The following is a 54,711-nucleotide window of genomic DNA, read 5'->3' on the forward strand; positions in this document are numbered from 1 at the left end:
TTGACCGCGCCTTCACTCACGCTTGCGGCAACCGTGTTCATTCCCGAAGGCAGCGCGGACTCGGTTCTGGTGATCGACTCCGAAACCGGCAAGACCGTCGAGCGGCTGCCGAGGCTCGTGGCGGTCCATGGGCTGGCCGGCGCGCCCGGCGTTAAGTACTTGGTCGCGGGCAGCTACGCAGAAACCGAGGCCACAACGCCACCAAAACCCGAAGGTATGTCCCAGGACGAACACGCCGCGCACCACGCCAAGCGCGATGTCACCGTGTTGCCCAAAGACAAGGGGCGGAGCCTGCTGACGATCCTTAATGCGGAAACACGCGAGGTCGTCCGCCAGATCGAGGTTCCAGGTGCGGTGCATCACACTGCGGTCTCGCCCGATGGGCAGTTCGCGGTGGCGACCCATCCGGGCGGTGACGGTATTTCGATCGTCGATCTCGATAAGCTCAGCTTCCTTGGTTTCGTAGCAACCGGGCCAATGCCCAACTATGCGGTATTCGCGCCTGACGGCGACAGGGTCTATGTCACCAATACCAGCAACGGTACACTTAGCGAAGTGGATGTCGTCAAAGGCTTCGTCGTACGCAACATCCCCGTCGGCGAAGGCCCTGAGCATCTTGTACTTAACGCCACCGGCAGCGCCGCCTTCGTAGCCGACAGTGATGGTGGCAAGGCCTTCCGCGTAGATCTTGCCAGCGGTTCTGTCACCGAAACCTATGACATAGGAGGCGAGTTGCACGGGATCGGCCTGTCCGACCGCGAGGCCGTACTGTTCGTGGCCGCCAAAGGCACCGACCGGTTGTTGTCGATTGATCTTGCTACGGGCAAACAGCGCTCGACCAACCTGTCACCGGCACCCTATCACCTGACGACCATACCGAACTCAGGCAAAGTGATGGTATCAAGCCGAACCGAACCGAAGGTCTGGATCGTCGATCAAGTCAGCCTGACGGCTATTACCGAAGTGCCGATACTGGGTGAGGGCCACCAGATGGTTGTTCTGCCCTGAAGGACTGTGCCCGGCATTGTGTAATTAAACGGCTCTACGACCAAAGCTTAAACCAGGGAGCAGAACATGACAGAAGACCACGACATCAGAATCCACGCGAACGGTCCGACCGAGATCGCTTACGTCTGCCCCATGCATTCTGACGTGCGTCAATCTGGGCCCGGCGACTGTCCCAAATGCGGGATGCACCTTGTGCCCGAGGGCGAGGTGGATGCGCATGCGCATCACCATCATTCCGCGCATCATGGCGCGACGGACGACAACGGTGAATATGACATCGTTCCGACAGGCTATGACGGACCCGTATATACCTGCCCGATGCATCCGCAGGTGCGGCAAACCCATCCTGGGTCCTGCCCACTCTGCGGCATGGGGTTGGAGCTGGAAAGCGCGGCGATGGTGGACGAGGGGCCGAACCCGGAACTGGTGGATTTCACCCGGCGCCTGTGGGTAGGTGCGGTTCTGACGCTGCCGCTTTTGGTTTTCACGATGGGCCCCTACGTTGGGCTGTCTGGTGTGCGAGAGATTTTTGGTGAGCGAACAACCCTATGGATTGAACTGATACTTGGCACTCCGGTCGTTCTTTGGTGCGGTTGGCCATTTCTGGAACGAGGGTGGAATTCGTTTCGCACCATGAACCTGAACATGTTCTCGTTGATTGCCATGGGGGTTTCGGCCGCGTGGCTGTTCAGCGTTGTCGCCGTATTGATGCCCCACATATTTCCGGACGGTTTTCGAGATTCAGAAGGCCATGTTGGGGTCTATTTCGAGGCTGCCGCAGTTATCGTTACACTTGTTCTGCTCGGGCAGGTGATGGAACTGCGGGCACGCGAAGGCACAGGAAAGGCAATCCGCGCTTTGCTGGACATGGCCGCAAAGACCGCCCGCATTATCCGCCCTGACAGCAGTGAAGAGGAAATTCCGCTTGAAGAAGTACAGGTAGGTGACCGCCTTCGCGTACGCCCCGGCGACAAGGTGCCAGTAGACGGCATTGTACTCGAAGGGCGCTCATCTGTTGACGAAAGCATGATCTCTGGCGAACCGGTTCCGGTCGAAAAGGTACAAGGCGAGCCGGTCACAGGGGCCACAATCAACGGCACCGGTAGTCTTGTAATCGAAGCAACCCGAGTGGGCTCTGACACAATGCTGTCCCAGATTGTCGAAATGGTGGCCAACGCGCAACGCTCGCGCGCACCGATCCAGAAATACGCCGACAAAGTTGCCGGATGGTTCGTGCCAGCGGTCATTGGCATCGCTGTATTGGCCTTCATTGCATGGGCGGTTTGGGGACCGGCTCCGGCACTCTCCTACGCCTTGATCGCAGCGGTGTCGGTACTGATCATAGCTTGCCCGTGCGCGCTTGGCTTGGCCACTCCGATGTCGATCATGACGGCCACGGGGAGAGGTGCACAAGCCGGAGTTTTGATCAAAAACGCCGAAGCTCTGGAACGGTTCGAGAAGGTCGATACCTTGATCGTCGACAAAACTGGCACTCTGACCATGGGCAAGCCGCAGCTGGTGGCTGTGTTACCTGAACCCGGCCATGACGAGGCCGAGGTGCTGCGGCTGGCTGCGACGCTGGAGAAGGGCTCGGAGCACCCGTTAGCTGAGGCAATCGTCACAGGTGCCGAGGAACGTGGCGTGGCCCTGTCCGACGCCAGTGACTTCGAGGCGGTGACTGGTAAAGGCGTGAAAGGCACGGTGGATGGCCGCCCCGTCGCGCTCGGCAACCTGAAACTGGTCACCGATCTCGGACTCGAGGCGACCGATCTGACGGCCAAGGCCGATGCGCGCCGGGATGACGGCGAAACGGTAATGTTCGTGATGCTTGATGGTTCAGTGGCAGGGTTGGTCAGCGTCGCAGACCCGGTCAAGGAAACCACGCCTGCAGCACTGAAAGCACTGCACGAGTTGGGTTTCCGAATTATCATGGCGACTGGCGACAACGAACGCACTGCAAAGGCGGTGGCCGAACGTCTGGGTATCGATGAGATTCGAGCCGACGTTCTACCTGAGGACAAGGCCCGCATAATTCGCGAACTGCAGGAGAAAGGCGCAAAGGTCGCCATGGCGGGTGACGGAGTGAACGACGCACCCGCGTTAGCGCAGTCCGATGTGGGCATCGCCATGGGCACCGGCGCCGACGTGGCGATCGAAAGTGCAGGCTTCACGCTGGTCAACGGTAGCCTCGATGGCATCGTGCGCGCCCGAAGGCTGGCCCGCGCTACCATGCGCAATATCCGGCAGAATCTATTCTTTGCCCTGATCTACAACGCCTCGGGCGTTCCGGTGGCGGCGGGTCTTCTGTTCCCGCTTTTCGGCATCCTGATCAGCCCGATGTTCGCCGCCTTCGCCATGAGCGCTTCGTCGATTTCAGTGGTGTTAAATGCGCTGCGATTGCGGGGGGCGAAGATTTGAGCACGCACAAGCATAGTACGCACGGCGCCAGTGGCGCGCTGAAGCCCGGATCAATCTCGCTGACCGGGGCCGTCGCCATGGGTACCGGCGTTATGATCGGCGCGGGGATATTTGCACTGACCGGACAGATCGCCGGGCTGGCGGGGCCGTGGTTTCCGCTGTCCTTCGTGGTCGGGGCCGTGGTGACGGGTTTCAGCGCTTATACCTATATCGCCATGTCCAACGCCTGGCCCTCATCGGGCGGCATCGCCATGATCCTGACCAAGGCCTACGGGCCCGGGGCGGTTGCGGCGGCGGCCTCGCTGCTGATGGCGCTGTCGATGGTGATCAACGAAAGCCTCGTCGCGCGTACATTCGCGAGCTATGCGCTCCGCCCGTTCAACATCGAGAGCGGACCGCTGGTGCCTTTGGTCGCGGTTGCGCTGATCGTCTTTGCCTATGCGGTGAACCGGTCGGGCAACCGGTCCGTGGGGTTGTGGTCGATCATCATGTCGGCGCTCAAGATCGGCGGGATCGCAATATTCGGCATCGCCGCACTTTGGGCTGCGGGCGGAACCTGGCAGGTTCAGGGCTCGGAACCGGCCGCGCCGCTGGGGTTCGTCGCCTCGGTAGCCCTGTCGATCCTCGCCTTCAAGGGCTTTACCACCATCACCAACAGCGGGGCCGAGATCCTCGACCCGCACCGCAATGTCGGGCGCACCATCATGATCTCGATCGCGATCTGCGCGGTGGTCTACCTGCTGGTCGCCCTTGCCGTCGGTGTCAGCCTGCCGCCCGAGCAAATCCGCGCGGCGCAGGACTATGCCCTGGCCGAGGCTGCCAGGCCGGTGCTGGGGCAGGGCGGGTTCTACCTGACCGTGGCGCTGGCGATGGTGGCGACGGCCTCGGGGCTGATCGCCAGCGTTTTTGCTGTGTCCCGGATGCTGGCGATGCTGACCGACATGAAAATGATCCCGCACAGCCATTTCGGCATGACGGGCAGCATCCAGTCTCACACGCTGATCTACACGGTCGTGATTGCGGGCCTGCTTGCGGTGTTGTTCGACCTGTCTCGCATCGCCTCGTTGGGGGCGTTCTTTTACCTGGTGATGGACATGGCGGTGCATTGGGGTGTCTGGCGACGCTTGCGCGGTCAGATCAAAGCCCGTGGATGGGTCTTGTTAACCGCCCTGGCGCTGGACTGCGTAGTCCTGACCGCGTTCACAATACTCAAGCTGCGCTCCGACCCGATGATCGTAGTATATGCCGTTGCTGGCATCGGCTTGGTCTTCGTCTATGAGCGCATCTTTCTCAAACAATGGATCATCGAAAAGGAGGCAAATCAGCTATGACCCAATCAAATTTCGACGAAACCCGCGCCACACAGGAGACGACCGAAAGGGTCAGCTATGACGTAACGGCCGAAGCGCCCAAAACCGAAGATCAGACGGCCAACGGTGCCAAGCGTAATTGGCTCCCGGTTGTCATTGCGATCGCGTTGGGCGCCGCTGTTCTGGGCTGGGAATACCGCGAGACACTCTATCCTTTGCTCAGTTCTCCGTTGCTGTTCTTGCTGGTCTGCGTGGGCATGCATTTCTTAATGCATCGCGGCCACGGCAAACACTGAGAACGGCGCCCTGTATGGCTGGAGGCTTTGCGGCAAGAACACTGCGCAACAAGGAGCAGCAACGGCCAACTGATCAGAACAAATTTGTAACCCAATAAGGAAGGGAAATTGCCATGTTAGCAAATCCAATTCGGAGAGCAGCAATTGAACTGCACCTGACGGCCGGTGCACTGCCTGTAAAGGCATTGCACGGTGACACCGACGAAGATCACTCTGATGAATAGGGAATGGGGCATCGCGGTGAAGAAGAGGACCAAGGCGACTGATCCACCTCGTCCGAGTCCTATCATTCGATGAACCCGTCCTGACGCACAGGAGGAACAATATGTCTGAATTTTCTGAAAGACAGGCACCTTCAGAGCCTGAAACTCGGCGCGATTTCTTATACTTCGTCACCGGCGGTGCCGCCATCGTGGCCACGGGCACGGCGGTCTGGCCACTTGTTAACAGCATGAACCCCAGTGCAGACATCTCCGCCCAAGCCGTTGTCGACATAGATCTTGAAGGTGTCGGACCAGGAACGAGGATCACTGTTAAATGGAAAGGCAAGCCGATCTTTATAGACCACCGGACTAAAGAGCGGATCGCGCTGGCGATAGCAGAAGACGATGCACCAATGATCGACCCGCAACCTGACGCCGAGCGCGTACAGCGACCGGAATGGCTGGTAGTTATTGGCGTTTGCACCCATCTGGGATGCATACCACTCGGGCAGGGCGGCAGCGAACCCACCGGAGACTGGGACGGTTGGTTCTGTCCGTGTCACGGTTCACATTACGACACGTCTGGTAGAATTCGGAAAGGCCCCGCGCCCCGCAACCTCGATCTGCCCCCTTACGAGTTCGTCACCGACACACGGGTCAAAATTGGGTGACGGCGCGGTGAACTTTGTTCAGAGGCGCGTGCCTCACCAGGTTCGTTTGTCAGTCCTCGAATATCCCTCGATCAGCGCCGCGATGCTATGTGGCGGAATTCGACATGTACCCCGCTTTCTGGAGTTTTCGAGAAGAGACCTCGCCGTCATGTTCTGAACGGAACAATTCTAATCGCTGCGCTCAAGGTTTCTGCTTCGCCCATGTTTAGACATGCCATCTTGCCTTTTGACAGGATCGCATCTGAATTGCGGGTTGAGAGGAAACGCTTTGGTCCTGAACAAGGTGCTATTTCAACCCCGTGTAAGCCGCGCGGCGATCGCGACCTGTCCCAGCGCGGCCAGGATCGCAGCGATGAACACGGCTTCGATGGCGATCATGCTGACCACCACACCGCCCACAAGCGGCGCCAGCGCCGCCGGGGCCGCAAAGCTGTTGAACCACGCGGAATAGGCCGGGCGGCGGTCGTCGGGCGAGATCTCCAGCAAGTAGCCGAGATAGCCGATGGTCACGCCGTTCATCATCGCGCCGATCAGGAAGAACAGCACCGCGAAACTGGTCAGCCCCGAACCCGTGACCACAAGCAGCAAAACCAGCACCGGAGGTCCGAGACGCACCAGTGCCACTATCCCCAGCAGGCGCAATTTGCCCGCCTGGTCTCCGATGTGGCCCCAGAGCGGATTCGAGGCCAGCGCGCCGACAGTCTGCGCCGCCAACAGCGTTCCGACATCCGCCGCCCCGAGGCCGCTGCGGCTGGCGGCAACGACATAGAACGGCAACGCCATCAGCGTCGCTGCACCAAGCCATTGGAAGATCAGGAACAGCCGGAACCGGCGGTCCTGCCGCAGCGTCGAGAAACCTTCGCGCAGAAATCCAGGCAGATTGGCAGGACGGTCCCGTGGCGCCCTTGCAGCGGTAGCGGCCTCACCCGCGGAGACAAAAAGCGTCGCAGAGACGATCATCAGCACCGCGCCGAGCCAGAATATCAGCGCATAGGCCCTGAGCGGCGGCATCACGTCGAGCGCGAGTCGCAGAACGCCCGCCACCAGAACCGCCAGAACACCGCCGCCGAAAAAGCGCCAGGCCAACATCCGGCTGCGGCGCTCGGACGGGATCGCCCGGCCGACGATGTCGTTGTAGGGCACCGCGACCACGCCGCTGGCAAAGGCATAGACCGTCCACAATCCCAGCATCCCGAGCGCCAGCGGAACCGGAGGCCAATCGACCTGAGGCCAGTCGGCCCCCCACCACAGAAGAATACCAATCATCGCGACCGTGATCGCCCGCCCATAGGCACCAAGGGCGTAGAACGGCATCCGCCGATCGGTGCGCTCGGCGAGGTAGCCCACCGCGAACTGGGGCAGCAGCCAGCCAAGACGCAGGACCGTGCTGGCATAGCCCACGGCCAGCGCGCTACCGGTCAGCATATGCACCAGACTGGCCACTACCGTCGCGCTGTCCACCGCCGCCGACCCGCCCTGAAACACCGCACCAGCACCGGCGATCCGCCAAAATCTCGTGTCTTCGGGATTACGCCTTGCCATTCGCCGCCTCTGCCTCCGCCCGGGCGCGGCGGATGTCGATGCCGCTCTGCCACAACACCGTCAGGCCGATCCCGACCACCAGAAGGATCGTCAGCACATAGTTGAACAGGATCATCAGAAGGGCGGTTTCGTCCGGAACGCCAAGCACCTTGAGCGCGAACCCCGCCCCAAAGACAAAGCTCGCCGGGATGCGCACGAAACGACCCAGAACCATGGCGAACCCGGCAAACACCATCAGGAACAGGTAATCCCACGCGCTCAGCACCACGCCAACCGCCAGCCCGGCCCACAGGAAATGGGTTGTCGCCACCAGCTTACCCGCAATGGCTGCGGCAATGGCGGCGATGCGGCGGGCCCGTGCCTGTGGCCAGACAATCCCTTCACCGAGCGCGGTGCGCAGATACGCGCCATCGGCCCCGATGCGGGCGGCAGCCCAGTCGAAGAGTCGGCAGACCAGAGGGTCTTCGCTCAGAAGTGACGCGCGGAACCGGAACAGAACCCAAAGCAGGCTGCCGAAAAGCATCAGGTTCAACAGGCCCGCAACGCTCAATCCCAGCCGCAGGTCACCCTCGATCTGTGGAATCTGGCCGGCGGCGGCCACCGCTCCGGCAAAAAGGGCGAAAACGACGCCGTCGAGGAACCGGGCGATGATCGCGGTTGCAAGCACGGTCGCCATCTTCAAGCGGTCGAGCCGAGCAACCAGCCAGGCCCGGACCAGCGGGCTGATGCCGAGCGGGACAAGGACATTTGCGCCATAACCTGCCAGTAGCGCCCCCGTCAGCCGCAGGGTGCCGACCGGTTTCACGTCGAACAGGATCTGCCGCCACTTCCAGCCGCTCATCAGCTGCTCCAGCAGGATGGTGGCGGCAAGAATCGCGATCCAGAACATGTTGGCTCCGCGCAGGCCCTGCAGAAACAGCGCAAAATCGAGGCTGCCGTAGAGCGCAAACACCAGATAGAGCGCCAGGGCGGAGCCGAATATCGGCAGCAGCCACCGTTTCAGGAAGATCCGCATATGACATCCTCGCAAGCACCAAGACCCCAATGTTTTAACCTCCGTATCATGATACGGTGTCAAGATGCCGGTGAAGGAGGGAGACCGCGATGCAACCACTTAAGATCGGCCAGGCCGCGCGCGAGACCGGGATAGGCGTCGAGACGATCCGATTTTATGAAAGGAAGGGCCTTGTCACTCAGCCGCCGCGCCCAATTGACGGCGGCGCGCGGGACTATGGTGGTGACACGCTTTGGCGGCTGAAATTCATATCCGGCGCTAAGAAGCTCGGATTTTCGCTGGCAGAAATCGCGGAAATTCTGGAGTTGCGCACGGTACCAAATACCGAGTGCGTCGCGATGCAGGCCAGAGCGCGCAAAAAGCGGGACGAAATTCAGGAACGGATCGACGGGCTTGTACGGTTGAGGAACAATCTGGACGAGCTGATAGCGGCGTGTCCGGGGCGTGGTGGAATTCAGAACTGTTCGATCGTGGGTGCCATAGAACGCAGCAGTGAGAAATAGGCGCAATTCCGGCCTTGATCGGAGGGTAGCGGAGTTGCTTGCGAACCGGGTTATTGCCAAGCAAGACCCAGAGTGGCTGGTGCAGCGAAAAAAGGAGAGCGAGGGTTCCGTCTCCGAGCAGAGTTTGCGCCAGATCATTGTGAGAAATCCCTCCGTCGCCCAGAAAGCCATATCTGATGAGTATCCGAGGGTAACGAATATGGCAGTCTCGTATCTGCGATCCGCATTCAACCCTGCCGGTGCGCTTTCACATCGGTTCAAGACAAGTTTTCCCCGGAGGGAACATGACGACGAATAACCTGAGCCGCCGCCGCGTGATGCAAGGAGCCGCGGCCCTTGCGGGAAGCGCGGCGCTTCCCGCCTTCGCGAAAACCGACCGTTTCATCCATGTCCTGAAGGATCCGAATTGCGGATGCTGCGGCTCGTGGATCAAAATCATGCGGGCGGAAGGCTTTGAATTAAGCGTGGAAAACAGTGCCTGGGAGGCCTTGAACGCTTACAAAACCGCCAACGGTATTCCAGAGGGCATGATGTCATGCCACACGGGCCGCGCGGAGGGCTACATGATCGAAGGACACGTCCCGCCCGCTGACATCCGGCGCCTGCTGGGCGAACACCCGGATGCTGTCGGACTGTCGGTTCCCGGAATGCCGTTCGGCTCGCCAGGCATGGGGCCGGAAAGCGAACGCGAAGCCTTTGACGTCTTCCTGATCCGCAAGGATGGAACCACAGAGGTGTTTGCCAGCTACCCGGCCGTATGAAGTCCCGACGGCGCTGGCAAGATCCTGAAAAACACGGCGCTCGCTTGTTCTGCCCGGTTTACGTGACATTCTTCACGGCAAACCAGTTGATCCGTGACTTCACGCCTGCCTTGTCCTACCGGGCAAGTTCCAGCCTACGGTGAAAAAATACCTGCGTCCGCCAAGCCTGATGACCGGCTTTGCGGACAAAACCGACATCCCGGTCGCCGTATCAACCGCAGCATTTGTCGCCCGCCTGAATTGGCGGGCATGGGGCCGATCCGTAGGAACAGTAGACGCAGCAATCGCCGGGAAGTGGCTTCAGGACTTTTCCGCAAGATGTGCATTCGTAGAACCACTGGCACGCATCTGTTGGCATCGTTTCAGGTCTTGAATGTCCACATTCCGGGCAGATGATCGTGCTGACAAGGTTCGGGCGTTCTTCACTCATGGCGTCACATTAAGGTTATCAGGAAATCATTTATTCGGATTTCGTTGAGTACGATAACCCAAGCGATGGTCGTTAACGCAAAACTGCCTGTCAGCCACCATTTGAGGCGGTCGAGTGAACCATGGCGGTACGCGACGATGCCAGAGAGAAACAGCAGGGCCGTCGAACCGCCGAGCACGTAATAACTCGCGGCGGCAATCTTGCCAAATACGGCCAGCCAGCCCCCTCCCAAGCCAAGTAAAATCAAGGCCATCGGCAAGATGCAGCAGGTCGCAACGCCAAATGCGGTAAACGATCCAAGAAAACTCGCCCCTACAAACTTGCTCATAGTCTGCTTTCTCCGACTTTGACGATCTTGAGCGGAAGCCGGTTCGGCTTCCTCGATTTTTGCTTCGTGCGGTTTGCGAAATTCGACATCATGACCGACAATATGCATCCTGTAGTGGCTACAGGTTCAAGGGAAAGGTCATCACATGATTGCGATTGGCGAAGTGGCGAGATTGACCGGCCTGTCGGTCGAGACGATCCGCTACTACGAACGGGAAGGCATAGTCGAGAAAACCGGTCGAACCGCCTCGGGGCGCCGCGCTTACACGGAACGGGAAATATCCGAGCTCAGATTCATCAAACGCTGCCGCGATCTTGGCTTCACTATTCAGGATGCATGCGCACTTCGCGAATTGTCCAAAGCGCCGGAGCAAGCCTGTCGTGACGCCGAAGACGTCGCAACAAAACATCTCGACAAGGTCAGGTCAAAGATCGCCGCTCTCCAACGGCTGGAGCAAGCATTGGTAGAACTTGTGCAGACCTGTACTGAAGGAGCAGCATGCCCCCTGCTAACGGCGTTGCTCAACGAGCCTGTCGTCAAAGATGTCATTAGCGGTCACTAATTGCAGCGCCCGGAAAAACCGAAACTGCCTGTCTCAGTTTGGGGAGGAGCGGCTTCATTGTCCCAGTATTTCGTAACCTTAAGCGATGACGGCCGATCTGTGTTGTATTTTTGTTGAATGAGAGAATTGCGATCAGCTTACCCTCTAGTTCGCGCTGTTAGCTATGCCGGACTGGTGATGGCGTGGATGCTCTGATGCTGTCAACTAAGGAAGAAATACCAAAGAATCTGCAAATTTTTGCCGCTTTACCCCTAGAGGCTAAGAAGCAGTTGCAATGCCTCAAGGCACATGAAGGCTTGGAATAAAATACATTGGCCCCGGAAGTTTGGATACCTTCGAGGAACGAGCATGGAGAAGGCAGATATGACAAATCCCACGTTAGTTCAGAGAATGTTATCGAAAAACCTGCTGGGTTATCTCCCAATGATCTGTTTTATATGCAGCTTTTTTGTGTCTGCCGCTACATTACAAGCCTCTGAGCTTCCCTCGATCGGTCTTGACAGAAAGATTGAAGCGCCATCCGGTGCCAAAACACTATGCAAAGATTACTCTTGGGCGTGCGCGAGCGCTCGTAGTTCTGGTCTGTCCGTGGCACAAGAAAATCAGATCGTTAAAACGATCAACACGCGCGTCAATCGGAGAATCCGTGCCGTTTCGGATCAAAGCCAATACGGGACAAAGGAATACTGGACACTGCCGACGCAAGGGTCAGGAGATTGCGAAGACTTCGCTTTGCAAAAGAAGTTTGAACTTGTGCAGAACGGTGTGGATCCTACGAAGCTACTAATCGCGACCGTCTTGGACACCAATCGCAATGGCCATGCTGTTCTAGTCTATCGCTCGAGTGAAGGCGATTTGGTTCTGGACAATGTTACCAACAGGATCAAAACGTGGAAGGAAACAAGGTATCTTTTCCTACGAATACAGGACCCGATTCACCCTGATCGTTGGGTACAGGTTTCTAGCGGCTAAACCATTGGGTAGACATTGGTTGCCTCTCGCAATTGATGTCACGACCTGCATTGTTCTGGGCGCATAGTTGAGTTTCGATGCTCAGTCCGACTCGTCCATCTGCTTGTGTTTGCACCATTGCGTGTGAACGAATTCGATCCGCGCGCCAGATATCTCGGAGGTGTCGTATTGGCCTACTGTTGGGATTCCGCAAGCCATACACGTAGACAATGGGCGCGTTTCCGCAGCGAAACCTTCCATTTGACCCGCTCAGATTGGAGTATCTCCGTCAAGTAAAGGCCACCGGGTCGAGCGCGTTACGGCGAAGATATCGAACGCCTGATTAGGACGACCATGGAGGCCGTTCATCTACTTTAGGGAAGAACGCAATTATCCCCCAAGGATAAGGGGAAATGCGACGGCTCCGGCACTGCGTCGATGACATTGGAGGAGTTCGAAGACTGGCTGCACCCGGAGATATGCCGTTATCACAACACCCATCACACCGGGTTGCGGCGAGAACCGATGGCGGCATGGGCGATCCTCGGTTGTAGTGACGCAGACAGAAAAGTTGTTAATGCCGAGGCGTTTCGCATCAGCGTACTTCCTTTTGAATGTCGTCGGTTGTCGCTACGCATTCAGTCCCATGATCGGTCGTGGTAACCGAAAGGTAACCATCAAGCACGAACCCCGCTATATGTCCCGGATCTAGACTGTAATTGACGATAGAACGAACCTAGTTACGCGCAACAAGAACCTGTCGCGTCTCGGAATTCGCCTTGGGAGGCGCGGTGCGCGCGGACCTGAAAATAGGCGTGTCATGGCGAGCCGATCCCGGAGGCAATGCTGTTTCAGATTATTGAAGAACAAAGATGTTTCGCGTGAGCTGTTTCCACTTCATCGCCTACCACCTGCTTCAGCTCAGTCTCACGTAGAAACTTAAAAATTTTTTCGTCTGATGGTTGCTTCTTCGCCCTGCCAAATCCCCGTCTCGCACTCGGTGTATTTGCAAAGTTTTCGAGGGCTAGGGCTCATGTGTCCTTCCTGCCTGAGTATGGACTCTTTTCCAGACTTAGAGTCAAAACACGTATTGAAACTGAGCTAACAACCGACCAGCAAATATGAAATCTCAGATGGAAGTTCTCGATCAAGGATCAGCCTGACGCATGTGCCTACCTAACCTCACGCTTTGCAGAACCTGCCGCGACGCGGATTCCACCCTTTATGATCAATTAGCCGCAACGCTGGAGGCATCGGGGGTGCAAGCCGAGTTGCAGCAAGTGGATTGCATGTCCGGTTGTCACCGACCACAGACGTTGGCGGTGCGACAAAGCGGCAAGACCGCCTATCTTTTCGGTGAGGTTACGGTTGTCGATCTTCCGGACATAATGATCTTCATGCGGATGTATGAGGACAGTACTGACGGCGACTTCGCTGACGCCAGGAAGCTAGGTAAGCTACGTTTCAAGGCGATTGCACGTATACCGGCACAAAAAAGATAGCCAACATGCAACTTGCCGACCAAAGCTCCGGTGTCGAGTTTTCAGCTTACAGTTTGTGTTTTTCGACTTAGCCTTCTGCACTGAACGGCTAAAATCTAAACCAAGCCTGCCATTACCTAAGATTGACCGCTGCAGAATACTATGATGTCGCTTTCGTACTTGACGGAACAAAGCACTATGGAACAATAAAGGCTTCTACGGTGTCCAAAGGTGCCTACGCACTGGGACTGAAACGGGAATGAGGACGGTGCACCAAACTACCGCACTGAAGCCTTGACCGCCCCCGCGACTGTGAGCGGCGAGCGGCCTTCCAATACCACTGGCGTAATGGCGCTGGGAAGGGGGAAGTCTGCTGTGACCTGCGAGTCAGGAGACCGGCCGTAGGATGGACACAACATATGCCGTCGGGTGTGACGGCGAGGAGGATTAAAATGACGACAAAAACGATCAAGGCATCCGCCGCTGGCGCATCCTTTCTGCCTGCAGTATTCGCCGTGGTTCTGGGTCTAGGGATCATTACCGTGACTGGCCATGTTCAGGCTTCTGGCCTGCATGACGCGGCTCATGATGTGCGCCACGCAACTGGCTTCCCCTGCCACTAAAACAATGTTCAGTCGTATTCTGACCAGCGGCTTGTTCGCTGGTGCAGCAGCGGGGCTGATTGCCGCCCTTCTGCAGTTGTATTTCGTGCAGCCAGTGCTACTTCACGCCGAGCTCTATGAGGGCGGCGACCTGGTGCATTTTGGCGCTGATCCCGTAACTGCGCATCCCGACCTGCCCGGCATGTTCGCCGAGCCGATGCGCGATGGTCTCAGCATTATCTTCACCATGCTTACCTACACCGGCTATGCGCTAGTCCTGGCGGCGCTGATGTCAGTAGCCGAACGTCAGGGGCATGAGATCAACGGCCGCACCGGCCTGCTTTGGGGTCTTGCGGGCTTTGTCGCCTTCCACTTTGCTCCTGGCTTGTCACTGGCTCCAGAAGTTCCCGGCGTAGCGGCAGCAGATGTGGGAGTGCGTCAGATCTGGTGGACGGTCACCGTTGCCGCAGCCGGCGTAGCCATGTGGCTGATTGCCTTTGGAGGTAACCTGGTAAGCTACCTGATTGCGGCCGTGCTGCTAATGGTACCGCATATTATCGGGGCCCCTGAGCCTGAGAGTTTCTCTGGGCCGGTTCCGACCGAGATCGGGGCGCTTTTTGCTGCCCGGGCCTTCGGCATCGGCATGGCCGCCTGGGCACTCTTAGGCAGTTTCACCGGCCACTTCTGGCAGACAGAAGGCAAGCGCGCAGGCGCTGCAGTCTGATCGCGCTCCTCCATTGCTACCCCGCTGGTTACACCGGCGGGTTTTTTTTATTGAGGATGACAAGATGTCCCGTTCTCTTGCTCTCTTTGCCATCGGACTTGTCTTTGGCGGCGGTGCTGGCTTTGTGATTGCCGCCAGCAGCGGTAGCACCTTTGAGAGCCATGACCATACTGACCCGGCCCAACACGGCGGCAACATGGAGATGGCAGCGCACGACCACTCCGCTGCCACTAATCTGCCTGCCGACAGCGACGCCCCCAGTGTGGCGATCCAGATGATTAAGGATCCTATGGCGGGCTGGAATCTGCGTGTGACACCGCAGAACTTTCGCTTTGCTCCGGAAAATGCCTCCACGGCTGACGTTCCAGGCGAAGGTCACGCGCATGTTTATATCAACGGCGAAAAGCTGGGCCGCCTTTATGCCAATTGGTTACACCTTCCGTCGCTCCCCGATGGCGATGTTGAAGTAAAAGTTTCTCTCAATGGCAACAGCCACAGCCCTCTGATGGTTGAGGGTGTGCCCGTGGAGGCCAAAGTGACCGTGCAGCCTGACGGCGATGACTCCTGATTGACATTCCTGGCTGAGAAGACAACTACGCGGATTCAGCGGGTCTAAGCGGCAAGTACAGCGTGCGCGCGGGTTTTTGCCGCTCTGTATCCAAGGACAGATAAGCTGTTGCAAAGCCGCGCCGAATTCCCGTCTTGTTCCTTTGGCTTGCATCGTCGGAAACCGAAAACATGAAGCAACTACAATGGGCATTTCGGTTCTTTCCATTGCTTTTTTGACCCAGTCCAAAGCAAACTCGATCAAATCAGAGTTCACGCCACCGCGCACCTGATCGACTGGATAAACTAAGCGTTACCTGAAACCTCTTGAAGCTCTAGCTGCTAGAGGCTTTAAGACTCGAATTTGATCGTGAAAATGCGATGCAAATACATTGAACTTGTGAACCAGGCTGAGATCTATGCTGACAAGGCGCTATTTCATTCAATCAACCACTGCGCTGTTTTCCGCGTCTGCGGCCAGTCCATTGATCGCCAAAACATGGCCAACCTCGTCGCAAAAGACCTATTGGGACAGCCAGGTCACGCCATTTGATTACGATCCAGCGACCTCAAATCCATGGGGCGTTCATGACCGTTTTTTACCACGACGTGTCGTAGCAAATGATGGTTTGGTTCCTGGTGACATCCATGTCGATGCGGTCGCGCGCTATCTTTACCATATCGAGGAAGGCGGGACCGCAATGCGCTATGGCGTTGCGATCGCGCGAGGGAACCTTTACGAGCCCGGAACCTATGCTATCCGGCGCAAGGTCGAGTGGCCACATTGGACGCCAACGGCTTCAATGATCGAGCGCAACCCCGAATACGCGGAATTTCGGGATGGTATGGAACCCGGGCCAAGTAATGCTCTCGGCTCTCGAGCCCTTTATCTATACGTTGGAAATCGAGATACATATCTCAGAATTCACGGCACGCCTCAGCCTAGAAGCATCGGTGGTCGCGCAAGTTCTGGATGTGTTAGAATGATCATGGCCCATATCAATGATCTCTACCCACATGTAAGAATCGGCTCGACCGCATATTTATACTCGGCCGAAGATAGCGTCACAGCCCGCTCATAAATTTTGGGCAGCGTAGGTGGACGTCGTCGCCCTCTTTTTTATCAGGCGTCTCGCGCGGCGCAGATCGGAGCGCCATTCGTCGCGCGCAATGGTACCAATGTCGTCTCGACAGGTCCGCTGTGCTCATACCAGAAGCAATTGTCTTCTGGCAAAAGGCGTGCCGTGGCCAGATCCTGCCCCGGCCCTGCCAGCGCAACGACTGAATCTGGCACGTTGCCTGGTTCAAGTGCTTTGCTTTTGGCCCCAGTGAACTGGGCTGAGCAACCGGCAGTAATCGAGACTAACGTGATGGTAATTGCGATCCGTTTCTGCATTGACCTGTTCCAGAATTTTTTGCGTCCTCTGCGACTAGATTGCATCCACGCGACCAGCCCGCAAGAAGGAATGGAGTGTCGGTATCACGCGCAAGGAACCCGGATGCTAAAAAATTCAGAAAGGTATTGAAGCTCTAGTTACTGTAGGAACTACTTACAAAGGACCATAGAGATTCTTGAGGTCCGATCATGTCATCCGATACCCATAGCCACGACCATGGCCACGAAAACAAACATGGTCACCACGCATGCAGTAGTGGCGGGTGTGGCGCCATCGCCCCCGCCGGTCCAATTCCTGACGGCGGTAGAAGCTTTCAGGTCTCTGGCCTCGATTGCGCCGAAGAGGTTGTGATCCTGAACCGGGTTATCGGCCCGAAAGTTGGTGGTGAAGAGCATCTCGCTTTTGATGTCATCAACAGTCGAATGACGCTTCTTGAAAGTGCTGCCAAGCTTTCTGACGAAGACGTCATGCTGCTGGTTGCCTGCACCGGTATGAACGCCAAACCTTGGGATGACGGAAATGCCGCCCTGGATCAGGCGGCGCATATTGCGCGTCAGCGACGGTTCACCACACTCAGCGGAGGTTTTTGGGCGGCAGGCTTTGGCTGGCACATCTTCGAAACAGGCATGGGCGGAGCGCTTGGACTGTTTTCGGGACATGGTGAGGTTCCGATGCCTTTGCCCGAGGCCACTTTGTTCGCGGTCGCGATCTTGTTTGGCGTCTGGCTGGTGGCCCCCAAGGCCTGGTCTTCGGCGCAGCGCCTTTCGCCGGATATGAACCTTTTGATGGTTGTTGCCGTCGCTGGTGCCATCGGTCTGGGTGAGTTTTTTGAAGCGGCAACTGTAGCATTTTTCTTTTCGCTCTCTCTTTATCTGGAAAGCTGGAGTGTCGGACGGGCTCGCAACGCAGTATCCGCGCTGCTTGATCTGGCCCCCCCGACGGTTCGGCTGGTTCGTGCTGACGGCTCAGAGGCAACGGTCCCGGCGGCGGATGTCTTTGTCGGCGACAGCTTCATCGTTCGGGGTGGGGATCGCATTCCACTTGACGGGGAAGTCATCGAAGGGGCCGGTGCCGTTGACCAGGCTCCAATCACAGGTGAAAGCGCACTGATCCCCAAAGAGCTGGGTGATGAGGTCTACGCCGGCACAATCAATGGTGAAGGCACCCTCAAAATACGTGCGACGAAAACAGCGTCCGATACCGTGCTTGCCAAGATCATCCGGATGGTCGGTGATGCTCATGCGCGCCGTGCGCCGGTTGAGCAGTGGGTAACAAAATTTGCGCGGATCTATACGCCCATCGTTATGGTCGTTGCAGTGGCCATCGCCCTGATCCCACCGCTTGCATTTGGCGCATCGTGGGGCTTTTGGTTTTACAATGCACTTGTTCTTCTGGTTATCGCCTGCCCCTGTGCACTCGTCATTTCCACGCCGGTTTCAATCGTTGCGGCTTTGACCGCTTCGGCCCGGGCCGGGGTTCTGATTAAGGGCGGTGCATATATCGAAGCCCCCGGGCGCACTACCGCACTGGCCATGGACAAGACCGGCACGATCACCATGGGCGAGCCTGAAGTGGCCAATGTCTATCCGCTGGGCGGCGCATCCGAGCGGGAACTGTTGGCAAGCGCTGCCAGCCTTGAGGTTCGATCTTCACACCCGTTGGCCCGCGCCATTCTCACCAGGGCAGAACAGACCGACATTTCGATATCTGCGGCTGAAGATATCCGAACCGTTCCCGGTCGGGGTCTTGAGGGCCGCACCGAGCGCGGAAATATCTGGCTTGGCTCTGACCGCTTCGCTGTAGAGAAGGGCTTTGGCGCGTCCATTCCTGCCGAATTGAGCAACCAGATCGAGAGCGCGGGAAGCACACTTGTGGTTGTCGGGGATGAGAACGGAGTCACCGGTTTGCTTGAGCTGCGGGACCGCATTCGCCCCGAAGCCAAGAACATCGTTGCCCGGCTTCACGCGCAGGGCGTGAAGTCAATCATCATGCTGACAGGTGACAACGAACAAACCGCGAGAGCGGTAGCAGCCGAAGTCGGCATCGACGAAGTCCGGGCCCAGCTTCTGCCGGAAGACAAGGTCGCTGCGATCGAAGAACTGGCAGAGCAACACGAGATGGTTGCGATGATCGGCGATGGCGTCAACGATGCACCTGCGATGGCTCGGGCACATTATGCGGTCGCGATGGGTGCAGTTGGGTCCGACGCTGCTATTGAGACCGCAGATATTGCTCTAATGACCGACGACATCGGTAAAGTACCCTGGCTGATCGACCATTCACGTCGAACCATGTCGATCATCCGTCAGAACATCGGCTTCTCACTTGCGACCAAAGCATTGTTTGTGACTCTGACGGGTTTTGGGCTGGCATCCATGTGGGGTGCAATCGCCGCGGATGTCGGAGTGTCCTTGCTGGTCGTGGCCAATGCCTTACGGCTTCTGAAAGCTCCGGAAGATCACACCGCCCAGACTGCGGCAAATACCCTTGGCTCGCACGGAACAGGCGCTGCGACCACATAAGAGTGGAAGCCGGACTTCAAGGTGTCCGGCTTTCGCCTCGCTTACTGGCGCGTTACATCAGGCGCACAACTGCGATCGAAAGAAAGAACGCCACCAGGCCAAAAGCGATGGCATATCCTGTAGCGTATTGAAGAATATCAAGGCTGTTGCCATTCCGGCGCTTTGCCAGGACCCCACCCCAAACGGCGCCAACCAAGGCCCCCGCGATTGCCATCATCTTACATCCTCTGATTTGGTTCTTCTGCAGTGCAGTTCGCTTCAGGTGCGCATACCCGCTAACTGATAGCCGCGCACCTGAAGCCGTTTTAAGAAACTCTCACGAACTAGATTCGCTTTTTTTGGCGACGGTATTGCCCAGCTGTTCCTCAAGCTGTGCCCGAGCATTTCTTAAGCGTTTTCGCGCTGCTTCGCTTTCAACCTCGTTGTTCGCAGCGGCAGCAAGTCGGTCGTCAGAAAGCGGGTCCGTTGGGCGCCCGTCAACCAATACTTCATAATGAAGATTGGGGCCGGTCGCGGTGCCGCTCGACCCGACACGGCCAACCATCTCGCCAGCCTCCACGCGCTGACCTTTGGCCAGACCATCGGCGGTTGCGCTAAGATGCGTATATCGCGTGACCGTATCCGATCCATGAGCGATTTCCACCACACGCCCATACCCCCCGCGCCAACCAACATAGGATACCCGGCCCGGAGCTGTCGCATGTACCGGCGTGCCGCGTGCAGCAGCAAAATCGACACCTGTATGCATCCGCACATTGCCGTAGACCGGGTGTTTTCGCCGACCAAAGACTGAACTCAGGCGCGCGCCTTCGACGGGTTGGGCAAAGACACGAAGAAGTTCACCATCAACATAGATCGTGGCGCGACCGTTGTCGTCGTCTGGCCATGCTATTTCGTAAAGCCGATCATCAACTTCCAGCGCCGCAAAAATGAGCTCGGACTGGCCCACCCTCTCGCCATCGATGCTCTTTTCGCGCCAGAGAAGACGGAGAGCTTCACCACCTGTCAGGTCCCTCCGAAAATCCACTGTCCCGCTCAGCATCTGAGCGAGATCCACCGCAAAACGAACCGGGATCTTTGCGCTACTCAGCGCATTTGAAATCGAAGTTTCGATCTCTGTTTTGCGGGCCAGAATGACAGTGTCGGGTTCCGGTGAGACCACGCGCGTGGACAACGTCTCGCTAAGTGTCACTTCAATTCTCACGCCATCTTCCACGGCGAGCTCCACACTCCACAGTTGATCCGCTGCCGTTGCAACGACTGTTATCGAGTGACCCGGCCGCAAGCGCCGCAAGTCGTATTCAGCGCCAAGTGCAAGTGCGATTTCGGCGCGATCGGTTGCGTCGATCCCCGCGTCAGACAGCATACTGTCGAGTGTGTCACCCACTGCAAGCTCGCGCGTCCATGTTCGTGAAGGTGGTTCAACAGGTGGCAAAGGTTCCTCTGCCTGAATGGGTTCCGGCTGAGCAGGTCGAAACGAAACGGGGCTTGGAGCGAGTTCTGCCGATGGTACATTCAGCAACGGAGCCGATGTGATCTGCGGTTCCGCAGGAAGTTTGGGCAGCTGAAAGACCGTGGGCGCAGGCGCCGTCATTTCAGACCTGTTCGAGGCAATGAACATGATCGAAGCAATCGAGACGCTGCTGATCGCGATCGCCGAGGTTGCTAGAAACCGTGCGTTCATGATGTTGTATCCGCTCCACTTTTCAAAGCGCGGCGGATCTTGGGTACAGCGAACTCTCTCTGCTCATGATAGTCGATGGTGCTGACAAATTCGCCTGTGGGGTTAAACAGAAAAACACTTGCGGTGTGGTTCATTGTGTAGTCGCCATCTTCCAGTGGAACTTTTTCATAATTGGCGCGAAAGTCGTCTGCGGCTTGCGCGATTTGGTCCGAAACGCCGACCCAACCGCGAATAGCCGGATGAAAGTAGCTGACATAATCGGCCATGGCATCGACCGTGTCCCTTTCAGAGTCTACGGTTATAAACACGACGTTCAACTCGTCCGCGTCATTGCCCAGATCATCCAGCCAGAGGGAAATATCCGAAAGAGTCGTCGGGCAAACATCCGGGCAGTAGGTAAAGCCGAAGAACACCATTGTTGCACGTCCGACCAGCGATTGCGGGGTGACGGTGATCCCTTCGTGATCAACCATGCGAAAGTTCATGTCCGACAACGCAAGGGGGCGAAGGCGATCGGATTGAGCCGCTCCCGGCCCATCCACTTGCCACCATCCGGCAAAGAGCGTCAGGCCGATTGCTCCAAGTCCAGCAGACCCGAATGTGAGAACGCGTCGCCGCTGCATCAGCTCTCGGGGCCTCGCGCCGCGATGCCAAATATCGGCACGTTGACGGTCTTTTCTGCGCCATCAGCAAAGATAAGAGTCAGCGTAAAGCGCTCGCCTTCGATCATAGGGCGTTGCAGCCGCATGAGCATTGCGTGGAGCCCGCCCGGCTCAAGCGCTACGAAACCACCCGGCGCAATTTCCAGCTCGCCAGCGGGTGCCATGGAACTGACGCCCTCTGCATTGGTCGATGTCTGATGGATCTCGGGCATCCTCGCAAGATCGGTGCGGATAGACGTCAGCGTGACGGCCTCATTGCCGGTGTTGCGGATCGTCATGTAAGCGACGCCAGGTCGGTTGGAGCCAATAGAAGCGCGCGACCAGGCATCTTCAACGACAACATCGTTGCCCCCTGCCAGAACCGGTGCCGAGAGAATGGCCGTCAGACCGAATGCACTCAGTACACCTGCCAGAAGAGTATTTTTTGCAGTGAGTCTCATAGTACCTCTCGCTACTGCTCAGCTTTGCAGTGCTGCAACTTCTGCAGCGACCAGGCGCCTCAATTCAGCCTCACCAAACGGATCCAGAGATTTGCCATTGACGAAGAATGTCGGAGTTTGCCTTATACCGGCCGCTTCGACATCAGCGCGATCCTGATTGAGAACACCAACTGTCTGGGGCGCAAGCATTTGTGCCTGCGCTGCCTCGGCATCCAGTCCCGCCGCTGCTGCAATTCGAATAATAAGACCAGGCTCAGGCGCACCATGCGCGGCCCATTTGGGCTGCTCTCGCAGCACGGCTTCCAGGACCGGTTCAAAGACCCCCTGCATGCGTGCCGCTTCAAGCACGCGGATCGCCTCCTCTGAGCCTTCGCCATGGAAAGGGGTGTACCGGATCACAACACGCACGGCGTCTCCATGCTGAGCCATTATGTCCTTCACGACCGGATGAAAGGCACGGCAGGCTTCACAAGCCGGATCGAAAAATTCGACAATTGTAACCGGTGCGTCTTTAGGGCCGAGAACAGGCGAGTAGGAACGGATAAGTGTTTCGGCGATTTCGGGTGCGACAGGCTCGGTGTTGCCTGAAGCAGTCGTTCGGTTCACGTACCAGGCGGCGGCCCCGAATCCGGCCCCACCGAGCGCGAGAACGGACAAGATCATGCCACGTCTGTTCATACTTGTTTCTCCTTGAGTGAAAGGGCGCACAGAACGCCGATCAGCGCGAATGAAACGAGCGCCATCAGCGGAATCGGGATGCCCAAAACAGATTGATTTGCGTCGGTGCAGGACGGACCACTTGCCGAGCATGGTTGGATTTTTTCCGGGATCAGACCAGCATACAGGCCCATGTGCCACAAGGCGACAACGGCGCCCCCCAATGCCAGTGCTATCCCGTATCGGCCCACGTTCTGGTCCTGCCACCACAGGCCAAGCCCCAGTACGATCGCCAATGGGAACATGAACGCGCGCTGGAACCAGCACAGCACACAGGGCGTCTGCCCCAGGATCTCTCCAATGAACAGAACAGAAAGAGAAGCAACCAAGGCAATCGCCCAGGCCAGGCCGAGAAGTGTATCTTTAGAAAACCGGGACATGGTGCTCAGAGTCTCTGTTTCAGATCCGCAAGAATTTCTTCGGCAGGCGTGCCATAGGACCAGGACTGGACGAATCCAGCGTCCTTGTTGAACAGAAACAGATGAGAGGTATGCCCCATCGTATATCCATCCGGCGCAGGGGTTTGTTCGATCCGTTCGTAGAATATCGGAAAGGTCTTGGACGTTTGCGCAATCTGTTCTGGCGTGCCTGTAAGCCCAATGATCCCCGCATCGAAAAGTGGCACATACTCGGCCAGGACGGCCGGAGTGTCGCGTTCGGGGTCAATTGAAATGAAGATAGGTTGCACTTGGTTTGATTGGTCGCCCAGCCCTTCCTGCACTGCTGCTACCTCAGACAGTGTTGTAGGGCATACGTCCGGGCAGTTGGTGAACCCAAAAAACACCAACATCCATTTGCCCGCAAAGTCGTTCTGAGTACGGACAACACCAGAGTGATCTGTCAGTTCGAACCTGGCTTCGAACGGGACAGACCCCTCCTCAATCCGCGCAGGTCTATATTCTGACCACAGCATCAGATAGGCAAATGCCGCCGTTGCGACACCAGCCATTACCCATAAGATTTTCTGAAACACGGTCAGTTTCAAAGTTAGCCGTCCGCCTGTGATTCTTGGTTCAGAACGGCATGTACACCCTCTACCTGCTAGAGGTTCAAAGGGGTTTTTGAGCCTGCGGCTGGGTGTCACAGGTCCACCGGCTGGAAGGTACTATTGTGCGGTGTCGACGCGAACCTACATAAGCTGTAACTTTGCAAGGAGACCCAGATGCTGACGATCGGAACGCTCGGAAAAAAGACCGGAACCAAGGTTCAGACGATCCGCTACTACGAGCAGATCGGACTTATGCCGGAACCGGGGCGCACCGAAGGTGGCCAGAGGCGTTACGGCCATGCCGAACTGGATCGCCTTGCATTCATCCGTCATTCCCGCCAATTGGGGTTTTCGCTTGAGGCGATACGCGAACTGCTTGATTTGTCCGACGATCCGGATCGCCCATGTCATGAAGCCGACAGTATCGCGCGCCGGCAACTCAAACAGATTGAGCAAAGAATGGCGCGGCTGGAAGCGTTGCGGACCGAGCTGGAGCGCATGGTGCATGAATGCAGTGGCGGCAACACCTCGGACTGTCGTGTTCTCGAAGTTCTGCGCGATCATTCCGAATGTCTTACTGATCACGAAGAAATCGGCGCGTAACCCCGGGCAGCGTTATTGCGAACTGGAATTAGCCTCTTGAAGCTATAGTCACTATAGCAGTTAAAAGTCTTTCTGAGTTGATTCGACGAGAGACCAAATGCTGAACCGAGACCCGTTGCTAACCGCCACACCTCTGCTTGATTTTGAAACACCCGCAATTTTGGGGCTCATAACGGAACGGAGCTGGCCCGATCTGCCTGTATTGGATCGAATTGGCGCTATTTATGATTTCGTGCGTAACGAGATTGCCTTTGGTTACAACCGTGCAGACGATATCCCGGCGTCAGAGGTACTCGCCAATGGCTATGGGCAATGCAATACCAAGGGCACTCTTCTGATGGCACTGTTTCGCGGCAGCGGTATCCGATGCCGTTTGCATGGCTTTACGATCCACAAAGAATTGCAGAGGGGTGTGGTTCCCGAGCTTTTCTATCCGATGGCGCCGATGGAGATTGTGCATTCATGGGTCGAAGTCGAAGCAGAGGGTACGTGGCTAAAGCTGGAAGGCTTTATTCTGGATGAGCTTTTCTTACGCGTGTTGCAGCCGACATTTCCCAAAACAGAAAGCCTGTGTGGGTATGGTGTGGGGACGGATTGCCTGAGCGATCCCCAGGTCGAATGGGAAGGCCGTGACACATACATTCAAAGAAACGGCATCGTGCAGGATTTTGGGGTCTTTGACTCCCCTGACTCCTTCTATGTCCGTCACAGGCAGAACTTTGGCTTTTTCCGTGAACTGATGTACCGAGTCGTCGTGAGGCATTGGATGAACGCACGTGTCAGAGCACTACGCACTGGCAGGCTGGTAGCAAATGTTTCGGCAACACATTCCCATGGAAACAGCGGTGAATCCGTTTGAACGCTAGATTGGCACCAAGAATTTTCCTCAACGCAGGCGACTTTCAATCTAGCAAGCTTGAGGCCTTAACAAACCAGCGTGAGGGGGTGTGTAGCAGACTACACCGGCCCGGTTTCAAGCGAAGCATCCAACCTTCAACCGCGATGGAAGAAAGGAAAGACACGAGCCTTTTCCTTGGAGAATTGGGAGATTCCGGCTTAGTTGAACCGTTTTTGCAAGGCCGTATTCAGCGCCTCTGACAATAAAACCAGAACAATGATTGCCAACGTCACGGTCGCAGCCTTTTCATACTGAAACGACCGTACATAGGTTTGCACATACAGCCCGATGCCACCGGCACCGACAATGCCCAGTATCAGGCTTTCGCGCAGATTTAGTTCAAACCGAAATACGGTATCGCGCATGATCACAGGCGCCATCTGCGGCCAGATCGCCCAACGCAACTGTTGAATTCTGTTGGCTCCCGCGCTTTCAAGCGCCGCCACAGGAGCGGTAGCAACGTTGTCGATGGCTTCCGCATAGAACTTTGCCAACATGCCAGTCGCGTGAAATGTGATTGCCAGAATACCGGGAAGTGGTCCCAACCCAACAGCGCCCACCATTAGCATGGCGACCAGGATCAGCGGGATCGACCGGATAACCGCCAGCAAGGCGCGGACGGGGCGCCAAATTGTTGGTGACACCATAGTTTCAGAGGCCAGAAGGGCCAGTCCCGAGGACAGGATTACAGCGAACAATGTTCCCAGAATGGCGATCCTCAGTGTCTCCGCCAGCCCTGTCAGAACCTCGCGCCAAACGGACAGGTCAGGTGGGATCATGCGCCCCATAAACTCTGCCAGACGGGGCCCTGCGCCTGGCAGCTTGCCCAATCCCATATCCCCGCTGGTCAGCGACCACAGGATCGCCAGAGCCAGCATGACCCAAATGACAGATCGGCCCATCAACTGACTACACGCAGCCCCGATGTGACACTGGCGCCGTGATACAGCTCGTCGATGTCCCCGCTGGTAAATTGAGCCGACGGTTTGTCGAACAATACCACGCCATCTCGCAGGCCTATGATGCGCTCGGCAAAGCGGCGCGACAGATCCGGCTGATGCGAGCTGAAAATGACGCCGATACCACGGCTACGTGCAGAGCTTGTGATCAGGCTCAGAATTCGTTCGGCGTGAGCAGGGTCCAAATTGCTGACGGGCTCATCCGCAAGGATCAACTCGGGTTCTTGTGCCAGACATCTGGCAATCGCAACGCGCTGCCGTTGCCCACCCGACAACTGATCGGCACGGCGGCTTGCCAGGTCTGACAGCCCCGTATCCTGAAGCGCCCGTGTCACGCACATGTGGTCCTCTTCCCGGAACCGCCCCCAAAGCGAAGACCAGATATTCATCCGGCCCATCCGACCGTTCATTACATTCTGATAAACACTCTGCCGATCAACCAGTGCGAATTCCTGAAAGATAAAGCCGGTATTGGCACGGTCCTCGCGGGATGGAACCCCAGTTGCCAAAAGTGGCTTGCCAAGCACCTGGGCTTCGCCGTGCCAACCACGCAAACGACCGTCCAACAAAGCCAGCATCGTTGATTTGCCCGCACCCGAAGGACCGAGTAGCGCGACGCTTTCACCGGGCTGCACTGATAGTGAAACTTCTGTAAGCGCCGCTGCACTGGCAAAGTGTTGCGATATCGCGTTGAGTGAAACTACAGGATTCATTTCAGAAACCCATACCGCCGCGCAGTCTCGCGCACGCCCTCGTAAACCGATGGATCAGCAGGAAGATAGCCATCCGGGCCATAGAGGTAGGCCAACAGATGACGGTTCTCACTCTCGTTGAGGCGCAGCATGGTTTCAATGAACTTTGCCTGCAGCCCGGCGTCCAGATCAGGGCGGGCAATGATTGCGTGGCTGGGAATTTGTTCTGATTCCGCCAGCACCTTGACCTCGGCCTGCTGATCCGGGGTCAGATAGAGATCGGCATACTGGCTTGCGCCTGCCGCATCGACCAGTCCGTTGGCCATGGCCTGCATCGCTTGCTGATATCCGCCAGCAAAGAATTTCTGCCCGAAAAAGCTGTCGGCATCGCCCGTGCCCGCGAACAGCCCGGCGCGCACAAACAGATCAAGCGGATAGATGTAACCGGATTCCGAGACCGGATCGGAAAAGGCGATGTCACGTCCCCGGAGATCGGCCAGCGCTTCGATTCCGCTGTCACGCCGCACGAAGACCCGGCCCGAATAGCTGGGTTGCCCGCGATAAACCTCGGACAATAGCGGTACGGCGCCGATCTGGTCTTCGGCCAACACAAAGGGCAACGCTCCCATGAACGAGATATCGGCATCACCGTTGCGCAGCGCCTCAACGGCAGCAGCGTGGTCGAACGTGACAAACCCCGTGACCGGGACGCCCATCTGCTCTGAAAGCCAGCCGGTGATGACGTTGATGTCACCCAACAGCTTTTCGGGGTTCTCCTGCGGGATGAAGGCCAGCTTCAGCCCCTGGTCAGTTGCAGCCATTACGGGCATGGCTGCAGATGCGGCTGCAGCGACCAGAAAATTGCGGCGCGACAACATCAGAACATCCTCTCGTCAATTTCGGCCTGCATGGACTTGAACAGTTCCCACTGGCGGATGGCTTCGGTCCAGTTTCCTTCGGCGCTGGCATCGCCAACCGCTCGCAGGATCGCGGCGAATTCGTAGATTTCGGGCTTGGCGTTCTGATTGACCATGACACTGGCATCCGCGGCCAGATCAGGAGCTACCGTGTCGATCAGAACCGCTATGTTTTCGGCATCCTGCATCGGCAGCAGGGTATCGAGCGTACTGGCGAATGTCGTCAGCTCTTCCCAGGACAAGCGGAATACGCTGTTGCGACCTTCGAATACTTGATAGGGGTCTTCACCGTCTCCAACAGCTTCGACGTAGGCCGTCAGATCTGCGCGCTGTGCTTCGTCCAAACCCAAATTTTTGGTATCATTGAACCAGTCAACAACGCTGGCCAGCGTCGGCAGCGATCCGTCATGCATGTAAGGTGCAGTGAAATTGACGTTGCGCAGCGTCGGGGTTTCGAACGCAGAAGCCGTGCCGCCGGGGAATGGTGGTTCAGCGCTGCCGATGTCGTAGGTCAGACCATCGCGGAACTGACGGTCAGGCGTGTGACACGAAGCGCAGGATTTGTCACCAAGTCCGGCAAATTTGGTGTTGAACAGCAACTCCCCGCGCTTGGCGGCATCTGACGCCAGATCGGTCAGCTTGCCGGACCGGTCGATCTTTGGGTTGGGAAGAAAGTCGAACTGTTTGACATAGGCTTCCAGCGCGTCCAGTTGGAACGGCGTTGGTTCCTTTCCCGCGAATTCGGTCACAATCACATTTCGGATGAACCGGCGCAGGCTGGGTTCGCGCCCGTCGCGGCCATAAGGTGCGGTAAAGCGGATGCCACGCATAGAAGGCGTGTCCAAGTGATCATCGGTCCGGTCATTGAACATTGGATTGAAAAACGATCCGTCCACATCCATCCCACCCGGATGGGATGAAAGGCCCGGAATGAAGAAATCCCGGTTCACGTCGGAGCGGTTGTGGCAGGTCGAGCAGGCGATGCCCAACTCACGCGCCGGGCCGCCGAAGATTTCGGGGCTGTCGAACAGCATGTCACCGTAGGCCACCAGCGGTAGATTAGCTTCATCCTCACCCGCCTCCTCAAACTGAAGAACCAGCCGCGGCAGCTGCGCCTGATCTCCGATGTTTGACCCTGGCGGCAGCGTGGCGGGCATTGTGATTTGTTCGCCGGAAAGCACAACTGTTTCAGGCAGCGGTGTTAACTTGTCGCGTTGGGCATACTCGGATGGCAGATAGTTGGCACGAATATAGGCAGCGACAATGGCCTGAGCTTCTGCAAATTGGTCGGCATCCACCGTTTGGGCGCCGTTGCCCAGTACTCCTGCGCTGCCAAGGGTGGAGTTCAGAACCAGCCATGCCCGGCCCAGGTCGCGAGCCGCCGACGTGTCCGCAGCCTTGATACCATCTTCGAATGCGCGGAACAGAGCAGCCGCTTGCGCGACCTCGCGGGCCGCCTCAGGCTGACCCAGCGCGGTCTTTGCGACATCCAGATGGCGCAGGATTCCCTCCGCAATGGCAGTTGTGCTTGCTTCGAACAGCGCCTGCCGATCTTCGGCTTGCATAGCTTGGTTGATCGCAAGCGCTTCGTTGTCGGAGACGCGTGATAGGGGAGCGACCTGAATGTCACTGCCAGGTGCGGGCGAAGTCCAACTCCTCTCAATTTCATCCCAGGGAACCGGGGTTAGATTTCCCATGAACAAGGTCAGTCGATACGCGGCAGCGCGCGGGGCCCAAGGAGATTCTTCAATCGCCGTGGCATCCGCGATCACTGGCAGTGCGCAAAGAAGTGTGGACGCTATCAGATGTTTCATAGCACTGTCTATTTAAGTTAGTCTTGTCTAATTTAAGGATGAAGGCATGCTCATTGTCAAGCTCGGCTTTCAGGTGCATACACTGGAGACTAGACCAGCGACGTAATCATGAGCCGATGACCGAAACAAAACCGGTAAATTCAGATCGTAGTATTGATACCCAGGCGAGCGGGTTTGAGGCTGTGCGACAGGCTCACCAAAGCGAAATGGTTGAAGACTACGTTGAACTTATCGCGGAGCTGATCCATCAGAATGGTGCAGCGCGCCCGGTCGAAATAGCCGAGCGATTGGGCGTGACCCAACCTACGGTTTCCAAAAATTTGACTCGTTTGAAACGAGAGGGTTTCATTGAGCAAATACCTTACCGCTCACTTCAGTTGACCGATGCCGGGCGTCAATTGGCGGAAGCTTGTAGAAGGCGTCACCGGATTGTCGTGGAGTTCCTGATCGCCTTGGGCGTTTCACCGGAAGTGGCAGAGCATGACGCTGAAGGTATTGAGCATCATGTAAGTGACGAAACTCTTGCAGTGTTTGAACGGTTCGTTGGGCGGGCCGATGAAGCAAAGTAGAAACAAATAGAGCCTCAAATATGTTTGCGAAATTTGGTAGATCTAATTTCAGATAGACAGAGATTGTCCTAAGTTGCAGCTAGACAGTGACGCTATCTGAGGGTGGGTGGCCCGGCGCGAAACTACGTGGTACCTGAAAATCGATACAGGTGCAGCGTAGTGAACGAACCCTTAGAACAAGAATCCAATTCGGTAGACGATCTGGCTCGCTTAATAATCGGCGTCAAGATTTCCAGCGGCAAAAAACCTGACTACAGCAGCGATCTCGATACTGAATAGGCGAAAACTGAAAGGTTGCGTAAGAATAACAAATGTCGAAATCAAAGTGTCACTCATTGCACTGCTGACGAGGTGGCCACAACTGATCACTTGGTTTTCGGTTCCTGTCCTAGTGAGATCCAATACACCTTTGTTCAACTGGCCTTTAGTGATATTCTTTTGAAAAAATCAAAATGAGCCGGGCAGTTCCTATGAAAAGACGTTTGTTTCTCTCTGGCTTCATAGCCGCCTTTTTGTCTGGCTGTGCAAACAAGTTCCGTACTTACAATGGGCCGGTTGTGACTCGGCTTCGGCTATACAAAGGGCAGCGCCTACTTATCCTCGATGGTAGTGAGCGTGTCTTGCGGACTTTTCCGATTGGACTCGGATTTGCCCCCGAAGGTCACAAGCAATTCGAAGGAGACGGGCGAACACCTGAAGGCTCCTATGTAATTGACCGTCGCAATCCCGAAAGCCTTTTCCATCTTTCAATCGGAATCTCTTATCCGAACGAGGCGGATTCTGCGTTTGCCCGAGCTCGGGGTCGTTCTCCGGGCGGTGATATTTTTATCCATGGCGGCCCTCGCCCTGGAATTGATCCCACGAACAAGCGTGACTGGACCGCAGGGTGCGTCGCTGTCACAGATCAGGAGATTGAAGAGATCTACGCTATGGTCAAAGACGGAACGCCAATTGAAATCTATTCATAGAGGGACAGGTTCCAAATAGACAACGATTGCGGATTTGCCTTAGCGCTACGTTGACGGCGTCAGAAGCTATTACTGGAGCTTTCACGGCCAACGCCAGACTCGCTGTTTCGGCGAACGGGTCAGCACCTCCTGTGAAACCACGCTGGGCAAGATCCTCCAGTATACCAGGGCATTGCAGAGATAAGGCCTCAATCTCCAATTTTTGGCTGTTCGAACGAAGGTGACAGCATCTGCTGCCCTCGCGTCTAAGGGCTCTGTAGCCAAGCTTTGAACGTGACGCGTTTTCAGCAGAATAGGAGATTTAGAAACCAGAGTTAGAGTGGGCTCTACTACGGTGGCACAGCGGCGTAAGCGAAATTACGTGAAACTTGCGCCTGCGGTCTTTTCAAAGACAAAGCAGTGCGTTTTAGCCGAATTCAGAGATACCTAATCCGCAATCTTTGATCAATGTTACGCGCAAGTTCCTCGACCACCTCGTTTGCACTCAAGTTAAACTCTCTCACGAGATCCGTGATCTGGACCGGCTGAAAGCTATCAGCGTTCCGAACCAGTCTGCCGTCTTCAAAAGCGATAAACTCGTGAGACCTGCCACCCCAACGGACGATCCCACCGCATAGTCGCTGACTTTCCATATTGACCAGTTCGGCCACAGGGTCGGCAAAGAAATCGCTCCACTTAAGAAATCCAGTACTGACTGCCCGCGCCACTGCCTGTTCAATCGTCCGGCTTTTGAGCTTGGTGGTGATCGAAGCAGTCAGTGCCTCTACCATTCGCGAAGAATGCCCCGTCTGCCTGGCAATGACAGACGGTATCAAACCCGACGCGAGCATCTTCAACACATCCAGTTCATCGCCAGACAGGGAATCCGAGGGAAAGTTGAATACGGTTTCAATGACATCTAGCGCAAGCAGATGCAGGACCTGTGCCTCATGGCGAAGGGCAGGGAGCATTGTAGCGACCAAGGCGTCCCACTCAGACCGCGGCAGATTGGACGTAACCGTAAAAACACCACGCTCACCAAACGGATTGATAGCCGGAATGGAAAGGCCGTTCTGACCCACACCAAATTCCCTTGCAGCCTCGAATAGCGGTGCATGTTCACGCTGGTCATCAAACACAGCCCAATCAATTGGTGCAATCATTGCAGCGCCAAAGCGAATGAGGGGATCGGCCAGAACCAGATCGTTGTCGACGTAATGCCTGACCCATTCGGCCGGGAACGTGGTGCAGCCGTGGACAACGTTGTGATACTTGTCGATATGGGCGTAGGACGCATTTTCCAGTCCAAACCTGGAGCAAATCTCCTGGAGGCGCGCTTCGCCTGTTTGCCTGAAATCCAGTTCAGAATTGCCAATATCCGCGATTTTCATAAGCTGTCTTTCTGTTCCGCGTTGCCGTTGGGGCCGATTAGCAACCTAAAGCTGAACAAACTACTCGGGAATTCCCGTAGCCAATCACAGATTTGAATACGGTTCTGTTCTGGAGGCGGAAACAGAGCGATATCCTGCCGATGAGACACGTCAATTTGAGCAGCTGGCGGGCATAATCCGACACAGCTAAAACCCGCTCTAGTGGTCTTGCGGAAGCCCGTCTTCCTCCTCTCGGGCTCTACGCGCCAAAAGCCCCATGAAACTGGAAATCAGGTTCAATTTACCCCGTTCTTCAGCTTGCACCATGCCGCGAAGGTATCCACCCGAATTAACCACGGGCGGCAACCGCGGATCACTCAGCCTCGCATCCGTGATTACTCCAGCCAGGATCGCTCCCATGATGGTCAACCGATCAATCGCCGCGTGCCAGGCGGAGACATTGGTGCCAATCTCCGAAAGTCGGGACCAAACACCGGTCTCAATCGCAAAGAGGCTTGGCTTGGAATTCTGATCTCCACCACCGGCGATATCGATATGCATGCGCAACTCGGGTGAGGCCAGTTCATAAAGGATGCGATTGTTCACCCGCGGTAGTTTTTGGGCCTTGCGTGATGCCGTATCTGTCGGATGATTGCTTTCTAAGCAATTCGGAGGGCCGTCAGGCCCGAAGCCGGAACAATCTGGTTCCGAGGCTTTTGCCGAGGACATTGAACTCTCGCCATCGGCGTTACAGGACAGAATTGTTTCTTCAATTTGGTCTTGTATATGGGACCCGAAACGGGCTTCGGGTTCACCCGAAATTTCACCGGGTTTTGCGACATGATCTTCGATCCATTTCCAAAGGTCATGAGCCGCTTGAACGTGTAGCTTGAGCGCCTCCAGCGACATGTATTTCAGCTTGTCTGCGCGCGGCCAGGACCGAAACGCGTCCATCTTCGCGTCGAAACCTTCAGGAGGGCAGGGGAGTGAGGCAAGCACGGCCAGGCTGTGTTTCACATATCGATACAGCCGTGATCGATCCCCGCGCAGCTCGTCATGTTCTTTCTTCTCGGCTTTGCTTTGCTCGTCTGCGTCGCGCATCTCTGAAATGAGGTTCAGAGCAGGGGTCAGAAAGAGGCCGAGCCCCTTGCGCTTACAGCGCGCCCCATTTGCACCAAGCCTGCGTTGGAGCAGGCCAATCAATTCCAGTTCTCGTTCGTGATTGTGGATTGTCCGATCTGTCACGCCACGCCCGGCAATCAGTGTTTCCTGGCGCGCGTAGCAAAAGGGTTCCTGAGACGGGTCTCGAAACACGCATGGCGAGATCATGTCGATGATGATCTCAAAGGTGCGAATACACTGGGCCGAAGCGCCCCTGATTTGCGCATAGCACACACAGAGCTGTCGAAACCTGTCTCGGTTCCAACCCTCGGGAAGGCCGTTGTGAAAAGGTATGTTTTCGTGGTGATGTGTGGATGCGATCTGCCGAAAGCTCATTGTTTTGGCTTCCCTTGGAAAAGGTCAGTATTGGCATCGCGTCTTTGCGGGGCATGGAATTCGGAATGGTTCAACGGTCTCATGTTCTACTTCTCATCGGGGAAGCAAAGCGGGTTGAACCTCAGCGAAAAGACACAGAAAAACCGTTCGCACAGATGCGTTTATCCTTGTCAGTAAATTGGGAGTTTCCTATAAATCAGGTGATCAAACGTGACTTAGGAAGATCCCCGCTGAGGCCCCGCCTTGCGGGGGTTTTTTGTTTTTGGGACTAGGGTGTTCCTCTGGCCCAGACGACCTCGGTGCCAATCCGGCTGGCAAGCTTATTGGCATCAGCAGGGGCAACGCATTCACCCACTAGACAAACAATGTCAGTATCGGATGAGCTCGTAATCGCTGAACCCGAAAATGTCGGTCCACTCAACACCAACGCCGCGGAAGAAGCTGGGAGGTTCACAACGATTGCCAAGGGGCAGCCAGGCTGGGATTGGCGCGGGGGCGTGATCGGACCATTGAAAGCTTACGTTGTCGTCATAGCTGCCAACGACCAGATCAAGCGAACGCTCGCAGTCGTCCTCTCGCGACCGACGGCGATAGCTGTAGTGGCGCACATCCCAAACCCTGATGGACCTCACAACGTCGAAATCGGAAGAGGAAAGATCGACGCTGATCGGGGTGGCTTGGAAACCGTCACCGTATTGGCCGTGATGTGACTGGATCTCTTCTATCGAGATCGATGCGTCTACCAGTAATGGCTTAGCGGTGTCATCCGATGGAAGTTCTGGAACTGGGCTAGCACTGGTGCGCTTGATGGCTTCCAACCGTTCCATAGGACCCAAGTCCGAGGGGCTGTGTGACGTATTCATCGGACAGCGCCAGAGTTGAAGCGGAGGTTCGACCGGGTAGGGCGTGATGCGCCGAATGAACTCCGCCTTGGCTGCGACGCAATCAGCCGAACTTGGCCAACCTCCGGCGAGGCAAAGGAATATGGCACAGTCAATTGGATAGGCACTGGCCTGCGTGGCCGGCAGTGCAGCGAGTGCAACTGCAAGGACCTTCGCGCGAGTTCTATTCCTGGATTTTGAGTGTTTCAAGATGGTCTCTCCTGCTTGCGAATCGCTTAAGCAATATCCGGCCAATATATTTCTGACAATCCAATATCGTAAATCGGCTGACTTTCTTATATTGACGTAGATTGTGTTTTAGTCCACAACTTTTGGATGTAGAAGACGGCCCATAGGGGGTCGTCATGGCGGACAACAAGAGACAATACACTGTGGTAACCATCGAGATGGTCCGGGGCCTGAAAGAAGATCAGGTTCCCTTTACATGCCGCTACGAATTTATCGGACTCGCTTCCCTTGGACGACCAAAGTACCACTGCATTTATAGCTCTCCGAACTATGTCGGGGCCTTGTGCAAGTCGAAGATCTCTCGCGCGGGCGCTGAGCCCAGAGAGTTCGATCTTTGGCCGGGGCTTTTTAAGCATCACCAGGAATTTGGCGACGGGCGCATTCTTTGCGTCAAATCGGACTACACAATCGAGTCGATCACTCCAGAGGGTCTGGAAGCGGCGCAGGCTCTGGACGCGAAATCCAAAACCTGATCTGGCACGTTCGAGAACCTGGCTCATCAAATTACTGGGGCAGGGCACATGAAACGGCTCTTGTTTCTCAGCGCTACACTCGCGTCTTTGTTCTTTGTTGCGGTCTGGATTGAACCATCAAAACAAACAAAGACCCTTAGCGCGTCCGAAGTGACTGCCGTTGACGGCGATACGCTCGATCATGGCGAACACCGATATCGGCTTGTTGGGTTTGATGCGCCGGAGACCTATCGGCCGCAATGCCGTGCGGAAAAAACTCTGGGATTGAAAGCGAAAGCAAGGCTGACAGAGCTCATCCAGTCGGCGGACCAGATAGAGCTGGTCATCCAACCAGATCTGGACGTGCATGACCGCTTCCTAGCGGTTGGGCGTGTCGCTGGGCAGGAGGTCGGGGCCATTCTGATTTCCGAGGGTCTCGCGCGCCCATACTATGGCGGCAAACGCCGGTCCTGGTGCGGCTGAAGGAAAGGATCAAACAACGATTTAGTGACAACAGAACAAAACCACCGAGCAGTGAGCGGTCCTGTCGATTGCGCCAACAACCGACAGGACAAGAAACGCCCCAAATCCATCCGGGCATTCCTCAAACATCAAGAGAGAACTGTACTATGGTAAAAACAGTAACCCTAGATGCCGATCTTAGATCGGACAGCACCGCGCCAGAGTCAATGGGTGCGACCCTGAACAACGTGTCTGCGCTTGCGACGGCGCAGCACTGACCAGCGACAGCGCCGAACAGGACATCCCCGACACTTTGGTCAGACCTTCCGGCTGATTGATCCAAGCTGAATGCTGGCTTTCTACGAAGCCCGCGAAGGGCTCAGTGCTGTGTCCCGGCATCCAATTTCCTGCTGCTCAGATGATCGGAACCTCAACCTCATAATCGTAATTATGTAAAAACTACTGACCTATTTTTTGAAAGGCGGAAAGGTGATCACAGTGGCCTTCGACACCATCGAAAGCAAGATTGATCGGCGCTTGGTGCCTGCCGCCCAGAGCTTCGAGCAAGCCTGTAAGGACATTCTCACCGTTATCCGCCATCTTGCCGGAGAACGACCAACCATCAAGCGCGCAATGCGCGAATACTGGCTGGAAAGCGATGCCCGCGCCACGGCTTTCGGGGTCGCGCTCGAAATGTTCCATGTCCTCAATGATCTTGGGTATGTCCGTGCAAATCGGCTCTACAAAGCCTTGAAGCTGCACGCAGACGTTAACAAGGCGTTGGGTCCGAAAGAGCTGTTCCGCTTTGCTTCACCGGAAAAGGCCGCTGTGCTCATCCAAAGCAGCAGCCGAGCGGACTATGCCAGCTCTTACGCAAATCTGAAATTCGGTTGCGACCTGTCAGGCACAATCGACGCCGACACCGCGCGCGACGTTCTGAACCGGCATGAAGCCCTTTGGTTCGTTTACCCAAACGCCACCTATCACGTTCACCTGATCCGCGAAGGTGTCTGGCTGGACATCGATTTGCCGCTTGAAGTGGTCGATGAGCTGCGCCTTGACGTCGATTTCGCAATGGAAATCCGACAAGCGGAACTTGATGCGCAGGGAGCTTTGTCATGAACAAGCCTGCGCGCAAAGTTCTTCCTGATCGTCGGCTGGCTGAAACACGCCGCGTTGAAACTCCGCAAGGGCACACTGCCTTTGTCACCATCGGTTATGATCCAGCGTCGCCAATCAAACCCCGTGAAGTGTTCTATAGCGGTGGTTTTCGCTCTGGCAGCGACCTCGAATACCATCTGCATGATCTGTGCGTTCTGATTTCGCTGTTGCTGCAGCACGGCGTAGCGGCTTCGTTTCTGTCGCGCTCTATCGCTCGCAAGACCTCGGCCCTTGGTGGTGAAGAATACGCAAGTCTCGCAGGCTGGTTGGTGGATGCTGTCAGCATTCCGCCGTCCTGGACTGACGAGTACGTGGCCGCGACCGGCGACGAACAGAACCCCTCCAATTCCTCGCCAACTCAAGCAAAGGAGAAATCCGAATGATCGCAGCAATGCGGCCCCTTCTGCTCGCCTCCACGGCATTTGTGGCGACCGGCGCAAGCGCCCAGGTCATCGAGTATGAACCGGATGGCAGCGTGTTTCTCAACGGTGCGCGGGCAGAAATCGTCAATGGCGTCGTTCGGCCAATCCGGATGCGTGAGTACACGCTTGCCGAAAAACCGGAAGCGCCGAAAGCCAAGCCACAGGAAAAGATCGAGATTGCGGGCAAGGCACCGCGGCCTCGCAGATCCTCGGGCGGCTGGTCGCAAGAGCGGATCGTCAAAGAAATCCATGCAGCGGCAAAACGGCACGACATTCCGGCCGAGTTGTTCATGGCACTGGTCTGGCAGGAAAGCCGGTATCGCGCTGATGCTCTGTCGCCCAAGGGTGCCTATGGCTTCGCACAGCTCATGCCCGGAACGGCGAAAGACCTGGGCGTGAACCCAAAGAACCCTGCCGAAAACCTCGACGGTGGTGCCCGCTATTTGGCGGCGCAGTACCGCGAGTTCGGAACCTGGAAGCTGGCGCTTGCCGCCTACAACGCCGGGCCTCACCGCGTCGTCGAATATGGCGGCGTCCCCCCCTTCACCGAAACCCGCAACTACGTGCGGATCATCCTAAGCAAAGTGAGTAAAGACCTATGAAAAGAACCCACTTCTACCAGCAGATGGCGTTTTTCGCGATCACTGCGTTCATCATCACGGCAGCGCCCGCCTCCGCTGGCTGGCTGCAAGATGCCATTGGCGATTTCATCAACGAAACGCTGGCCGACTCGAAGGTCGTTGGCGTCAGCCTTGCCGCTGTCGGCTTCATCTGGGGCTGTCTCGCCTATGTGTTCGGCTGGGGTTCGTTGAAAGGCCCGGTAATCGCTATCGTCGTCGGCGCTGTTATCGGCCTCGCTGATACATTCATCGGAGCCTGATTGATGCCGCGCCGCAATACGGTCTTTCGCGGCCTGAGCCGCCCCGCAGAATGGGGCGGCCTACCCGTGATCTATCTGCTGGTGATCCTCGGGATGACCATGCTTTCGTTCTTCATGTTCGGGATAGCGCCAGCAATCATTTCGGGTTTTGTTTTCTACACCGGGCTTCGCCTCTTTTACGAATGGGAACCGGCTTTCTTCCGCGTCCTGTCCGTAACCCTTTCCAAAACTCCGCGCACCAAAAACCGCCAGCATCATGGGGGAGATTACTATAATGCCTAAGCCTGCTGCCCGAGGCATGTGGACCCTTGCCCGCTCGTTGATCGAGCCGAGCTGGCGCAAGGATGAAATGAGCCTTTTTCAGATGTTACCGTATGGCTATGTCGTGGACGATGAGGTCATTTCCACACGCAACGGTGGCCTTATCGCCGCTGCAGAAATCACCGGAATCAACGCAAACACGCTGGACGAAAACGAGTTCGAGTTCCTGGCCGAACGGTTTGAGCGTGTGTTGCGCACAACACCCAACGAGGTGGCGTTTTATGTTCATCGACTGACCGTCCCGGCTGAGACTGGTCATGTCATCACAGATCCAACCGGCTTTGCCGGTGCAGTGGCGCAGGCCATGCGCTCAGCGTCCGTCGATGCAGAGCTGAAAGAACGCAAGATCGTCATCAGCGCCATTCTCCAAAAGCGGCAGGATGAGCGGGCAAAACAGATGTTCGGCATGTCGTCTGGAACGATAGACGAGGAACGCCGCGAAATGATCGAACAGCTCGACGGTGTTTTCACAACACTGGCGGGCACGCTGGGCGAAAGCCGTGTGCGTCGGCTGAAGCTCAGCGAGGGGCGTTGGCTCGGCTATTATGGGATGCTGTTGAACGGTCGGTATCAGCCGATCATTCACACGAACATTGCAGAACCCATTGCCTTCAACATGCCGCAAGAGGATGTGCTGTTTCAGGGCAAGACCGGCAATCTGGTCACGGGCGACGATCAGGAACGCTCCATCCGTGTGTATTCGCTGAAGAATTACCCGATGGCGTCGTTCCCCGGCATTTTCGACGGGCTGGACCTGCCGGTTGATGTCGTCATTTCGCAATCCTTCCTGCCGATCAGCCGCGCCCAGGCGCAGGAAATGGAACGCCGCAAGTCGGGACAAATGCGCTCGGCGGGCGACAAAGCGAAGTCGCTTGAAGAGGATTTGTCCATTCTGGCGGACGGTATTGCCTCCGGCACCATGTCACTCGGCAAGCACCACCTGTCGATCTGCGTGTTTGGGAACGAAGAAGATCTGAAAACCGCCGAAAAACACATCATCGGTGAAATTCAGATTTCGGGTGGCACAGTGAAGCGCGAAGCGATGTCGGCCCGTGCGGTGTACTTCGCGCAGCACCCCGGCAATTTCGCATTCCGTCCCCGTGAAGAACTGATTACGGACCAGAACTTTGCGGACATGGTTGCGTTCCACATGCGGCCCAAAGGGCTGGACGCTGAAAAGCTGCCCTGGCCGGGGCCATTGGCGACTTTCCCGACAACGCACGGGGACAGCTATGATGTTTCGCTGCACCTTCCCAAGACCAGCAAAGACGCTGAAAACCTGCCCTCCGGCCACACAATCGTTCTGGGGCCGAACGGATCGGGTAAAACTGTGATCGCGATGCTGCTGGCGACAATGGCGGTGGCACAGGGCGCGCGGATCATCGCTTTTGACAAAGATCGGGCAATGGAAGCTCCGATGCGGGCGCTCGGCGCACAGTACACCCGCGTCCGGGTGGGCGAACCCACTGGCATGAACCCGTTTCAAACGGAAACGGATGAGGCCGGTCAAAGCTGGTTGGCGAATTGGGCCACAGCTCTGATGAGTTACGACGATAAACTGACAGCCGAACAGAAAGACGAGATTAAACAGGCGTGTCAGGCAAACGCGACGTTGCCGCCACAACTGCAGAACTTCGATTCACTGGTCGAGCGGTTCAGAGCCTTTGATGATGGCAAAGACCTCTTCAAGCGCGCGAGTGAATGGGCGGGCGACGGGCGTTTGTCGTGGATGTTTGGCGAGGGTGGCACAGATCCTTTTGCCTCTGACGATCGGCATCTTGTGTTCGATATTTCTGAGGTTCTGGATGACGAGTTGGTCCGGTTGGCATGGATCAGCTACGTCATGCGCCAGATCGAGCGCCGTTGTGCCGCGAAAGTGCCCACTGTCTTTGTGATTGATGAAGCCTGGGTGATCGCAGGCAACCCCTACGGCGCGGAAATCCTCAAGAACGCTTACACCACGTATCGGAAGCTGAACGTCATGATGATGATGATGACGCAGATCCCCGATCACCTCCTGTCGTCAGCGGCAAGCAAGTCGATCCTGGAAAACACCAGCACACAGCTCTTGTTCCCCTCTCGATCCGGCAATGAAGCGGATTACCGGGCAATCGGATTGAACGATTCAGAGGTTGGCGCGCTGAGGGCGCATTTTGGCGACCGCGTAATGCTCATGAAAAAGGGTGATGAGAGTGTTTGGCTCGATGTCGATGTCGGCGCGCTCGGTCCGCTTCTTCGTGTTCTGAGCGGATCAGACGGAAAATCGTTCCCTGATCCTGACTGGCGAAAAAACCCCAACTTCTGGAAGGAAATCACATGAAAACCCGCCTTGTAATCGCCCTTGTAGTTCTGGCCGCTGTCTCGGCCTGCACCAGCACCTATTCGGGCTATCGCAGCAAATGCGCCTGCGACTTTGAGCGCATGACCCCCCCTGAAAACTTGGAGCTTGTCTGATGAATATTTCAAAGAAATTCCGCACAACCATTGCTTTTTCGGTTCTGGCCGCCCTGCCCGTCGTGGTGTCGGCCCAAGGTGTTCCGGTGGTGGACTCTGCATCCATCACACAGGACGCCGCCAATTCGGCCAAAGAAATCGCTGAAATGGTCCGCCAGTACGAGCAACTACTGGAACAGTACGAGAAACTGGAACAGCAACGGGCACTGCTCGAAAACTCGTTCAAGACTATCACTGGCCTGACGGATCTGGACGAGTTCAACAGCCGTAGCTTTTTGAAGCTGGCGACCGCTGCTGACACGCTCGGCTACGCACTGGACGCGGCAGAGGGCGGTATCTCCGGGCTGCCCGATGTCGCTGCTCAGGCAATGGAACGTCGATCCATCAACCTCGGCCTCAACGGTGGCATCTTGTCAGAGTTTAATGGCTCAGAAGTAGCAGCTCGTCGCATCCTGTCTGAACGTGGTGGCGCGGGCCTTATGGCATCGGCGTTGGGTGAGAATGGCTATGACATGGCCGGTCAGCTCGCCGAAGATGCTGAAAAGCTGCGCGGTGAAATCGGCCAGCAAGATGATCTGAAGGACGCAATCGACTACAATACGGCGGTTCTCCTGAAACTCTTGCAAGTTGAAATTGAAATCTTGCGCACAACCTCGGCTAATGCTCTGGCGTCGGGCACGGATCTGGCTGCAAACGCAGCGGACCTAAAGACGCTTAGCAATTACGCAAGAGGAGAAACCCAATGAAAAGCCGCACCACTTTCGCCCTGATCACACTGACGGCGACGCTTTTAGCGTCGTCGGCCAGTGCTGAGGCCCGACTGCCGTTTCCCCCCAATGTTGATTGGACATTTGGGGAATATCGGACCTGTCTTGGTTACTCGGGCGTGCGAGCGTTCAAAAAACCCCTGAAGGAATACGGGGTTGAACAGCTCGCTAACGCTGGTCAGGGCTCGGATCAACAGTATGTCGTTGGCAACTGGACCGATGCCATTCTGAATGAGCAAGTGATAGCTGCTCATGAATTTGCCATTGAGCAATGCCGACTGCGCAAAGCCGATGAAGCATTCAGCACTGAATGCCCGCTCGGCAATCTCAGCCGCGAAGCTGCAATCGAGTTGGTGGGCGCAGACCAAGGCGATTTCTGGTCGAAGCCATCCAGCGAACTCAAATCGCTCAAAGAAACGCAGCAAGAACGCTTGGAAGCGCTGCGCCCTGTAATTGAGGAGGCTTGTGGGCCGTGATTCAGGATTTCGTCAGCTCGATTGAATCAGCAATCAGCAACTTTTCTCAGCAAGCATACACCAGCCTTGCGGCGGATCTCGCATCCGCCCTCTGGGCTATTGCTGCGCTGATCTTTGTAGCGATGCTGATCAACGGCGTACTTCAGATCAGAGAAATTGGGTTTGGTGGTTATGTAGGCTGGATCATTCGGGCGACGATAATCATCGGAATGGCGTCGAGCTGGTCCTTTTTCCAACCAATCTATCAAGGCGTCCAAACCTTGCCGGACAGTATTGCCGGGGCACTCACTGGAACCACTAATGTATGGCAAGCGTTGGATGAGATTGCGCTTCAGTGTTTCTTGATGGGCCAGCAGGCCATTGAAAACGCGACTTGGGGCCTGAGCATCACCGGGGCTATTCTCTGGGTTGTTGGTGCCGTCATCGTTGCCTTTGGCACTGGCATGGCACTCATTGCAAAAGGCGGTCTGGCGGTGTTGCTGGGTCTAGCGCCAGTTTTCATCGCAACGCTGCTCAGCTCGGCAACAGCCAATATCTTCGCAGCCTGGGCGAAAACGACCGTTGGCCTGATCATGGTCATCGTCGTTCTTACAGGCATCGTTTCTCTTATTCAGGCGCTTTTCGCTTCGGAGCTTGGTTCCTTGTCTGATGTTAATGACATGGAAGCGAGCGGGCGTTTTCTGGCAATCTGCATCGTGGCTATTGTCATGCTCACGCAGATCCCGTCGCTCGCTGGGGGAATGTCGGGTGCAATCGTGTCGGCGTCCTCGGGTCTTGCCGTGGCAACTGGTGCCGTCGCTGCCGCAAGAAGTGCATTGGGCACGGCTGCTGGTGCTGGGCGCAACACAGTTGCTGGGGGCAAAACGGCCGCTGCGATGGCCTCCGCAGCACGCGACGGGACCGGAATGCGAGACAGTGCATCGCGTGCCATGCAGGCGCGTCGGGACATTGCACACAGAGCCCGCAATCAGGATGGAGCGGCGCGCCAGAGCTACGCAGCTGATCGTTATCGGCAGAGCATTCGGGCGGCCCGAGAAAAACCGCAACAAAAATCATCTTAATCCGAGGGACAGAGCAAATGTCACACGTGACAGATCACGAAAAAGAACTCTTTCTGGGCGCACGCCGCGATGCCTTCAAATGGCAGGTGTTCGGCATGGCTGGTATGGCAATGGGCGTGGCCTCTATAATCGGCTGGGCGCTGCTCCTTCCCTTGAAGGAAATCCGCGCGGTGCCATTCTCCATTGATCCGGACACAAAACTGCCGGTGCTGCTGACTGAAAAGGTCGAAGAACTGGAACCTTCTGAGGCGATGGCCTTCCGGGAAGTCGCAAATTATGTGCGCGACCGGGAAACCTATGATGTCCAGGACAACAACGATCGCCTGAAATCGGTACTGCGTCGTTCTGATGAGCTGGCCGAAACGTCTTACCGCGAACTGTGGGATGGGTCGAACGACAACCATCCGGACGAAATCTATACGCCCAAAACAAAGGTGCAGACCGAAATTCTGGGCGTGTCGCCGGTCAACGATGAGACGGTGCAGGTCGAGATCCGCAAGTCCCTGATCGTGCCAAACCAGGCAACGGCCTCAGCCCGCTACGTGGTCACAGTGACTTACGGGTTTGAGGAAAAAATCGTGACATCGATGGATGAGCTTCTGGAAAATCCATTCGGCTTCGTCGTCACCAACTACCGCGTAGACGCAATGGGAGACATCTGATGCAGCGTTCTTTCAAAACACTCACCGCCACCGCAGCAGCAGTTTTGGCATTCTCTACGCCTCTACTCGCTGAAATCACACCGACGCCAGACGGAAAAAACGCGGATCACCGCATCACGCATTTTCATTACGTCGAGAACCAGGTGTACCGCATCCCTGTGGGTGAACGCCTGATTACATATGTTCACTTTCCGCAGGGCGAAACCGTCCGCAGCATTGGTGCGGGCGACACGGAAAGTTTTCAGATCACCCGCCTGCAGGAAGGTCGTGTTATTGCGTTCAAGCCGGAAATCCTGAACTCGGATTCGAACCTGACCGTGCTGACCAATCGCGGGACATACAACTTCTATCTGGTTCCGGCCGAGAGCGCCGCCGAACGTAAACGAGTACCGTTCCGGGTCACGTTCTATAACAAGAACAACAGCGGCGGGACCACAACGCGCCGTGGCACGGTGGCACGTAGCGAGCCGAAACCAACAGGCCGCTTCGTCAACCAAAACTACTCGCGCTCGGGCAAAGCGGAGTTTGCGCCTACCGCCGTTTGGGACGATGGCGTTCACACCTATATGCAGATCCCACAAGATGCGGAGCTGCCGGGTATCTTCCGTGTCCTGCCGGATGGACGTGAGCTGATGGTGAACACCACAGTCAAAGAGCGCGGCATTATCCAGGTGCAGGGCCTTTCCGATCTTTGGACACTGCGCATCGAGGACACTTCGATCTGTGTTCGAAACGATGGCGACGAGTTTCAGCAGGCAAGTGTGAGCGGTCGGCCCGTCACTTCACAGACAGTTAAACCGGGGGGCAGCAAGTAATGAACCGCGATCAGACAATTGCGGCACGGGCGGCGGCTGAACAGCCGTCGCAACGTGTCCGGAAGAAGTTCGACCCTAAGAAGCTGATGACCGTTGCAATCGCAGGAGCGGTGTTCCTGGGCTTTGTATGGTATGTCATGGGCGATGAAAACAAAAGCACGAACACGGGTGTCCGCGTTGACGCTTTGCAACAAGGTGGTGGCGAGCGATACGGGCTTTTGACCGCACGGGGACCAGAGGCCGATGAGCCGGAACCAGAGGCTTTGCCCGAGGAAATTGCGGTGGCAACGCCCGACTCAACTCCACAGCCGGTTGAATTCATTGGGTTTGATAAAGCCTTGAAAACAATCGAGCAACAAAATGGCCGGATTTCCGATCTGCAAGATGAGCTGACGGATGCCAAAGTTTCGCTGTCGGAAAAAGACGGTGAAATCGCAACGCTGACCCTGACCAACGAACGCCTTCAGGTCAGATATGATGAGCGAGAGAAGAAGTTCCAGACGGAACTTGCCCAGGCCATCGCAGATGCAGAGGCCCGGGCGCTTGCCAGCGTGAGCCACTTACAGACTACGGGTCTGACTGATGATGAGCGGCGCAGGCTTGAAGAACTCAAGCGGATGCGCGAGCGCCAAAACCAGTCAGACGGCATCGTGTTCGATGAAAACCCATACGGCAGAAACTAATGGAGCTGACGATGAACAGAACAGCAATCACCCTCGCCCTGGTCACGTTGGCGTCAAGCGCGATGGCACAGGAAGCACCCGGTCAAAACTACCAGCCGATCAATGGTGGATCGCAGCCGGTCATTTTCCAACCCTTCCCTGCTGCCCCGCAGCCGGTTCAAGTCCAGCCAGACGACACCCGCCTGCCTGAAGAACAACGCGGCTATCAGGAAAACCAAAACACGACATGGCAAAACAATCTGGTTGAAGAATATCCCCCCATCGTCGGGGCCGCGATCATTGACGATCCGTCGCGCACCTTAACGCAAGGCACGGTTTTATCGGCTGTGTTCGGTGGCGCGGTCAGCTCGGAACTGCCCGGTAGCGTCGTGGCGACGATCACACGTGGCGTCTACTCGATGGACGGCACTCGTTTGCTTCTGCCGCGTGGATCGAAGCTTTATGGCGAGTATCGAGCGGATACGACATTGGCGCAAACGCGCATCATGATTGTTTGGAGCCGTGTCATTACACCTGATGGCCTGTCCGCTCAGATCGGTTCGGCTGGTACGGATGGTCAAGGCCGGACTGGTGCGACCGGCAGGGTGAATACACACTTTGGGAAGCGGTTCGGAACTGCTGCGCTGTTGTCCATCATCGGCATTGCGCCGGTGGCGTTGGTGTCTGACAGCGATAGCAACAACTCGGTTCGCACGGATTTGGCAACGCAAGTGGGGTCTAACCTGCAGAACGCCACGGCAGCGGCGCTTGATGAATACCTGCGCATTACTCCGACAATCTTTGTCGATCAGGGCAGTCGCATCAATGCGATCCTGCAGCGCGACGTTTTGTTTGATAGCTTCTGAGCGCGAGCCAATGAGCCGACCGCCTCAGCGGCCCTTCCGGCCGCTCCCTGCACATTCAAATGCGGTAGCGGCCTTTTTTGGAGCAAATTCAGCACTTTTTGGAATCAATGAATCTTGTGTAGGTGCGTTCGCGTTCGAGGCAAAGCCGAGAGGCCGCGAAGGCAACCTCCACTGTTCCAAAAAGTGCTCTACCAAGGACAAGAACATGAGCGGGCGGAACGGTAATAGTCTTCTGGAATACTATACAGGCAAGATCGCGCATCTGTTGCACGACGAAAGCTTGAGCGAAATTTCTGTAAACCCTGATGGTGCAGTCTGGGTCGAAGAAATGGGCACAACGCACATGACCAGGACAGACATCACTCTGAACAGAGACGATGTAGCAAACATCGGGCGCTGCGTGGCCGGTTTCAGCGATGTAACATTCGGAGAAAAGAAGCCGATTGCGACGGCCAACGTGCCGACACAGCAGGGTAAAGCGCGGGTGCAGGTCGTGATTCCGCCAGCAACAACCGGCGTGGGGTCCGTTGCGATCCGTCTCCTGCGCGTGAAAACTGTCGATCTAGGCGCGTTCAGCTTCGCCAGCAAAGAGGCCGCATTGGCGGAAAGCAACGATCACAGTGCACTCGAAAATGCCCGTGCTGCCCTTGCAGCAGGCACGATGAGCTTTGACGAGCTGGCCGATCTTGCGATGCTTAGCAAATGGAACGTGATCATTGCGGGGGGCACGTCGTCTGGCAAAACCACCGTTCTCAATGCAATGCTGAAGCGCGTCGATCCGGGCGAACGGATCGTGACGATTGAAGAAGTGGCCGAGTTGGACATCGAGCAACCCAATGCTGTCGATCTGCTTGCCGACCGTTCCGAAGAAGATGGCCCTCGATCACCAACAAAGCTGCTGGAATCGGCGCTGCGGTTACGACCTGACCGCCTCGTCTGCGGTGAAATCCGGGGCGACGACGCGAATATGTTCCTGGAACTGGTGAATACCGGCCACGATGGATCTGTCTGCACCATGCACGCCAACTCGCCCGTCGATGCCATTGGACGGATGAGTAAAATGGTGCGGCGCGGATCTCCGACCGTCCAAAAGTCAGAGGTGGTCGATGACATCCGAGCGACCATTCACATGATCGTTCACATGAAGAAAATCGGGGACGAACGGAAGGTCAACGGCGTGATTTTTCCGCCGCTGATGACCGCTGAACAACTTATCTGAAGGAGTACAAAGATGAAGCAATTCGAGTATCGAGACGTGCCTTTTTCGGAACGCGACGACGCCAGCGAGAAATTCGCAAAGCTGGGCAAAGAAGGTTGGGAAATGGTTGGTGTCGCACGTGCTGAATTTGGCATCGTGTGCTTCTTCAAACGCGAGCTGGTCGATGGCTGAGTTTCAGGATCTACCCAAAGGCAAGAAGGTAGCGATAGCCGGTACAATGGGCTTTATCGCTACCTCGGCTTGCGCGGTGTTGGTGATCGGGCTGGCGCTCGAATACATCAACACCAGAGGCTTTCGCGGGCTGGACATCTGGGCGATCCCAGAGAAGTTCATGGCACAGCCTGCAGAGACGCAGCAGATCATGGGTCTGGTGGCGGTGGTCGCAGTGGGTGTTTTGACCTTTGCATTTGTGGCGGCTGCGCTGCGTGGTCCCTCAACGAAATACGGTGATGCGACCTTTGCAAAGGCCCCTCAGCTCGTCCAGGAGGGCTATGCTTCGGTGCTGAAGCTCAAAGACCAATTGGATAGTGAAATCGTGTTTGCCAAATTTGGTGAGCCAAAGGACAAAAACGCAATCTACTATAAGCCCGGTCCCGGCGTTCAAAAGCCACACGCGATGTTCATTGCCCCGTCTGGTTCGGGTAAAACCAGCGGTTTTGTGATCCCAAATGTTCTGCGTTTCAATGGTTCTTGCGTCGTCCTGGACATCAAGGGTGAGATTTTCCAGACCACGGGTGCGCGTCGGGCAGCAATGGGCGACGAGGTGTTTGTGTTCGACCCCGAGAACCCCGACAAAAGCCACAGCTACAACCCTCTGCGCCGTGCAGCACGTGCCGACAATCTGGATCGGCGATGGGAAGAAGTGATTCAGGTTGCAACCCAGATGTTCGACACGCCTAGCTCGTCCGCACAGGGCTTTATGGGTGGTGTCGAGGGCATGTTCTGCGCAATGGCGATGTTGGCGATCAAAAGAAAGCGGCCATACATTTCCGAAGTCCTGCGCCTGGTCAAAACGACCAAGCAAAAGGACTATGAGAAAATGGCTGAAGAAGTTGGATATGCGCGAGCTGCAGATGAGTTTCTGAATCTTGCAGCCGAAGAATCCAAAATCTTGCGGTCAACGATTTCGGTTATGAACAACTCCGGCCTTCAGCTCTGGCGTAACCCGTCAGTGGCAAGAGCCACGCAGGGCAATGACATCAACTTTGAGGATCTGCGTCGGCGCCCTACCTCGATCTACTTTTCTGTACCAGGGAAGAAGGTCAAAGAGTTCCGGACGCTCATTCGCCTGTTCTTCCTCGATCTGGTGAACACCATCGAAACCGTTGAGCCGGGCGAAGATGAGCCGTTCAAGGTTTTGATGCTGCTCGATGAGTTTCAGCGCCTCGGCCATCTTGAGCGCGTCGTTGAAGCGTATGACACCATGCGATCGTTCGGTGGCCGGATCATCGTGATTTCGCAAACGCTGTCGCGCCTGCAGGACATTTATGGGCATGAAGGTGTGCGGGCGATGCTGGCAAACGCCGGGACGCAGATGTTCGCAGCCTCTGAGGATTCAGAGGTACGCGAACACGTGTCCAGGTCCATCGGTGACAAAACCGTATTGAGCAAATCGAAGTCTCGGGCGCTCGGCAAAATGGAAATGGGCAGCATATCGGAACGCGAGGAAGGCATTCGCCTGCTCCGGCCGGAACACGTTGGCCGATTGCCTGAAAATGAGGTTGTGCTTATCCGCGAAGGCAAGATGCCGGTGATTGCAAACAAGATCCGATACTTCGAAGATCCGTATTTCATGCAGTTCTTGGGTGGCGATAGTCCGAAGATCAAGGGCACCCACCTCGATCTGGCTGCAGACCAAGCCAGGGACACGGCAAAGGCGCTGGCTGAAGCGAAACCGGCCCCTGCCCCGGCGAGAGAGGTTTCGGAAAAAGATCAGGAGCTTCAGGCGGCATTTGATGCGCAGCGCACGGTCGCAAAGCGGAAAAGCCGGTCAGCGAAAGACATCGCGATGGAGAAAATGAGAGCCAAACGGCCTGAAAGCAGTGCCTCCGCTTGACGGGGGTGCTGTTTCAGTAAATCTCTGCTTTAAGTGGAACCGTTATGTGGGAACGTATTTCAACGGTAGAGTGGTGCCCACCCGCCATCATTAGGTGTCTTGAGAGAGATAAGCCCACGGGCGAGGGAAATCAGACTCGGGTAGTCATGTTCGTGGTTCGAGTCCGCGACGGTTCCACATAACACAAATGACAGGATGACTTTTGATGAGATTGATACTGGCGATACTGCTTCCGTTTGTGGTGTTTTTCACGATCAGAAGGCCATTTCAGGGCTTTTTCTGCCTGCTCCTGCAACTGACGCTGATTGGCTGGATACCAGCGGCCATTTGGGCCGTGTATTCGCTCAGCCAGTACAATACTGACAAAAAGATCAAAGCCGCGACTAAGGATAGGGCATAGGAATGGATCAAATCGAGCTGGACCAGCTACTCGAAGAAATCAAACCTCAAATCGCAGAAATCAACCGGGGCGCTCAGATGATGGACGCTGAAACGGATGAAAAAAAGAAGCTAGTAGGTTCGTCTGTTGTGAACAAAGCTGTGACGAAAATCATTGAGAAGGGCGGTATGCCCCTGCTCAGAGCGGCATTCAATAAGGTGGACCCTGAACGGCAGAGAACAGTAGAGCTGCAGTTATTCGCTGTTTCTGACAAAACCGGTGCAACCTGGCTTCCCTGATTTGTTGACCACCCCAAACAAAGAAAAGCCGCCCTAGGGCGGCTTTTTCATTTGCGATGTATCGCACTCAGTTCTTGCCAGAAGCTCGGCGCATTCGCCGGATACACCGATTCATGATTGTGGTGCGTTCGGCTCGTAGTCTCTTCAGAGCTTCTTCTTTTCGCTTAATCCGCCCGTGCAGCTTTGCAAGACGGACTATTTCCCTCTGTTCCGCAAACCTGAGCCATGCAGCCCGAAGCCCGAATACACTGTCAGGTTGCGGTTTTATGACCTTTTCAGGGGGCGGGTTATTGTGCCCCATCATCGCCGCAAGATGTACAGTTGAATGCGCTCCACAATCGTTTTGGTTTGCCGCCAACATCATTAGCCTCCTGCACCAGAAGTATCAGCCGATGGGCGGGCGACCCGGACCACGCATTGTTCCAATTCAGCAATCTCACTGTTCCCGACAACACATTTCACTACCGCAAGCCGCCACTCAGTAGAGAGGCGCTTTTCTGTGTGCATATTGATTGCGTACCAAGTTCCAGCGGCGGCGGCGAGCAAGATCAGAATGCGAACAATCATCTATTATGTCTTCCGTCGTCAAAGGCTGTGACCATCATCTTCATGGATGAGAATGGCCTGCTCGCGGGTATGGACAATTTCCCGAACAACGGCGGCAATCTTGCTGGATGAGACCTGGTGCAGCTCACCGACAACGGCCTCGGCGCGCTCGTAGCTGTCCGGAACGCCTTGGCGGTTAAAGTGGGCAGCAGCGGTGGAAATGTCCGCGTCGCGCCAAGTCGCCGTTGTGCCGGCTGAAACGCTGTCATGATCGTTGTAGCGGGCCAGGAACTTGTTTCCATCGAGTCCGAAGCTGTTGGCGGTTGCAACAATGTCGTCACGCAATGCCAGCCATTTTTCGGCCTCGGACGGGTCCAGGTTGTCCAACTCGGCCGCATTCATGGATGTGGTGTATCTGTCGTCATCAACAGTGTACGCTTGCAGGTCGGTATCGTATGGGCGTAGCTCGGCAACATCGCCCTTCAGCTCTCCGATCTGGACGTCCATTGCGGCACGCAAATGCGGATCTTCGACCTCTCGCGCAAGTGCCTCCATGTTCTCGATGGAGTTCACAATGTCCTTGGTCTGCTGTTCGTAGTTCTCGAAACCGGCCTGCCCCAGAGCGGATTGCATATACTGAACATAGCGATCACCGGGCGACTGGTAGTCGTCGGAATCCTGAAAACCTTTGTCGCCGGACAGATCGGCAAGGGACGAATAGTAGGGATGATACAGGTCGTATTCTTGAGCATCGTTCATGTGCTGAGAAACCAAAGCCTGCATATCGTTCAGATCAACCGGCTCCCCTGACCGCTCCGCAGCCTCCAATTCGATTTTCAGTTCTTCGACCAGATCTTTTTGCGCCGTATGTTCGTCGACACGGCGGCTGGCCTGGTCCTCGATGTCGAAGCTCTTTGAAGCGATGGCGGCACGATCAAAGCCCATCGCCTGCTGTTCTTTCTTGATGATGTCGATCTGCTCAGAAACGCGATCCTCGCGCAGGGCGGATTGATCAAATTGGGAATAGGGTGCGAAGTGTTCGACTTCGTTCAAAAGATAGTCTGTACGCGAAACCATAGTTTTTCCTTTGCGAGTTGATGGAAAACTCTGTGATGGATCTGCCTGGGGCGTTGGCGCGCTCATCAGGCAGACAGGGTGAACTCCTTATAGGCTGTGTCCGTCATCGTCGCACCGCCCTTGCAAGAGCGGGTGCGTTGCGTGGGCGTGAACCTCTGAGAGTTCTTCTGAGATTGCGATGATCCTGGAAGAAGCAAGCTGGTGCAGTTCGTCAACAACGGCCTCCGCGCGGTCGTGGCTGTCCGACAATCCTTGAACCTGGAAGTGAGCCGCTGCGGTCGAAATATCGTCGCTGCGCCATCCCATTGTTGTGCCCAAAGTGACGTTTTGGTGGTCGCCAAAGCGGGCAACAAACGCCTCACCATCGAGGCCGTAGCTGCTGGCCGTGTCGGTGACATCCTTGCGGATCTCCGCCCACTGTTCGGCCTCTGGATAGTCGAGGGTATCCATTTCGGCGGTATCCATCAGCGTTGAGTAGCGGCGGTCCTCGATGATGAAGGCTTGAAGGTCAGGATCGTTGGTGCGCAGATCCGCAACGTCGCCCTTCAGCTCGCCAATCTGAATGTCCATTGCGACACGCAGATTTGGGTCGTCAACCTCACGGGCAAGACCTTCCATCTTGTCGATTGATTGCAGCAATTCTTTGGTCTGAGACTGGAAGTCCTCATAGGCACCCTCGCCCAAGGTGTCCTGCATATAGACCTCGTAGCGGCGTGCTGCCGGGGCATAATCAGCGGACGCCTGGAACTCCTTGTCATCGACAATATCAGCAAGGGCAGACAGATACGGATGGCTCTGTTCGTTGTCCCGAACGTCGCTGATATGTGCAACAACCTGAGCCTTCAGCTCGGGCGCGATTGTTTCCTCAGAACCGCCTAATTCGATGTGTCGCCGCAAGTTGCTCATGACTTCGGGGGACACATAAGACGGGTCTCCCGGCTCACCGTAATCATCAAAATGATGGGCTTGGTCTAGTAGATGTTCCATTCTCGATACCATAGGTTCCTCTCCTTCAACGAGCATGATGGCAAACTCTTCGATCCGGTCTTTGACGGCGTTGGCGCGCTCATCAAACAGATCCGACATTCTTGCGATGGATAGAGTCATCACATCGGCGGCCATGTCGCGGGCCGTAACTTCGACTTCCGGGGTACTTTCAACAACCGACATTCCGGCCTGAACTTTCCACGTATCGGTCTCGACTTCCTGCCGCAATCCGCGCTCGAGGCGGGTCGTTGCGGTCAGCTCAATTCCGTATTCCTCAGCAACCTCGACCTGGATTGAGCGCTGAACGTCGATGTTCATTTCGCTGCTCATACCCATAGCCAACCACTGCCCATGTTCGACGCCTCGGTTGTTCACAACGATGTGGACATGGGGGTTGTCAGTGTCGTTATGGAACACTGTCAGGTAGTCCCAGGTATCGCCAAAATCACCGCTGCCAAATAGCCGATCTGCGAACTCTAAACCGGCCTCATGAGCGGCGTCCGGATAGGTGCCTTCGGGAAAAGAAACGATCATGTGACGGGTGTAACCGTAGTTGGTTTTCCCGTTGAAATCCTCGGCCCAGGTCTCGATCAAATCACTGACCTGATCCGCATCGAGCGGGGTCACGCCATTGTCTCGGATGTCCAACACGCCCTCTGCCCTGACGGTCAGATAGTTGATCTGGCGGCGCAGCTCGTGCGCGTTTTTCACACCACCTTTGCGGACGTGCTTTACAACCGCCTCGGGCTTTCCCACCACGGCACCCAGCCGCGCCTTGATGGATGATGCCCGCGAAACCATGAACTTCATGCGCTTGGCGGTCTGCAACTGCTGATTGATCTGCTTGGAACGATCGACACCCTTCTGAGCTTCGCGAAACGCAAGCTCTAAGAAGTCACCTGCTGTCAGATCGTGGGTTGCAGCGTTCATGCGGCGGCATCCCAATCGTCATCACGCAAGATCCGGCGAATGGCAGATTCCGGCTCACGGTTTCGGCGGGCCGCTGTGATCATCGCCTTCAGGTCTTGCCGGTGCTGGATGATCGCGCGATGGAGGTTTTCGACGTCGCGGCGGTCGTCATCCGTCCAGATCACCGTGCCGCGTTTGGAAGATTTCGCGAGTTGGTTGAGGTTGGTGTATCCACCCTGAACCTGCCGCAAATGCTTCTGCCAAAGATCCACAACAGCGGGGTCAGGGTCGAGATACCCAATCAGTCGATAGATCAGACGCTGGATGATCTGATTGCGGCTCTTGGCTCCCAGCACGGTCACAGCCGCTTCCAAACGCTCCAGTGCATCCGAAGGCAAACGCACGGAAAAGACGGTGGTGTCGGCGGGCTTGCTCAATGTATACCTCTGGTTGCATTTTTAATTTGTAACACAACTACCTTATCCTGTCATACTCACCAAGAGCAAACCGACGCGATTTGAGAAATCTGTATTTTCTCCAATCGTGGTCGGAACAGTTTTGCTCTTGGTGGCAATGTCCACGCCGGGAAAAGGGTTCCGCCCCTTTTCCAACCAACAGGCG

At 56.2% G+C, this 54,711-nt stretch carries 63 protein-coding genes and 1 riboswitch (2 of these 64 only partly in view); of the genes, 41 read left to right on the forward strand and 22 right to left on the reverse strand.

What is annotated here, in order from left to right; all coding sequences use genetic code 11:
• The 5 genes from ACXAET_RS21880 to petA form a co-directional block, all read left to right on the forward strand.
• Positions 1-1,008 carry the 3' portion of a YncE family protein gene (locus ACXAET_RS21880; protein WP_170634697.1) on the forward strand. The gene continues 42 nt to the left of window position 1, outside the view, so the window shows 1,008 of its 1,050 coding nt (coding positions 43-1,050); the start codon falls outside the window, past its left edge; its stop codon occupies positions 1,006-1,008.
• 132 nt (positions 1,009-1,140) lie between these two features.
• On the forward strand, positions 1,141-3,426 hold the full coding sequence (locus tag ACXAET_RS21885; RefSeq protein ID WP_170634748.1) for a copper-transporting P-type ATPase: 2,286 nt from the start codon (positions 1,141-1,143) through the stop codon (positions 3,424-3,426).
• Entirely contained in the window at positions 3,423-4,757 is a 1,335-nt protein-coding gene (locus ACXAET_RS21890; protein ID WP_267362941.1) for an APC family permease, read from the forward strand. Before ACXAET_RS21885 ends, ACXAET_RS21890 begins: the two co-directional genes overlap by 4 nt.
• The gene (locus ACXAET_RS21895; protein WP_170634695.1) at positions 4,754-5,032 is read left to right on the forward strand and encodes a DUF2933 domain-containing protein; all 279 of its coding nucleotides are present in this window, start codon (positions 4,754-4,756) and stop codon (positions 5,030-5,032) included. The genes ACXAET_RS21890 and ACXAET_RS21895 overlap by 4 nt, the downstream gene beginning before the upstream one ends.
• 325 nt (positions 5,033-5,357) lie before the next feature.
• The gene (gene petA / locus ACXAET_RS21900) at positions 5,358-5,906 is read left to right on the forward strand and encodes a ubiquinol-cytochrome c reductase iron-sulfur subunit (RefSeq protein ID WP_170634693.1); all 549 of its coding nucleotides are present in this window, start codon (positions 5,358-5,360) and stop codon (positions 5,904-5,906) included.
• A 291-nt stretch (positions 5,907-6,197) separates the two neighbouring features.
• On the opposite strand, the gene ACXAET_RS21905 is transcribed toward petA, so the two are convergent.
• Positions 6,198-7,448, reverse strand: a complete 1,251-nt coding sequence (locus tag ACXAET_RS21905; protein WP_170634691.1) for an MFS transporter — start codon at positions 7,446-7,448, stop codon at positions 6,198-6,200.
• Positions 7,435-8,463 carry a lysylphosphatidylglycerol synthase domain-containing protein gene (locus ACXAET_RS21910; RefSeq protein WP_170634689.1) on the reverse strand — a complete coding sequence of 343 codons (1,029 nt, stop codon included), beginning with the start codon at positions 8,461-8,463 and terminating at the stop codon, positions 7,435-7,437. The genes ACXAET_RS21905 and ACXAET_RS21910 overlap by 14 nt, the downstream gene beginning before the upstream one ends.
• Before the next feature lie 89 nt (positions 8,464-8,552).
• Between ACXAET_RS21910 and ACXAET_RS21915 the strand changes: the two genes are divergently transcribed.
• Together ACXAET_RS21915 and ACXAET_RS21920 are read left to right on the forward strand one after the other, a co-directional pair.
• Complete coding sequence (locus ACXAET_RS21915) at positions 8,553-8,966, forward strand: heavy metal-responsive transcriptional regulator (RefSeq protein ID WP_170634687.1); 414 nt, start codon at positions 8,553-8,555, stop codon at positions 8,964-8,966.
• Positions 8,967-9,250: 284 nt separating this feature from the next.
• Positions 9,251-9,727, forward strand: coding sequence for a DUF411 domain-containing protein (locus ACXAET_RS21920; RefSeq protein WP_170634686.1), 477 nt, complete (start codon positions 9,251-9,253; stop codon positions 9,725-9,727).
• 211 nt (positions 9,728-9,938) lie between these two features.
• On the opposite strand, the gene ACXAET_RS21925 is transcribed toward ACXAET_RS21920, so the two are convergent.
• Together ACXAET_RS21925 and ACXAET_RS21930 are read right to left on the reverse strand one after the other, a co-directional pair.
• On the reverse strand, positions 9,939-10,157 hold the full coding sequence (locus ACXAET_RS21925) for a GDCCVxC domain-containing (seleno)protein (RefSeq protein ID WP_247748072.1): 219 nt from the start codon (positions 10,155-10,157) through the stop codon (positions 9,939-9,941).
• Between the two features lie 4 nt (positions 10,158-10,161).
• Complete coding sequence (locus tag ACXAET_RS21930) at positions 10,162-10,485, reverse strand: hypothetical protein (protein ID WP_170634684.1); 324 nt, start codon at positions 10,483-10,485, stop codon at positions 10,162-10,164.
• Between the two features lie 145 nt (positions 10,486-10,630).
• On the opposite strand from ACXAET_RS21930, the gene ACXAET_RS21935 reads away from it, so the two are divergent.
• From ACXAET_RS21935 to ACXAET_RS21965, 7 genes are all read left to right on the forward strand, one after another.
• Positions 10,631-11,047: a MerR family transcriptional regulator gene (locus ACXAET_RS21935; protein ID WP_170634682.1), complete on the forward strand. Its 417-nt coding sequence runs from the start codon at positions 10,631-10,633 to the stop codon at positions 11,045-11,047.
• Positions 11,048-11,395: 348 nt separating this feature from the next.
• The gene (locus tag ACXAET_RS21940; protein ID WP_247748073.1) at positions 11,396-12,019 is read left to right on the forward strand and encodes a transglutaminase-like cysteine peptidase; all 624 of its coding nucleotides are present in this window, start codon (positions 11,396-11,398) and stop codon (positions 12,017-12,019) included.
• Positions 12,020-13,164: 1,145 nt separating this feature from the next.
• Positions 13,165-13,500, forward strand: coding sequence for a DUF1636 family protein (locus ACXAET_RS21945; protein ID WP_170634680.1), 336 nt, complete (start codon positions 13,165-13,167; stop codon positions 13,498-13,500).
• Between the two features lie 181 nt (positions 13,501-13,681).
• A riboswitch (cobalamin riboswitch) is annotated at positions 13,682-13,897 on the forward strand.
• Between the two features lie 34 nt (positions 13,898-13,931).
• On the forward strand, positions 13,932-14,102 hold the full coding sequence (locus ACXAET_RS21950; RefSeq protein WP_170481539.1) for a CbtB domain-containing protein: 171 nt from the start codon (positions 13,932-13,934) through the stop codon (positions 14,100-14,102).
• A gap of 4 nt (positions 14,103-14,106) precedes the next feature.
• Positions 14,107-14,805, forward strand: coding sequence for a CbtA family protein (locus ACXAET_RS21955; protein ID WP_170634742.1), 699 nt, complete (start codon positions 14,107-14,109; stop codon positions 14,803-14,805).
• Positions 14,806-14,869: 64 nt separating this feature from the next.
• Positions 14,870-15,373: a hypothetical protein gene (locus ACXAET_RS21960; protein ID WP_170634678.1), complete on the forward strand. Its 504-nt coding sequence runs from the start codon at positions 14,870-14,872 to the stop codon at positions 15,371-15,373.
• A 397-nt stretch (positions 15,374-15,770) separates the two neighbouring features.
• A complete protein-coding gene (locus ACXAET_RS21965) occupies positions 15,771-16,433 on the forward strand; it encodes a L,D-transpeptidase (RefSeq protein WP_170634676.1) in 663 nt (220 codons plus the stop codon).
• 41 nt (positions 16,434-16,474) lie between these two features.
• On the opposite strand, the gene ACXAET_RS21970 is transcribed toward ACXAET_RS21965, so the two are convergent.
• Complete coding sequence (locus tag ACXAET_RS21970) at positions 16,475-16,747, reverse strand: hypothetical protein (RefSeq protein ID WP_209251491.1); 273 nt, start codon at positions 16,745-16,747, stop codon at positions 16,475-16,477.
• 189 nt (positions 16,748-16,936) lie between these two features.
• On the opposite strand from ACXAET_RS21970, the gene ACXAET_RS21975 reads away from it, so the two are divergent.
• Positions 16,937-19,270, forward strand: a complete 2,334-nt coding sequence (locus ACXAET_RS21975) for a heavy metal translocating P-type ATPase (RefSeq protein ID WP_209251492.1) — start codon at positions 16,937-16,939, stop codon at positions 19,268-19,270.
• A 52-nt stretch (positions 19,271-19,322) separates the two neighbouring features.
• Here the strand turns inward: ACXAET_RS21975 and ACXAET_RS21980 are convergent, their stop codons facing one another.
• From ACXAET_RS21980 to ACXAET_RS22010, 7 genes are all read right to left on the reverse strand, one after another.
• Positions 19,323-19,487, reverse strand: coding sequence for a hypothetical protein (locus ACXAET_RS21980; RefSeq protein ID WP_170481525.1), 165 nt, complete (start codon positions 19,485-19,487; stop codon positions 19,323-19,325).
• Positions 19,488-19,586: 99 nt separating this feature from the next.
• A complete protein-coding gene (locus ACXAET_RS21985; protein WP_209251493.1) occupies positions 19,587-20,954 on the reverse strand; it encodes a M23 family metallopeptidase in 1,368 nt (455 codons plus the stop codon).
• The gene (locus ACXAET_RS21990; protein WP_209251494.1) at positions 20,951-21,577 is read right to left on the reverse strand and encodes an SCO family protein; all 627 of its coding nucleotides are present in this window, start codon (positions 21,575-21,577) and stop codon (positions 20,951-20,953) included. Before ACXAET_RS21990 ends, ACXAET_RS21985 begins: the two co-directional genes overlap by 4 nt.
• Positions 21,577-22,056: a copper chaperone PCu(A)C gene (locus ACXAET_RS21995; protein WP_209251495.1), complete on the reverse strand. Its 480-nt coding sequence runs from the start codon at positions 22,054-22,056 to the stop codon at positions 21,577-21,579. The genes ACXAET_RS21990 and ACXAET_RS21995 overlap by 1 nt, the downstream gene beginning before the upstream one ends.
• Before the next feature lie 18 nt (positions 22,057-22,074).
• Entirely contained in the window at positions 22,075-22,734 is a 660-nt protein-coding gene (locus ACXAET_RS22000; protein ID WP_209251496.1) for a DsbA family protein, read from the reverse strand.
• Positions 22,731-23,153, reverse strand: coding sequence for a disulfide bond formation protein B (locus ACXAET_RS22005; protein WP_209251498.1), 423 nt, complete (start codon positions 23,151-23,153; stop codon positions 22,731-22,733). The genes ACXAET_RS22000 and ACXAET_RS22005 overlap by 4 nt, the downstream gene beginning before the upstream one ends.
• Before the next feature lie 5 nt (positions 23,154-23,158).
• The gene (locus ACXAET_RS22010; RefSeq protein ID WP_209251500.1) at positions 23,159-23,722 is read right to left on the reverse strand and encodes an SCO family protein; all 564 of its coding nucleotides are present in this window, start codon (positions 23,720-23,722) and stop codon (positions 23,159-23,161) included.
• Positions 23,723-23,935: 213 nt separating this feature from the next.
• Between ACXAET_RS22010 and ACXAET_RS22015 the strand changes: the two genes are divergently transcribed.
• Both ACXAET_RS22015 and ACXAET_RS22020 read left to right on the forward strand, forming a co-directional pair.
• Positions 23,936-24,364 (forward strand): MerR family transcriptional regulator, encoded by a 429-nt coding sequence (locus ACXAET_RS22015; protein ID WP_170634659.1) that lies wholly within the window; start codon positions 23,936-23,938, stop codon positions 24,362-24,364.
• A 97-nt stretch (positions 24,365-24,461) separates the two neighbouring features.
• Positions 24,462-25,223, forward strand: coding sequence for a transglutaminase-like domain-containing protein (locus ACXAET_RS22020; protein WP_475190738.1), 762 nt, complete (start codon positions 24,462-24,464; stop codon positions 25,221-25,223).
• 197 nt (positions 25,224-25,420) lie between these two features.
• On the opposite strand, the gene phnE is transcribed toward ACXAET_RS22020, so the two are convergent.
• From phnE to ACXAET_RS22040, 4 genes are read right to left on the reverse strand one after another with little or no spacing between them, the layout of a single operon-like run.
• Positions 25,421-26,164: a phosphonate ABC transporter, permease protein PhnE gene (phnE, locus tag ACXAET_RS22025; protein ID WP_209251502.1), complete on the reverse strand. Its 744-nt coding sequence runs from the start codon at positions 26,162-26,164 to the stop codon at positions 25,421-25,423.
• Positions 26,164-26,934 (reverse strand): phosphonate ABC transporter ATP-binding protein, encoded by a 771-nt coding sequence (locus tag ACXAET_RS22030; protein WP_209251504.1) that lies wholly within the window; start codon positions 26,932-26,934, stop codon positions 26,164-26,166. The genes phnE and ACXAET_RS22030 overlap by 1 nt, the downstream gene beginning before the upstream one ends.
• Positions 26,931-27,791 carry a phosphate/phosphite/phosphonate ABC transporter substrate-binding protein gene (locus tag ACXAET_RS22035; RefSeq protein ID WP_170634651.1) on the reverse strand — a complete coding sequence of 287 codons (861 nt, stop codon included), beginning with the start codon at positions 27,789-27,791 and terminating at the stop codon, positions 26,931-26,933. The genes ACXAET_RS22030 and ACXAET_RS22035 overlap by 4 nt, the downstream gene beginning before the upstream one ends.
• A complete protein-coding gene (locus ACXAET_RS22040) occupies positions 27,791-29,644 on the reverse strand; it encodes a cytochrome c peroxidase (protein WP_170634649.1) in 1,854 nt (617 codons plus the stop codon). The genes ACXAET_RS22035 and ACXAET_RS22040 overlap by 1 nt, the downstream gene beginning before the upstream one ends.
• Positions 29,645-29,760: 116 nt before the next feature.
• Here ACXAET_RS22040 and mntR point away from each other — a divergent pair, with 116 nt between their 5' ends.
• Positions 29,761-30,213: a manganese-binding transcriptional regulator MntR gene (mntR, locus tag ACXAET_RS22045; RefSeq protein WP_170634647.1), complete on the forward strand. Its 453-nt coding sequence runs from the start codon at positions 29,761-29,763 to the stop codon at positions 30,211-30,213.
• A 470-nt stretch (positions 30,214-30,683) separates the two neighbouring features.
• On the forward strand, positions 30,684-31,181 hold the full coding sequence (locus tag ACXAET_RS22050) for a L,D-transpeptidase family protein (RefSeq protein WP_170634645.1): 498 nt from the start codon (positions 30,684-30,686) through the stop codon (positions 31,179-31,181).
• Positions 31,182-31,597: 416 nt separating this feature from the next.
• Here the strand turns inward: ACXAET_RS22050 and ACXAET_RS22055 are convergent, their stop codons facing one another.
• The 3 genes from ACXAET_RS22055 to ACXAET_RS22065 all read right to left on the reverse strand — a co-directional run bounded on the left by ACXAET_RS22055 (position 31,598) and on the right by ACXAET_RS22065 (position 35,118).
• Positions 31,598-32,551, reverse strand: coding sequence for a helix-turn-helix transcriptional regulator (locus ACXAET_RS22055; RefSeq protein ID WP_170634642.1), 954 nt, complete (start codon positions 32,549-32,551; stop codon positions 31,598-31,600).
• 198 nt (positions 32,552-32,749) lie between these two features.
• The gene (locus ACXAET_RS22060; protein WP_170634640.1) at positions 32,750-34,027 is read right to left on the reverse strand and encodes a helix-turn-helix domain-containing protein; all 1,278 of its coding nucleotides are present in this window, start codon (positions 34,025-34,027) and stop codon (positions 32,750-32,752) included.
• Positions 34,028-34,395: 368 nt separating this feature from the next.
• On the reverse strand, positions 34,396-35,118 hold the full coding sequence (locus ACXAET_RS22065; RefSeq protein WP_475190752.1) for a hypothetical protein: 723 nt from the start codon (positions 35,116-35,118) through the stop codon (positions 34,396-34,398).
• A 155-nt stretch (positions 35,119-35,273) separates the two neighbouring features.
• Between ACXAET_RS22065 and ACXAET_RS22070 the strand changes: the two genes are divergently transcribed.
• The 21 genes from ACXAET_RS22070 to ACXAET_RS22170 all read left to right on the forward strand — a co-directional run bounded on the left by ACXAET_RS22070 (position 35,274) and on the right by ACXAET_RS22170 (position 50,571).
• Positions 35,274-35,630, forward strand: a complete 357-nt coding sequence (locus ACXAET_RS22070) for a hypothetical protein (protein WP_142638830.1) — start codon at positions 35,274-35,276, stop codon at positions 35,628-35,630.
• A 48-nt stretch (positions 35,631-35,678) separates the two neighbouring features.
• Positions 35,679-36,092 (forward strand): thermonuclease family protein, encoded by a 414-nt coding sequence (locus ACXAET_RS22075; RefSeq protein ID WP_170634636.1) that lies wholly within the window; start codon positions 35,679-35,681, stop codon positions 36,090-36,092.
• Between the two features lie 477 nt (positions 36,093-36,569).
• Entirely contained in the window at positions 36,570-37,193 is a 624-nt protein-coding gene (locus ACXAET_RS22080) for a hypothetical protein (protein WP_209251508.1), read from the forward strand.
• A complete protein-coding gene (locus tag ACXAET_RS22085; RefSeq protein WP_152460687.1) occupies positions 37,190-37,615 on the forward strand; it encodes a TSCPD domain-containing protein in 426 nt (141 codons plus the stop codon). Before ACXAET_RS22080 ends, ACXAET_RS22085 begins: the two co-directional genes overlap by 4 nt.
• On the forward strand, positions 37,612-38,256 hold the full coding sequence (locus ACXAET_RS22090) for a lytic transglycosylase domain-containing protein (RefSeq protein WP_247748075.1): 645 nt from the start codon (positions 37,612-37,614) through the stop codon (positions 38,254-38,256). The genes ACXAET_RS22085 and ACXAET_RS22090 overlap by 4 nt, the downstream gene beginning before the upstream one ends.
• Positions 38,253-38,534, forward strand: a complete 282-nt coding sequence (locus ACXAET_RS22095; protein ID WP_170574749.1) for an HAD family hydrolase — start codon at positions 38,253-38,255, stop codon at positions 38,532-38,534. Before ACXAET_RS22090 ends, ACXAET_RS22095 begins: the two co-directional genes overlap by 4 nt.
• Positions 38,535-38,537: 3 nt before the next feature.
• Complete coding sequence (locus ACXAET_RS22100) at positions 38,538-38,816, forward strand: VirB3 family type IV secretion system protein (protein WP_170624894.1); 279 nt, start codon at positions 38,538-38,540, stop codon at positions 38,814-38,816.
• Positions 38,809-41,175, forward strand: coding sequence for a VirB4 family type IV secretion/conjugal transfer ATPase (locus ACXAET_RS22105; RefSeq protein WP_475190770.1), 2,367 nt, complete (start codon positions 38,809-38,811; stop codon positions 41,173-41,175). The genes ACXAET_RS22100 and ACXAET_RS22105 overlap by 8 nt, the downstream gene beginning before the upstream one ends.
• Positions 41,172-41,309 (forward strand): hypothetical protein, encoded by a 138-nt coding sequence (locus ACXAET_RS22110; protein WP_170417970.1) that lies wholly within the window; start codon positions 41,172-41,174, stop codon positions 41,307-41,309. Before ACXAET_RS22105 ends, ACXAET_RS22110 begins: the two co-directional genes overlap by 4 nt.
• Complete coding sequence (locus ACXAET_RS22115) at positions 41,309-42,055, forward strand: type IV secretion system protein (protein WP_475190774.1); 747 nt, start codon at positions 41,309-41,311, stop codon at positions 42,053-42,055. Before ACXAET_RS22110 ends, ACXAET_RS22115 begins: the two co-directional genes overlap by 1 nt.
• Positions 42,052-42,552 carry a hypothetical protein gene (locus ACXAET_RS22120; RefSeq protein WP_475190777.1) on the forward strand — a complete coding sequence of 167 codons (501 nt, stop codon included), beginning with the start codon at positions 42,052-42,054 and terminating at the stop codon, positions 42,550-42,552. The genes ACXAET_RS22115 and ACXAET_RS22120 overlap by 4 nt, the downstream gene beginning before the upstream one ends.
• Positions 42,549-43,613: a TrbL/VirB6 family protein gene (locus ACXAET_RS22125; protein ID WP_475190780.1), complete on the forward strand. Its 1,065-nt coding sequence runs from the start codon at positions 42,549-42,551 to the stop codon at positions 43,611-43,613. Before ACXAET_RS22120 ends, ACXAET_RS22125 begins: the two co-directional genes overlap by 4 nt.
• Before the next feature lie 17 nt (positions 43,614-43,630).
• The gene (locus ACXAET_RS22130) at positions 43,631-44,275 is read left to right on the forward strand and encodes a VirB8 family type IV secretion system protein (protein ID WP_475190782.1); all 645 of its coding nucleotides are present in this window, start codon (positions 43,631-43,633) and stop codon (positions 44,273-44,275) included.
• Positions 44,275-45,090, forward strand: a complete 816-nt coding sequence (locus tag ACXAET_RS22135; RefSeq protein ID WP_475190786.1) for a TrbG/VirB9 family P-type conjugative transfer protein — start codon at positions 44,275-44,277, stop codon at positions 45,088-45,090. Before ACXAET_RS22130 ends, ACXAET_RS22135 begins: the two co-directional genes overlap by 1 nt.
• Positions 45,090-45,773, forward strand: a complete 684-nt coding sequence (locus tag ACXAET_RS22140) for a hypothetical protein (protein ID WP_475190791.1) — start codon at positions 45,090-45,092, stop codon at positions 45,771-45,773. The genes ACXAET_RS22135 and ACXAET_RS22140 overlap by 1 nt, the downstream gene beginning before the upstream one ends.
• A gap of 11 nt (positions 45,774-45,784) precedes the next feature.
• The gene (locus tag ACXAET_RS22145; RefSeq protein WP_475190796.1) at positions 45,785-46,618 is read left to right on the forward strand and encodes a TraB/TrbI/VirB10 family type IV secretion system protein; all 834 of its coding nucleotides are present in this window, start codon (positions 45,785-45,787) and stop codon (positions 46,616-46,618) included.
• Positions 46,619-46,823: 205 nt separating this feature from the next.
• Positions 46,824-47,837, forward strand: a complete 1,014-nt coding sequence (locus ACXAET_RS22150) for an ATPase, T2SS/T4P/T4SS family (protein WP_475190799.1) — start codon at positions 46,824-46,826, stop codon at positions 47,835-47,837.
• Positions 47,838-47,849: 12 nt separating this feature from the next.
• A complete protein-coding gene (locus ACXAET_RS22155; protein ID WP_267366665.1) occupies positions 47,850-48,008 on the forward strand; it encodes a hypothetical protein in 159 nt (52 codons plus the stop codon).
• On the forward strand, positions 48,001-49,893 hold the full coding sequence (locus ACXAET_RS22160) for a type IV secretory system conjugative DNA transfer family protein (RefSeq protein WP_267366667.1): 1,893 nt from the start codon (positions 48,001-48,003) through the stop codon (positions 49,891-49,893). Before ACXAET_RS22155 ends, ACXAET_RS22160 begins: the two co-directional genes overlap by 8 nt.
• Positions 49,894-50,098: 205 nt before the next feature.
• Complete coding sequence (locus tag ACXAET_RS22165; protein ID WP_209251525.1) at positions 50,099-50,293, forward strand: YqaE/Pmp3 family membrane protein; 195 nt, start codon at positions 50,099-50,101, stop codon at positions 50,291-50,293.
• Positions 50,294-50,295: 2 nt separating this feature from the next.
• Positions 50,296-50,571 carry a hypothetical protein gene (locus tag ACXAET_RS22170; RefSeq protein WP_209251527.1) on the forward strand — a complete coding sequence of 92 codons (276 nt, stop codon included), beginning with the start codon at positions 50,296-50,298 and terminating at the stop codon, positions 50,569-50,571.
• A gap of 585 nt (positions 50,572-51,156) precedes the next feature.
• On the opposite strand, the gene ACXAET_RS22175 is transcribed toward ACXAET_RS22170, so the two are convergent.
• The 3 genes from ACXAET_RS22175 to ACXAET_RS22185 form a co-directional block, all read right to left on the reverse strand.
• On the reverse strand, positions 51,157-52,194 hold the full coding sequence (locus ACXAET_RS22175; RefSeq protein WP_267366499.1) for a hypothetical protein: 1,038 nt from the start codon (positions 52,192-52,194) through the stop codon (positions 51,157-51,159).
• An 87-nt stretch (positions 52,195-52,281) separates the two neighbouring features.
• The gene (locus ACXAET_RS22180; protein WP_267366497.1) at positions 52,282-54,111 is read right to left on the reverse strand and encodes a relaxase/mobilization nuclease domain-containing protein; all 1,830 of its coding nucleotides are present in this window, start codon (positions 54,109-54,111) and stop codon (positions 52,282-52,284) included.
• On the reverse strand, positions 54,108-54,527 hold the full coding sequence (locus ACXAET_RS22185) for a hypothetical protein (protein WP_267366496.1): 420 nt from the start codon (positions 54,525-54,527) through the stop codon (positions 54,108-54,110). Before ACXAET_RS22185 ends, ACXAET_RS22180 begins: the two co-directional genes overlap by 4 nt.
• Before the next feature lie 183 nt (positions 54,528-54,710).
• On the opposite strand from ACXAET_RS22185, the gene ACXAET_RS22190 reads away from it, so the two are divergent.
• A protein-coding gene (locus tag ACXAET_RS22190; RefSeq protein ID WP_267366495.1) for a hypothetical protein crosses the window boundary here: on the forward strand, position 54,711 shows a 1-nt sliver of it. It continues 407 nt past the right edge of the window; a 1-nt sliver of its 408-nt coding sequence is all that appears in the window; only part of the start codon is in view: it crosses the right edge, with 1 base visible at position 54,711; the stop codon falls past the right edge of the window.

It is taken from the genome of Ruegeria sp. AWH4_226, from assembly GCF_056159225.1.

Bases quoted from the DNA above. Each gene is read 5' to 3' on its own strand.
- ACXAET_RS21970 (WP_209251491.1), bottom strand. From the start codon at position 16,747: ATGCAGAAACGGATCGCAATTACCATCACGTTAGTCTCGATTACTGCC.
- ACXAET_RS21885 (WP_170634748.1), top strand. From the start codon at position 1,141: ATGCATTCTGACGTGCGTCAATCTGGGCCCGGCGACTGTCCCAAATGC.
- ACXAET_RS22020 (WP_475190738.1), top strand. From the start codon at position 24,462: ATGCTGAACCGAGACCCGTTGCTAACCGCCACACCTCTGCTTGATTTT.
- ACXAET_RS22095 (WP_170574749.1), top strand. From the start codon at position 38,253: ATGAAAAGAACCCACTTCTACCAGCAGATGGCGTTTTTCGCGATCACT.
- ACXAET_RS22010 (WP_209251500.1), bottom strand. From the start codon at position 23,722: ATGGCTGGTGTCGCAACGGCGGCATTTGCCTATCTGATGCTGTGGTCA.
- ACXAET_RS21910 (WP_170634689.1), bottom strand. From the start codon at position 8,463: ATGCGGATCTTCCTGAAACGGTGGCTGCTGCCGATATTCGGCTCCGCC.
- ACXAET_RS22035 (WP_170634651.1), bottom strand. From the start codon at position 27,791: ATGTTGTCGCGCCGCAATTTTCTGGTCGCTGCAGCCGCATCTGCAGCC.
- ACXAET_RS21930 (WP_170634684.1), bottom strand. From the start codon at position 10,485: ATGAGCAAGTTTGTAGGGGCGAGTTTTCTTGGATCGTTTACCGCATTT.
- ACXAET_RS22165 (WP_209251525.1), top strand. From the start codon at position 50,099: ATGAGATTGATACTGGCGATACTGCTTCCGTTTGTGGTGTTTTTCACG.
- mntR (WP_170634647.1), top strand. From the start codon at position 29,761: ATGACCGAAACAAAACCGGTAAATTCAGATCGTAGTATTGATACCCAG.
- ACXAET_RS21920 (WP_170634686.1), top strand. From the start codon at position 9,251: ATGACGACGAATAACCTGAGCCGCCGCCGCGTGATGCAAGGAGCCGCG.
- ACXAET_RS22085 (WP_152460687.1), top strand. From the start codon at position 37,190: ATGAACAAGCCTGCGCGCAAAGTTCTTCCTGATCGTCGGCTGGCTGAA.
- ACXAET_RS22050 (WP_170634645.1), top strand. From the start codon at position 30,684: ATGAAAAGACGTTTGTTTCTCTCTGGCTTCATAGCCGCCTTTTTGTCT.
- ACXAET_RS22120 (WP_475190777.1), top strand. From the start codon at position 42,052: ATGAAAAGCCGCACCACTTTCGCCCTGATCACACTGACGGCGACGCTT.
- ACXAET_RS22005 (WP_209251498.1), bottom strand. From the start codon at position 23,153: ATGTCCCGGTTTTCTAAAGATACACTTCTCGGCCTGGCCTGGGCGATT.
- ACXAET_RS22130 (WP_475190782.1), top strand. From the start codon at position 43,631: ATGTCACACGTGACAGATCACGAAAAAGAACTCTTTCTGGGCGCACGC.
- ACXAET_RS22160 (WP_267366667.1), top strand. From the start codon at position 48,001: ATGGCTGAGTTTCAGGATCTACCCAAAGGCAAGAAGGTAGCGATAGCC.
- ACXAET_RS21975 (WP_209251492.1), top strand. From the start codon at position 16,937: ATGTCATCCGATACCCATAGCCACGACCATGGCCACGAAAACAAACAT.
- ACXAET_RS22090 (WP_247748075.1), top strand. From the start codon at position 37,612: ATGATCGCAGCAATGCGGCCCCTTCTGCTCGCCTCCACGGCATTTGTG.
- petA (WP_170634693.1), top strand. From the start codon at position 5,358: ATGTCTGAATTTTCTGAAAGACAGGCACCTTCAGAGCCTGAAACTCGG.
- ACXAET_RS21995 (WP_209251495.1), bottom strand. From the start codon at position 22,056: ATGAGACTCACTGCAAAAAATACTCTTCTGGCAGGTGTACTGAGTGCA.
- ACXAET_RS21925 (WP_247748072.1), bottom strand. From the start codon at position 10,157: ATGAGTGAAGAACGCCCGAACCTTGTCAGCACGATCATCTGCCCGGAA.
- ACXAET_RS22030 (WP_209251504.1), bottom strand. From the start codon at position 26,934: ATGAATCCTGTAGTTTCACTCAACGCGATATCGCAACACTTTGCCAGT.
- ACXAET_RS22070 (WP_142638830.1), top strand. From the start codon at position 35,274: ATGGCGGACAACAAGAGACAATACACTGTGGTAACCATCGAGATGGTC.
- ACXAET_RS22180 (WP_267366497.1), bottom strand. From the start codon at position 54,111: ATGAACGCTGCAACCCACGATCTGACAGCAGGTGACTTCTTAGAGCTT.
- ACXAET_RS22015 (WP_170634659.1), top strand. From the start codon at position 23,936: ATGCTGACGATCGGAACGCTCGGAAAAAAGACCGGAACCAAGGTTCAG.
- ACXAET_RS21955 (WP_170634742.1), top strand. From the start codon at position 14,107: ATGTTCAGTCGTATTCTGACCAGCGGCTTGTTCGCTGGTGCAGCAGCG.
- ACXAET_RS22115 (WP_475190774.1), top strand. From the start codon at position 41,309: ATGAATATTTCAAAGAAATTCCGCACAACCATTGCTTTTTCGGTTCTG.
- ACXAET_RS21990 (WP_209251494.1), bottom strand. From the start codon at position 21,577: ATGCAGCGGCGACGCGTTCTCACATTCGGGTCTGCTGGACTTGGAGCA.
- ACXAET_RS21950 (WP_170481539.1), top strand. From the start codon at position 13,932: ATGACGACAAAAACGATCAAGGCATCCGCCGCTGGCGCATCCTTTCTG.
- ACXAET_RS21895 (WP_170634695.1), top strand. From the start codon at position 4,754: ATGACCCAATCAAATTTCGACGAAACCCGCGCCACACAGGAGACGACC.
- ACXAET_RS22140 (WP_475190791.1), top strand. From the start codon at position 45,090: ATGAACCGCGATCAGACAATTGCGGCACGGGCGGCGGCTGAACAGCCG.
- ACXAET_RS22175 (WP_267366499.1), bottom strand. From the start codon at position 52,194: ATGGTTTCGCGTACAGACTATCTTTTGAACGAAGTCGAACACTTCGCA.
- ACXAET_RS22105 (WP_475190770.1), top strand. From the start codon at position 38,809: ATGCCTAAGCCTGCTGCCCGAGGCATGTGGACCCTTGCCCGCTCGTTG.
- ACXAET_RS22150 (WP_475190799.1), top strand. From the start codon at position 46,824: ATGAGCGGGCGGAACGGTAATAGTCTTCTGGAATACTATACAGGCAAG.
- ACXAET_RS21915 (WP_170634687.1), top strand. From the start codon at position 8,553: ATGCAACCACTTAAGATCGGCCAGGCCGCGCGCGAGACCGGGATAGGC.
- ACXAET_RS22110 (WP_170417970.1), top strand. From the start codon at position 41,172: ATGAAAACCCGCCTTGTAATCGCCCTTGTAGTTCTGGCCGCTGTCTCG.
- ACXAET_RS21960 (WP_170634678.1), top strand. From the start codon at position 14,870: ATGTCCCGTTCTCTTGCTCTCTTTGCCATCGGACTTGTCTTTGGCGGC.
- ACXAET_RS22075 (WP_170634636.1), top strand. From the start codon at position 35,679: ATGAAACGGCTCTTGTTTCTCAGCGCTACACTCGCGTCTTTGTTCTTT.
- ACXAET_RS21935 (WP_170634682.1), top strand. From the start codon at position 10,631: ATGATTGCGATTGGCGAAGTGGCGAGATTGACCGGCCTGTCGGTCGAG.
- ACXAET_RS22000 (WP_209251496.1), bottom strand. From the start codon at position 22,734: ATGAACAGACGTGGCATGATCTTGTCCGTTCTCGCGCTCGGTGGGGCC.
- ACXAET_RS21985 (WP_209251493.1), bottom strand. From the start codon at position 20,954: ATGAACGCACGGTTTCTAGCAACCTCGGCGATCGCGATCAGCAGCGTC.
- ACXAET_RS22145 (WP_475190796.1), top strand. From the start codon at position 45,785: ATGAACAGAACAGCAATCACCCTCGCCCTGGTCACGTTGGCGTCAAGC.
- ACXAET_RS21945 (WP_170634680.1), top strand. From the start codon at position 13,165: ATGTGCCTACCTAACCTCACGCTTTGCAGAACCTGCCGCGACGCGGAT.
- ACXAET_RS21965 (WP_170634676.1), top strand. From the start codon at position 15,771: ATGCTGACAAGGCGCTATTTCATTCAATCAACCACTGCGCTGTTTTCC.
- ACXAET_RS22155 (WP_267366665.1), top strand. From the start codon at position 47,850: ATGAAGCAATTCGAGTATCGAGACGTGCCTTTTTCGGAACGCGACGAC.
- ACXAET_RS22055 (WP_170634642.1), bottom strand. From the start codon at position 32,551: ATGAAAATCGCGGATATTGGCAATTCTGAACTGGATTTCAGGCAAACA.
- phnE (WP_209251502.1), bottom strand. From the start codon at position 26,164: ATGGGCCGATCTGTCATTTGGGTCATGCTGGCTCTGGCGATCCTGTGG.
- ACXAET_RS22135 (WP_475190786.1), top strand. From the start codon at position 44,275: ATGCAGCGTTCTTTCAAAACACTCACCGCCACCGCAGCAGCAGTTTTG.
- ACXAET_RS22060 (WP_170634640.1), bottom strand. From the start codon at position 34,027: ATGAGCTTTCGGCAGATCGCATCCACACATCACCACGAAAACATACCT.
- ACXAET_RS21905 (WP_170634691.1), bottom strand. From the start codon at position 7,448: ATGGCAAGGCGTAATCCCGAAGACACGAGATTTTGGCGGATCGCCGGT.
- ACXAET_RS22100 (WP_170624894.1), top strand. From the start codon at position 38,538: ATGCCGCGCCGCAATACGGTCTTTCGCGGCCTGAGCCGCCCCGCAGAA.
- ACXAET_RS21980 (WP_170481525.1), bottom strand. From the start codon at position 19,487: ATGATGGCAATCGCGGGGGCCTTGGTTGGCGCCGTTTGGGGTGGGGTC.
- ACXAET_RS22040 (WP_170634649.1), bottom strand. From the start codon at position 29,644: ATGAAACATCTGATAGCGTCCACACTTCTTTGCGCACTGCCAGTGATC.
- ACXAET_RS21940 (WP_247748073.1), top strand. From the start codon at position 11,396: ATGGAGAAGGCAGATATGACAAATCCCACGTTAGTTCAGAGAATGTTA.
- ACXAET_RS22170 (WP_209251527.1), top strand. From the start codon at position 50,296: ATGGATCAAATCGAGCTGGACCAGCTACTCGAAGAAATCAAACCTCAA.